This window comes from Pantoea sp. S62 (assembly GCF_016658625.1).
In the GTDB taxonomy this organism is placed as follows: domain Bacteria; phylum Pseudomonadota; class Gammaproteobacteria; order Enterobacterales; family Enterobacteriaceae; genus Pantoea; species Pantoea vagans.
Genome location: NZ_JACVVI010000020.1, coordinates 1 through 54,253, shown reverse-complemented (window position 1 = coordinate 54,253; position 54,253 = coordinate 1). Strand labels below are relative to the sequence as shown.

The following is a 54,253-nucleotide window of genomic DNA, read 5'->3' as shown; positions in this document are numbered from 1 at the left end:
GCCTTCCACTTCATTGTCGGTCATCATATCCATCAGGCCGCTATAAACGCGGATACAGCCGTTGGCCATCGCCCAGGCGTTAACATCTTTGGTCTGATAGACCTTGTAGTTAGCCGGGACGCCGTTGATGTTGTCGCCCAGCGCGGCCGCAATCTTGTTCAGACGCTGCTGATACTCACTGTTCGCAGGCGCAACCTGATTATCTTTGTCCATCTGCTCACAGGATTTATCGCTCAGCTGCTTAACCTGATCGTCGCTCAGGGTGTACGCCTGAAACGCCTGCGCGCCCGACTGCATCAGTCCATTATTGTCTAAACCCTGACAGCCGCTGAGCAGCGTTGCCAGCCCAAGCGCTAACACCGTTTTCTGGATTTTCATGCTCTATCCCATTCATAACAAGGTAAGAAAAACAAACACCTGAAACTCAGTCAGGTGAATAAACGATTTGGTTATAGCGTGCCAGTCTGCACTTTGCTAGCAGAGTTGGCCGGAAAAGCCATACGAAGCGGTTACATTTAGCGTTTTACAGCATGTACTTTTGCCCCGATTTTCATGTACATTGATGGGCAACTTTTTCCTTGTTTTGCCCACTAACTCATTAATAACAATAAGTTAAGGCGCGAAGCATTAATCCGACCTGGAGTAGAAAATGCCCTCTCGTAAAGAGCTTGCCAACGCCATTCGTGCGTTAAGTATGGATGCAGTACAGAAAGCGAAATCGGGACATCCGGGTGCCCCAATGGGCATGGCGGACATCGCTGAAGTACTCTGGCGCGGCTACCTGAACCACAACCCAACCAACCCGCTGTGGGCCGACCGCGACCGTTTCGTGCTCTCTAATGGTCACGGCTCTATGCTGATCTACAGCCTGCTGCACCTGACCGGCTACGATCTGCCACTGAGCGAGCTGGAAAACTTCCGCCAGCTGCACTCAAAAACTCCAGGTCACCCTGAATATGGCTACACCGTGGGCGTTGAAACCACCACCGGTCCGCTGGGGCAGGGCATCGCGAACGCAGTCGGCTTCGCCATTGCGGAACGCACGCTGGCCGCACAGTTCAACCGTCCGGGTCATGACATCGTAGACCACAACACCTATGTCTTCATGGGCGATGGCTGCATGATGGAAGGTATTTCGCACGAAGTCTGCTCACTGGCGGGTACGCTGAAGCTGGGCAAACTGGTTGCGTTCTATGATGACAACGGCATCTCTATCGATGGTCACATTGATGGCTGGTTCACCGATGACACCGCGAAGCGCTTTGAAGCGTACGGCTGGCACGTGGTGCGCGGCGTTGATGGTCACGATGCGGACGCGATTGCTAAAGCGATCGACGAAGCGAAAAGCGTCAGCGACAAGCCTTCATTGCTGATGTGCAAAACCGTTATCGGCTTTGGTTCACCGAACAAAGCGGGTACGCATGATTCACACGGCGCACCGCTGGGTGATGATGAAGTGGCACTGACCCGCAAACAGCTGGGCTGGAACCACGCGCCATTCGTTATTCCTTCTGACATCTATGCAGAGTGGGACGCGAAAGAAGCGGGCCAGGCAAAAGAGTCTGCATGGGATGAGAAATTCGCTGCGTATGCGCAGGCACATCCTGAACTGGCTGCCGAGTTCAAACGTCGCGTCAGCAACGAACTGCCCGCTAACTGGCAGGAAGAGTCGCAGAAGTTCGTTGAACAGCTGCAGGCGAACCCGGCCAAGATCGCCAGCCGTAAAGCCTCACAGAACGCTATCGAAGCTTTCGGTAAAATTCTGCCGGAATACCTGGGCGGCTCAGCCGACCTGGCACCGAGCAACCTGACTATCTGGTCTGGCTCTAAGCCAATCAACGAAGATGCAGCGGGTAACTACATCCATTACGGCGTGCGCGAGTTCGGTATGACCGCTATCGCTAATGGCCTGGCGCTGCATGGCGGCTTCCTGCCGTACACCGCCACCTTCCTGATGTTCGTTGAATATGCGCGTAATGCAGCGCGTATGGCGGCACTGATGAAGATCCGCCAGATCATGGTCTACACCCACGATTCTATCGGTCTGGGCGAAGATGGTCCGACGCACCAGCCGGTTGAGCAGATGGCGAGCCTGCGTACCACACCAAACATGAGCCTGTGGCGTCCATGTGACCAGGTTGAATCTGCCGTGGCGTGGAAATATGCCATCGAACGTCAGGATGGCCCGACAGCACTGATCTTCTCTCGTCAGAACCTGGCGCAGCAGGAACGTGACGCTGCACAGCTGGCTAACGTGGCACGTGGCGGTTATGTACTGAAAGATTGCGACGGCACCCCTGAGCTGATCCTGATCGCTACCGGTTCAGAAGTTGAGCTGGCTGTCGGTGCATGGGACAAACTCACCAGCGAAGGCCGTAAAGTGCGCGTGGTCTCTATGCCGTCAACGGATGCTTTCGACAAGCAGAGCGATGAGTACCGCGAATCTGTACTGCCGAAAGCGGTCAGCGCGCGCGTCGCTATCGAAGCGGGCATCGCGGATTACTGGTTCAAATACACCGGTCTGAACGGCGCGATCGTGGGTATGACCAGCTTTGGCGAATCTGCACCTGCGGATCAGCTGTTTGAACTGTTTGGCTTCACCGTCGACAACGTGGTCGAGAAAGCGAAGGCGCTGCTGGCGTAAAAACCGGCCAGGCGGGTCTGTTCCCGTCTGGCAGTGAAACAAGAGGGGCGAAATTTTCGTCCCTTTATTTATTATTCCTCCAGTAATAACTGACTATGGCCCGAATTTGTGACGCAGATCCAAATTTAAGCAGTCAGATTGATCACAGTCATTCCTGTTATTCCTTCCTTCTATTATTGTGGCTGAACCGTTTCAGTCGCTGTGCACACCGCCCTGATTTCGGACAATGCCGGGTAAGAATCTCCTGTACAAAATGCAGTGAAACGCTCAGGCTAACGGCACGTTTTTTTCAGTCTGACGTGGCAGGAGAGAAATGACGGTACGGGTAGCGATAAATGGTTTTGGCCGGATTGGACGCAACGTCCTGCGCGCGCTTTATGAAACGGGCCGGCGTGCAGAGATCACCGTGGTCGCCATTAACGAGCTGGCAGAAGCCACCGGTATGGCGCATCTGCTGAAATACGATACCAGCCATGGTCGTTTTGCTTTCGACGTCCGTCAGGAGCGCGATGTGATGTGGGTGGGGGGTGATACCCTGCGTATTCTGCACCGTGCAGACATTGCCGATTTGCCCTGGCGTGAACTCGACGTGGATGTGGTGCTGGACTGTACCGGCGTCTATGGCTCGCGGGCTGATGGCGAAGCGCACCTGCAGGCTGGCGCTAAAAAAGTGCTGTTCTCTCATCCCGGCGGCAACGATCTCGACGCCACGGTGGTGTATGGCGTTAACCAGCAGGCACTGACCGCCAGTGACCGCATCGTCTCCAACGCCTCCTGTACGACGAACTGCATTATTCCGGTGATTAAGCTGCTGGATGATGCGTTTGGAATCGAATCCGGCACTGTCACTACGATCCACTCGGCGATGCACGATCAGCAGGTGATCGACGCCTATCACAGCGATCTGCGCCGCACACGTGCAGCCAGTCAGTCGATCATCCCGGTAGATACGCGTCTGGCGGCTGGCATTACCCGTATTTTTCCGAAATTCAACGATCGCTTTGAGGCGATAGCCGTTCGCGTCCCGACGATTAACGTGACGGCCATTGATCTCAGCGTTTCTGTGCATAACGCGGTGACAGCGTGTGATGTTAACACCCTGTTGCGGAGCGCGGCAGAAGGGGCATTTCGTGGTATAGTTGACTATACGGAATTACCGTTAGTCTCAGTAGATTTTAACCATGATCCGCACAGTGCCATTGTGGATGGAACACAAACGCGGGTCAGCGGTCAACACCTTATCAAGACCCTGGTCTGGTGTGACAACGAATGGGGCTTTGCTAACCGAATGCTCGACACGACGTTAGCGATGGCCGCAAGCGGTTTCAGGTAAGACGCGGTTTGCGTCTGGCAAAACTTATGAGAATCAACGAGAGGGTTCACCATGTCTGTAATTAAGATGACCGATCTGGATCTGGCTGGCAAACGCGTTCTGATCCGTGCCGATCTGAACGTACCAGTTAAAGAAGGTAAAGTGACGTCTGATGCACGTATCCGTGCTTCTCTGCCAACCATTGAAGCGGCGTTGAAACAGGGCGCGAAAGTAATGGTTACCTCCCACCTGGGTCGTCCGACCGAAGGTGAGTACAACGAAGAGTTCTCGCTGCTGCCGGTAGTTAACTACCTGAAAGAGAAGCTGAGCGGCACCAATGTGACCCTGGCAAAAGATTACCTCGATGGCGTTGAAGTCGGCGCTGGCGAACTGGTGGTGCTGGAAAACGTTCGCTTCAACAAAGGCGAAAAGAAAGACGACGAAGCGCTGTCTAAAAAATATGCTGCGCTGTGCGACGTATTTGTGATGGACGCCTTTGGTACTGCGCACCGTGCGCAGGCGTCTACCCACGGTGTCGGCAAATTTGCTCCTGTCGCCTGTGCCGGTCCGCTGCTTTCTGCAGAGCTGGAAGCGCTGGGTAAAGTCATGAGCAACCCGGAACGTCCGCTGGTGGCTGTCGTTGGCGGTTCTAAAGTCTCTACCAAATTTGACGTGCTGCAGTCTCTGGTCAAAATCGCGGACACCGTGATTGTGGGCGGCGGCATCGCGAACACCTTCGTGGCTATCGACAACAATGTCGGTAAATCACTCTATGAACCAGACTTCGTTGAAGCGGCCAAAGGCCTGCGCGATCAGCACGGTATCCCGGTTCCGATTGACTCACGCGTCGGCACAGAATTCTCTGAAACTGCGCCAGCGACCGTGAAAAAGGTTTCGGAAGTGGCGGATAACGAAGAGATTATGGACTTTGGTGACGAAACCGCACAGGCGATGGCGGCTATCCTGAAGGATGCTAAAACCATCCTGTGGAACGGCCCGGTGGGCGTGTTTGAGTTCCCTAACTTCCGTAAAGGCACCGAGATCGTGGCGAACGCCATTGCAGACAGCGATGCCTTCTCTGTTGCTGGCGGTGGCGATACCTTAGCGGCTATCGACCTGTTCGGCATTGAAGACAAAATTTCCTACATCTCTACCGGCGGCGGCGCGTTCCTTGAATTCGTTGAAGGCAAAAAACTGCCTGCAGTTGCTATGCTGGAAGAGCGTGCGAAGCAGTAATCCTTTGGGGGCGATGCCTGGCGGCATCGCCTGAAGTCTTGCCCGTCTGGGCGTTTAAATCGATGTTCCCGAGCGGGAACAACGGTCACGAAACAGGACACAATCATGTCTAAAATTTTTGATTTCGTAAAACCCGGCGTTGTCACTGGTGATGACGTACAGAAGATCTTCAAAGTTGCGAAAGAGAACAAATTCGCACTGCCAGCCGTAAACTGCGTCGGCACCGACTCTATCAATGCCGCACTGGAAGCCGCTGCGAAAGTTAAAGCGCCAATCATCATCCAGTTCTCTAACGGCGGTGCTGCATTTATCGCGGGTAAAGGCTTCAAGACTGATAAACCACAGGGCGCGGCCATTTTCGGCGCTATCGCGGGTGCACATCATGTTCACCTGATGGCTGAGCAGTATGGCGTGCCGGTTATCCTGCACACCGACCACTGTGCCAAGAAACTGCTGCCATGGATCGACGGTCTGCTGGACGCGGGTGAAGAGTATTTCCAGAAAAACGGTAAACCACTGTTCTCTTCTCACATGATCGACCTGTCAGAAGAGTCTCTGGAAGAGAACATCGAGATCAGCAGCAAATACCTGGCGCGTATGGCGAAACTCGACATGACGCTGGAAATCGAACTGGGCTGTACCGGTGGTGAAGAAGATGGCGTGGATAACAGCCACATGGACGCTTCTGCACTCTACACTCAGCCGGAAGATGTGAACTACGCGTATGAAAAACTGCATGCGATTAGCCCGCGCTTCACCATTGCGGCTTCATTCGGTAACGTACACGGCGTTTACAAGCCAGGTAACGTGAAACTGACCCCGACCATTCTGCGCGATTCGCAGAAATATGTGTGTGAAAAACATGGCCTGCCGCACAACGCGCTGGACTTCGTTTTCCACGGCGGTTCAGGTTCTTCAGCTGCAGAAATCGAAGAGTCTATCAGCTACGGCGTGATCAAGATGAACATCGATACCGATACCCAGTGGGCAACCTGGGACGGCATCCTGCAGTACTACAAAAAGAACGAAGGCTATCTGCAGTCGCAGCTGGGTAACCCGGAAGGCGACGACAAGCCAAACAAAAAATACTACGACCCACGTGTCTGGCTGCGTTCTGCCCAGGCCTCTATGGTCGTGCGTCTGGAGCAGGCTTTCAAAGAGCTTAACGCTGTCGACGTGCTGTAACTGACATTCAGTTATCGTACAAAAAAGGCCCGAAAGGGCCTTTTTTTATGCAAAATTTTCGTAAAAACGCGCTTTAAAGCCCGACGGTTTGGCGCTTAAGGGGATAATTGATTACCCTTGATGGCAGGGTGTCGGATGTCATCTGGCAGTTTTTTCATTCCCGGTGGGAATCTAACAACAGGGCTTATTAATGGAAGATTTACACGTCGTCGACGGCTTAAATAACGCAGGTAACTGGCTGATTCGCAATCAGGCGCTGATCATCAGCTATGCCGTAAATATCGTTGCCGCTATCGCCATCATCATTATCGGGATGGTCATCGCCCGTATCATCTCTAATGCCGTAAATCGCCTGCTGCGCGCCCGTCATATCGACGCGACCGTGGCAGACTTCCTCTCCGCGCTGGTGCGCTATGGCGTTATCGCGTTTACCATTATCGCAGCCCTGGGACGCATTGGAGTACAGACCGCCTCGGTGATTGCTGTACTGGGTGCTGCTGGTCTGGCAGTTGGTCTGGCCTTACAGGGATCGCTCTCAAACCTGGCCGCAGGCGTCCTGCTGGTCACCTTCCGCCCGTTCCGTACAGGCGAGTTTGTTGATCTGGGTGGCGTGATGGGCACCGTACTGCATGTGCAGATTTTCTCCACTACGCTCCGGACCGGGGATGGCAAAATTGTGGTGGTGCCAAACGGTAAAATCATCAGCGGAAACATCGTTAACTTCTCGCGTGAGCCGGTTCGTCGCAATGAATTTATCATTGGCGTCGCTTATGAAGCGGATGTGGATGAAGTCATTGCCTTACTGCAGCAGGTCGTTGAAGCCGACAGCCGTGTATTGAAAGAGAAGGGTATTCAGATCGGTCTTAACGAACTGGCTGCTTCTTCCATGAACTTTGTGGTGCGTTGCTGGAGCAACAGCGGAGACCTGCAGGACGTTTACTGGGATCTGCTGAAGAACTTCAAACGTGCGCTGGATAGCAAAGGAATTGGTATTCCTTATCCGCAGATGGATGTGCATCTGCATCAGAAATCCGTGCCTGAAGCCGTCGAAACCCAGCTTCAGTCGCAATAATCAGTCAATGGGCGGCGCCCGTCGCCCATTAATTTTGCTAATCGCAGATTAATTCTTTCAATTTCCGCTAATCATTTCCTCTCTTTATACTTCTTCGCATCTGACCATGTGAGGACGTAATGCTGTGATATCTCTCTACTTTCAGGGGCTTGCCCTCGGCGCCGCGCTGATACTGCCGCTGGGGCCGCAAAACGCATTTGTGATGAATCAGGGTGTAAAACGTCAGTACCATCTGATGACGGCGGCACTCTGCTCGCTGAGCGATATTCTGCTGATATGCGGCGGCATCTTTGGCGGCAGCGCCTTGCTGAGCCAGTCTCCGCTGCTGCTGATGGTCATCACCTGGGCGGGCGTGGCTTTTCTGCTGTGGTATGGCTGGGGCGCGTTGCGCAGTGCTTTTCGCGGTGAGGCCGATCTGACGGATGGTGCGCCGTTAAAGCAGAGCAGGGGACGCATCATTGCGACGCTGCTGGCGGTAACCTGGCTCAATCCGCACGTCTACCTCGACACCTTTGTGGTGCTGGGCAGTCTTGGCGGTCAGTTGCCGACTACCACGGCGCGTCAGTGGTTCGCGCTGGGCACCATCAGTGCGTCGATCCTCTGGTTCTTTGGTCTGGCCCTGCTGGCCGCGTGGCTCTCACCGCGCCTGCGTACCGCGAAAGCCCAGCGCGTTATTAACCTGCTGGTGGGCGCGGTGATGTGGTTTATCGCCCTGCAGCTGGCGCGCCAGGGCATTGCCGGTTTTTGATCCCGGCTGCGATCCGCGCCGGTAATTGCCGCACCGCAGGCGAACTTTTGCCATAATGACCACTCAAAGCATGGCGCATACCGATGCGCTTTTGGGCTTCGCCGGTTGGAAGCCGTCATAGTGACCTTTTCAAGGAGGACTTTCATGAAACTGAAAGCATTGGCTCTGGCCGCAATCATGAGCGCCGGGGCATTGCCTGGCGTACACGCTGATGAGTTACCGAACGGACCGCACGTGGTGACCTCAGGCAAGGCAACGGTCGATGCCCGTCCCGATATCGCGACGCTCTCAATCGTGGTGAACGTGTCGTCGAAAGATGCTGCAGATGCGAAAAAGCAGGCGGATAGCCGGGTTGCGCAATATTTCGATTTTCTGCAGAAAAACGGCATTGAGAAGAAAGATATCGATGCAGCTAACCTGAGCACACAGCCTGAGTACGATTACACCAAAGAGGGTAAATCGGTACTGAAAGGTTATCGCGCGGTGCGTCAGGTGCAGGTCACCCTGCGTCAACTGGACAAGCTGAACGATCTACTGGACGGGGCGCTGAAGTCTGGTCTGAATGAGGTACGCAGCGTTGAGTTAGGCGTGGCAAACCCGGAAAGCTACAAAGAGCAGGCGCGTAAAGCCGCGATTAAGAACGCGACTCAGCAGGCCTCACAGCTGGCTGAAGGCTTCAACGCGAAGCTGGGATCCATCTACAGCATTCGTTATCAGGTTGCCAACTATCAGCCGATGCCAATGAACCGCATGTATAAAGCGGCAGCCGCGGCAGATACGTCGGCGCAGGAAACCTACGATCAGCAGAGCATCAACTTTGACGATCAGGTCGATGTGGTGTTTGAGCTCAAGCCCAACACGCCATAATGCAAAACGGGGCTGATGTCCCGTTTGAGATTGTTGACAAAACCTGGCCTGGTTCGCTGTGAGACGGTGCCTGCACAGGAAACAGGGTCAGATCGGAAAGTCGCTAAGGCCAATCCCTGGCCGCTCGGTCCGCACAATTACGCACCTCATCCCTGAGGTGCGCCCGTGACCGGGCCAACGCGTTGCGTTGTTCAAAAACGCTCCCGGCGTTTTTGTCCCAGGCCGCGGGACGCTTTCCTCTTCTGACCCTGTTCCCTTCGCGTTTAACTTTTCTGTTGTTGTAAGACTCCTGGTTATCCCGATTTGTCAGCAACAAAAACGGGGCTTTCGCCCCGTTTTTGTTTTCAGGCTGCCACGTCATCCTGCCGCAGCACCCGATGTCCATGCGCAATCAGCGCATCGGTCACCCGACGCATTAAGCGGCTCTCCGGCGCAAACCGATGCCAGTAGAGCATCCGGCGCTGACACAATCCCGGCGTCAAATCGATTAACTCACCGCTTGCCAGCTCACGCTCAATCTGAAGATGCGGGATCATACAGCAGGTTGAACCCTGCCGCGCCATCTGCACAAAGGCTTCAGAGGAGTTCACGATGTGGCAGGGCACGCTGCCGGGTGAAAGATCAAAGTTCTGCTGCAGGAAGGCCTGATGCATATCATCAAGATGGTCAAACGCCACCGCAGGCGCTTTCAGCAGGGCTGAGCGCGTGACGCCGTTAGGAAAGAAGCGATCGGCAAAGTCGCGTGACGCGACAAACAGATAGTCGAGCGCACCGAGCTGATCCACCAGACAACTCGGTAGCGGTTGCGGCTGAATACTCACTGCACCGACTACTTCACCCCGACGCAGACGCTCCTGAGTGCGGGTTTCATCTTCGACCTGCAGATTCAGACGGACAGGGGAATCTGCCAGCACATCTTTCAGCGCAGGCAGTAGCCAGGTCGCCAGACTGTCGGCGTTGACCGCCAGCGACAGCAGCAGCGGCGTGGTGCCACTGTTCTCATCGCCCAGCCACTCCTCTTCCAGCAGCTCCACCTGATGCAGTAACGCCAGCAATTTCTGACCCTGTTCAGTCGGACGCGGCGGCACGGTGCGCACCAGCAGCGGCTGACCAAACAGGTTCTCCAGCTGCTTGATACGCTGTGAAACCGCCGATTGGGTGATACACAACTTTTGTGCGGCACGCTCAAAGCCGCGTTCGCGGATCACTGAATCCAGCGCCTGAAGCGTTCGATAATCCGGGCGTTTCATTCTTCTTCTCTCTCCTTCAGGGTGGACGTCACTATGCCACAAAAGTGTCACCTGTGATGGCTCGCTTGTTTTTTGTGGGCTGGCTTCCAAAGCGTTAAATCCACGTCGGACAGCCGAGCATTTTCAGCAAGCCTTGTTTTATACTACGCGCACTTCGTTGTCGCACAGGTTTTAAACATACCATGACCCAGGATGAACTGAAAAAAGCCGTTGGCTGGGCTGCACTTGACTATGTGCAGCCGGGCACCGTTGTTGGTGTAGGCACCGGATCCACCGCTGCCCACTTTATTGATGCGCTGGCCACGGTCAGGCATCAGATCGAAGGTGCCGTCTCCAGCTCCGACGCCTCTACCCAAAAGCTGAAAAGCCTGGGCATTCAGGTGTTCGATCTGAACGAGATTGACCTGCTGTCGGTTTACGTTGATGGCGCGGATGAGATCAACCCACAGATGCAGATGATCAAAGGCGGCGGCGCAGCGCTGACGCGTGAAAAGATCGTGGCCGCGGTGGCCGAGACCTTTATCTGCATCGCTGACGCCTCAAAAGAGGTCGATGTGCTGGGGCGTTTTCCGCTGCCAGTCGAAGTGATTCCGATGGCGCGCAGTTACGTGGCGCGTCAGCTGGTGAAAATGGGCGGCCTACCTGAGTATCGTCAGAACGTGGTGACCGATAACGGCAACATTATTCTTGATGTGCATAATCTGCGCATTCTCGATCCGATTGAGCTCGAAAAAACCATCAATGCCTTGCCTGGCGTCGTTACTGTTGGCCTTTTTGCCGCGCGCGGTGCCGATATCGCATTGATTGGCGGCCCTGATGGCGTGAAAACCATCAAAAAATGATCTGTCTGGCGCTGTAAAGGCGCCGGTTATTTCTGCCTGCAAATCATCTTTTCTCACGTCAGTGAAATTTGGTGACTTATGTCACATAACCGTCATCGACAGTAGGTTCGTTCTCTCTTCATCGCTGACCTCATGATTTTGTCCGGCAATGTGCTGCTGTCAGCCATTGCCGTGCTGGCTGCCGGGCAATCGTTTGTATTGCCGGACGCGATTTTTTTGATATTTTGACAGAAGGCTGGCTTATGGTAGTCCTCATTGAATGCTGAATAGGATCGGGAAATGGCAAAGGTATCACTGGAAAAAGATAAGATTAAGTTCCTGCTGGTGGAAGGTGTCCATCAGAGCGCGCTGGAGAATCTGCGGGCTGCAGGCTACACCAACATCGAATTCCACAAGGGCGCACTGGACTCCGACGCGTTAAAAGCATCGATCCGCGATGCGCACTTCATTGGTATCCGTTCCCGCTCCCAGCTCACTGAAGAGATTTTTGCGGCGGCTGAAAAGCTGGTTGCCGTTGGCTGTTTCTGTATCGGCACTAACCAGGTTGATCTGCAGGCGGCTGCGAGCCGGGGTATTCCGGTATTTAATGCGCCGTTCTCGAATACCCGCTCGGTGGCAGAGCTGGTCATTGGTGAGATGCTGCTGATGCTGCGTGGCATCCCCGAAGCGAATGCGAAAGCACACCGTGGCATCTGGAATAAGATTGCCAAAGGTTCATTTGAAGCGCGTGGTAAAAAGCTGGGTATTATTGGTTACGGCCATATCGGGATGCAGCTGGGCGTGCTGGCAGAAAGCCTGGGTATGCATGTTTTCTTCTACGACATTGAAAACAAGCTGCCGCTGGGTAATGCCACCCAGGTACGCCATCTGGCCGATCTGCTCAACATGAGCGACGTTGTCAGCCTGCACGTGCCGGAAACCGCCTCTACACAGGATATGATCGGTGCAGAGCAACTGGCGCAGATGAAACCCGGTGCGCTGCTGATTAACGCCTCACGCGGCACCGTCGTGGATATTCCGGCGCTGTGTGATGCCCTGGCCAGCAAGCATGTGGGTGGCGCAGCCATCGATGTCTTTCCGACCGAGCCTGCCACCAACAGCGAGCCGTTTATCTCTCCTCTGAGTGAGTTCGACAACGTGATCCTGACACCGCACATTGGCGGATCGACGGAAGAAGCGCAGGAGAACATCGGAATTGAAGTAGCGGGTAAGCTGGCGAAATATTCCGATAACGGCTCGACTCTCTCGGCTGTAAACTTCCCGGAAGTGTCACTGCCGATTCACGGTATCAGCGCCAGCCGTCTGCTACACATCCATGAAAACCGTCCCGGCGTGCTGACGGCCATCAACCAGATCTTCGCAGAGCAGGGCATCAACATCGCCGCGCAGTATCTGCAGACCTCGCCGTTTATGGGTTATGTGGTTATCGACATTGATGCAGAGCCAGAAGTGGCAGAGAACGCACTGCAGCTGATGAAGGCGATTCCGGGCACTATCCGCGCTCGTTTGCTTTACTAAGTGATACCAACCTGAATAGGCGCTTAGTCGCGTCTCTTCAGGTAGTTAATACAGGCTGTCCCGATTTGCTGTAATACCGAGACTGCGAAGAGAACACGGTCAGATCGGAAAGACGCAAAAGCTGCCATCCATGGCATGCTCGGCCCGCGCGATTACGCACCTCATCCCTGAGGTGCGCCCGTTGCCGGGCCAACGCGTTGCGCTGTTCAAAAACGCTCCCGGCGTTTTTAGTACGCACCTCATCCCTGAGGTGCGCCCGTGAACGTGCCAACGCTTTGCGCTGTTCAAAAACGCTCCCGGCGTTTTTGTCCCTTGCGCGGGACGCTTTCCTCTTCTGACCATCTTCCCTGCGCATTGAGCTATTTCATTGCTGCCAGTTGCGCCCAAATATGGGTTTAAGCCGTCTGAAAATCCCCTAACAGTGCTTCTTCTACTCCCACTGCCAGAGCTTTGACGGCGTCATCACCGCTGGCAAAGGCACATCCCATTCTGCAACCGGCAGGCTATCCACCTGCTGACAGTCGTGTGCCAGACCGACGGGCAAAAAACCGTGCTGCCGCCAGTTCTGTAGCGTACGGTCATAGAAGCCGCCGCCCATTCCCAGCCGTTGCCCATGCTGATCAAAGGCCACCAGCGGCACCAGCATCAGATCCAGTTGATCAAGTGTGCTCAACTGCCGGATATCGAGCGGCGGTTCAGGAATACGCAGTTTATTCGGGATCAGTGTTGTATCGGGCGAGTAGCGCAGAAACAGTAAATTACCGGGGGAGAAAGGGTGTAAAACCGGCAGATAGACGGCTTTCTTCAGATGCCAGAGCCGGGCAATCAGCGGACGGGTATTCAGCTCACCATCAACCGACAGAAACAGGGCAATATTGCGCGCGGTAGTAACTGGAGCGTAGTTAAGGGCGAGTTCAGCAAGCTGTTCGGCCGCCTGAGCCTGCTGCTCATCTGTCATGGCACGACGCAGATGGCGCACCTGCTGACGAATTTCCTGACGCTGTAACATTGAAGGTGATGATATGGAAGGTTCAGACATGATTTCCCCGCCGTTTAAGCCGCTGTGCAGCGACTATAACATGTCGGTCCGGGGAAAAAAGCAGGACTACAGAAAGGGAGATCTCCGAGATGCCGCCGTAGGCTGTAACCCTTGAACCCTTGGTTCAAGGTGAACATGCCGTCGTAACCATCAGGCTTCTCGGACGAACCGAGCATGCACACAGGTTACAGAGCGTCACATTCTGTTTTTTCGAAATATCGGCTCAGGGGACTGGCCCACATGCAAACATCTCAGAGAAAATTTACCTCACCGTTGCTGTAACGATAGCAACCATGAAGTTTTATTCGAACTTCGCACCCTCACGCTCAGAGATGCGACCTTGCTCAACCAGTGCCTGTTCTATCGTCTGCTGCAACATACGAATACGCTGTTCCATATTAGCAGCATAATCGCGCGTTTTCACTTTCTCTTGCGCCAGCTCGTGGCAGACGTTTAACGCGGCGATGAACACCAGTTGTTCTGTATTTGTGACTCTAGTGCGAACTTTTAGATCTTGCAACCGTTGATTGAGATCTTCAGCCGCGCTATTGAGCGCATCTTGCTGCTCTGGCGGACAATTCACTCTCAACGAACGACCAAAAATTTGTAAATCTACCGGTTGTGCAGACATGCCACCTTCCTGACTGATTACTTCGCTCGCAACTCCCTTAGCAGTCAATGGCTTGGGAGGCGGGCAACTATATAGACCCACGAAATAAGATACAACCCCTTTTCTGGAAACCTTGAGGCAGCTAGTGGTAGCATAACACGAACTTATTCTGCCAACGACGATGAAAACTTATGTCCTTACAGAACGCAACTCCCGATTACAACGCGCTCGCGGCTGTGCTCTCCCAGCAGGGCGTTGGCATGACGCCCGCGGAAATGCATGGCCTGCTGAGCGGGATCCTCTGTGGCGGTAACCAGGACACCAGCTGGAAGACGCTGGTACACGATCTGGCTAACGAAGGCATGGCGTTTTCACACACTCTTGCCGTGCCGCTGGCGGCGCTGCACGAGCACACGGCCACCACGCTGGAAGATGACGGCTTCCTGTTTCAGCTGATGCTGCCTGCTGACGATGACATCACTGTCTTTGACCGCGCAGATGCACTGGCAGGCTGGGTTAACCATTTTCTGCTCGGCCTGGGCGTAACACAGCCTAAACTGGATAAGGTCACCGGCGAAACCGGCGAAGCAATCGACGATTTGCGCACTATCGCCCAGCTTGGTTACGAAGAAGATGAAGACCAGGAAGAGCTGGAGCAGTCGCTGGAAGAGGTGATCGAGTATGTGCGTGTCGCCGCACTGCTGTGCCACGATACGTTTACCCGTCCCCAGCCCACCGCGCCAGAAGTGCAAAAACCGACGCTACACTAATTTCAGGTCAACGCGTTTAACCGGTCAGTTTACAGGGAGTGCAGAGATGATTTCACTGGAACGATACCTGCAGCGTCGTCAGGCGCTGCTGGCAAAGATGGCGCCTGGCAGCGCAGCGCTAATTTTTGCTGCGCCCGAAGTGACGCGCAGTAATGACACGGAATACCCATTCCGCCAGAGCAGCGACTTCAGCTATTTCACCGGCTTTAACGAGCCGCAGGCACTGCTGGTGCTGATCAAAAGCGATGAAAATCATAATCACAGCGTGCTGTTTAACCGCGTGCGTGACCCGGCAGCGGAAGTCTGGTCTGGCCGTCGGCTGGGCCAGGAGGCGGCTCCCGAAAAACTGGGCGTTGATCGTGCCTTACCCTGGAGTGATATCGGTGAACAACTCCATCTGCTGCTGAATGGCCTTGACGTCATTTACCATGCGCAGGGCGAATATGCCCATGCGGATACGCTGGTGTTCAGCGCGCTGGACAAGCTGCGTCGCGGTTTCCGTCAGAATCTCAGTGCGCCCGCTACCCTCACTGACTGGCGACCGTGGGTGCATGAAATGCGCCTGTTCAAAGATGCTGAGGAGATTGCATTGTTACGTCGCGCCGGGGAAATCAGCGCACTGGCGCATACCCGTGCCATGCAAATCTGTCAGCCCGGCATGTTTGAGTACCAGCTTGAAGGTGAAATTCATCACGAATTTACCCGCCACGGCGCGCGTTATCCCTCCTACAACACCATTGTGGGGGCCGGTGAGAACGGCTGCATTCTGCACTACACCGAAAACGAAAGTGAAATGCGCGACGGCGATCTGCTGCTGATCGATGCAGGCTGTGAATTCTATGGCTATGCGGGCGATATCACCCGCACCTTCCCGGTTAACGGCAAATTCAGCCCGGCGCAGCGCGCGATTTACGACATCGTGCTGGCTTCGCTGAAGCGATCGCTTGAGATGTTCCGCCCTGGCGTCAGCATTCGTGAAGTGAATGATGAAGTGGTGCGCATCATGATTACCGGTCTGGTTGAACTGGGCATCCTTGAGGGCGACGTTGATACCCTGCTTGCCGAAGAGGCGCATCGTCGGTTCTTTATGCACGGCCTGAGCCACTGGCTGGGGCTGGATGTGCACGATGTCGGTCACTATGGCACGCCGAGCCGCGACCGGATTCTGGAGCCGGGCATGGTGTTAACCATTGAGCCGGGCCTTTATATCGCCCCGGATGCGGACGTGCCCGCACAGTATCGCGGCATCGGCATCCGAATCGAAGATGACATTGTGATTACGGAAGATGGCATTGAGAATCTCACCGACAGCGTGGTGAAAGAGGCCGATGAGATTGAAGCACTGATGGCGGCGGCAAAACAGGCATGACGATTCTGATTGCCGGAGGCGGCATGACCGGGGCGACGCTGGCGCTGGCGATCTCCCATCTCACCCAGGGCACACTGCCGGTGACGCTGATTGAAAGCAGTGAGCCTGGCAGTCGGGCGCATCCTGGTTTCGATGGCCGCGCGATTGCACTCTCTGCCGGCACCTGCCAGCAGCTGGCGGACATCAATCTGTGGCAGCGCATCGCCAGTTGTGCCACCCCGATTACCGATATCCATGTTTCCGACCGCGGGCACGCTGGCTTTGTGTCGCTGGCAGCGGCTGATTACGCGATTCCGGCGCTGGGACAGGTGGTCGAACTGTTTGACGTCGGTCAGCGGCTGTTTGCTGAACTTAAAAAAGCGCCAGGCGTGACGCTGCGCTGTCCGGCGCGCGTCACGCATGCCCAACGCAGCGAGCAGCAGGTAGAGGTGACGCTGGACAGTGGCGAGCAACTGAGCGGCAAACTGCTGGTGGCGGCGGATGGCACGCGCTCTGCGCTGGCCGCCTCGTGCGGTATTCAGTGGCAGCGGGACGACTATCAGCAGCTCGCAGTGATTGCCAATGTCACCACTGCGTTGCCTCATCAGGGCCGGGCATTCGAGCGTTTCACCGAACATGGCCCGCTGGCGTTGCTGCCGATGTCCGGCAACCGTCTGTCACTGGTCTGGTGTCATCCGCTTTCGCAGCGTGAACGCATTGAGCAGTGGAGCGAGGCCGAATTCCTGAGCCAGCTTCAGCGTGCCTTTGGCTGGCGCCTGGGCAAATTCACCCACACCGGTCAGCGTGAATATTACCCGCTGGCCCTCCACCGGGCGATCTCGCCCGCGACCCACCGCGTGGCGGTGGTGGGCAATGCAGCGCAGACGCTGCATCCGATTGCCGGACAGGGCTTCAATCTTGGCCTGCGGGATGTGATGTCGCTGGCCGAAACCCTGGCCGCCGCCCATCGCCAGCAGCAGGACCCCGGCAGCTATGCGGTGCTGAACCATTACCAGCAGCGTCGTCAGCCCGACCGCGCCGCGACTATCGGTATTACCGACGGGCTGGTTCGTGTCTTTGCGAATCGCTATGGCCCGATGGTGGCCGGTCGCAACCTGGGTCTGCTGGCGATGGATCATCTGCCGTGGCTACGAAATCAACTGGCTGAGCGTACGCTTGGCTGGGTTAAGCGTTAATAAAGAGGCTCAGATGCAAACTTTTGATGTGGTGATTGCCGGTGGCGGTATGGTGGGGCTGGCGGTGGCCTGCGGCTTGCAGGGCAGCGGACTGCGCATCGCCGTGCTGGAAAAATCGCCGGAGCCACCGCTGGCGCTGAGTGCGTCTCCGTCCATTCGCGTGTCGGCGATCAATGCTGCCAGCGAACGGCTGCTGCAGAAGCTGGATGTCTGGTCGAGCATTCTCTCGCTGCGCTGCCGCGCATATCACGGCATGGAAGTGTGGGATAAGGACAGTTTCGGCACCATCGCCTTTGATGATGAGCAGCAGGGCCTGTCGCATCTGGGCCATATCATCGAAAATCCGGTGATTCATAACGCGCTCTGGCAACGCGCCAGCGCCTGCAGTGACGTAACGCTGATGGCACCCTCGCAGTTACAGCAGGTGGCGTTTGGCGACAATGAAGCCTTTATTACCCTGCAGGATGGCAGCATGTTAAGCGCGCGATTAATGATTGCCGCTGACGGGGCTAGCTCCTGGCTGCGTAATAAAGCCGATATTCCGCTGACCTTCTGGGATTACGATCACCATGCGTTAGTGGCTAACGTCCGCACTGAGAAGCCTCACGATGCGGTAGCGCGCCAGGTGTTCCACGGCGACGGCATTCTGGCTTTCCTGCCGATGCAGGATCCCCATCTGAGCTCCATCGTCTGGTCGCTCTCGCCGCAGGAAGCGAGTCGTCTGGAAACCATGCCAGACGCGCTGTTCAATCAGCAGCTCTCAGTGGCGTTTGATATGCGCCTTGGCTTGTGCCAGCTCGAGAGCGAGCGTAAGTCGTTCCCGCTGGTGGCGCGCTATGCCCGCAACTTTGCGGCACACCGTCTGGCGCTGGTGGGCGATGCGGCCCACACCATTCATCCACTGGCGGGTCAGGGCGTTAACCTTGGCTTTATGGATGCCGCCGAATTGATTGGTGAAATTCGCCGTCTGCATCAGCAGGGTAAAGATATTGGTCAGCACCTCTATCTGCGTCGCTACGAGCGCAGCCGTAAGCACAGTGCCGCCATGATGCTGGCGGGAATGCAGGGCTTCCGTGAAATATTCGCCGGTAATAATCCGGCAAAAAAACTGCTGCGCGATGTCGGTCTGAAACTGGCCGATCGCCTGCCTGGGGTAAAACCCATGATGCTGAAGCAGGCGATGGGCCTGAATGATTTGCCCGCCTGGCTACGTTAAATCCGTGCCTTCTGATAAGCCAGCGTCTGCTGGCTTTTTTTATCCCTGAACCCCTCTGCACCACCAAAAGGCAATGCTGCACCATCGGGGATCTTCGTTTGATTTATTCTAATTTTGCGGCCGAATTCGCATTACTTTTTCTCATTCATCTCCTGGCAGAGTGCGGAATTTTTTTAACATCCTGAATGCCATTCCGCATAAATTTGCTGCGTATATTTAAAAGTCCTGCATTTATTGCGCGATTAATCACAAAATTGCAGTTTTTTATCCTGTGGTCAGCCGTTCCTGGTTAGGCTGTGCATCTGCTTTCGACCCCGGTTTGCTTATGGTTAATCGTCAGATTCGGTGGTAACGTCAGCCGTAAGAGAACGTTTGCGTCGGCACTGAATTCCGGCGCACTTTTGCACTCAACCGCTTCTGCACAGGATGGTTATGACTCAGCAAACACCTCTGTTTGAACAGCATCAGGCCTGCGGTGCCCGCATGGTAGATTTTCATGGCTGGATGATGCCGCTGCACTATGGCTCCCAGATGGATGAACACCATGTGGTGCGCAGCGACGCCGGTATGTTTGATGTCTCTCACATGACCATTGTTGACCTGACAGGTCCGCGTACCCGCGAATTCCTGCGTTACCTGCTGGCAAATGATGTGGCAAAGCTGACGCAGCCGGGCAAAGCGCTCTACACCGGCATGCTGAATGCTTCAGGTGGCGTCATTGATGATTTGATTGTTTACTTTATGAGCGAAACGTTCTTCAGGCTGGTGGTGAACTCCGCGACCCGTGAGAAGGACCTCGCCTGGATTACCCAACACGCAGAGGGCTATGGCATTACGCTCACCGAACGTGATGACCTGGCGCTGATTGCCGTGCAGGGGCCGCAGGCGCAGCAGAAAGCGCAGACCCTGTTCAGCGAAGAACAGCGTCTGGCTGTTGCTGGCATGAAGCCGTTTTTCGGTGTGCAGTCAGGTGAGCTGTTTATCGCTACGACCGGCTACACCGGCGAAGCGGGCTATGAAATTGCGATGCCCGCAGAAGAAGCGGCCAATTTCTGGCAGCGTCTGCTGGCCGCTGGTGTAAAACCGGCTGGCCTTGGCGCACGCGATACGCTGCGTCTGGAGGCGGGTATGAATCTTTATGGTCAGGAGATGGATGAAGGCGTGTCACCGCTGGCCGCCAACATGGGCTGGACCGTCTGCTGGGAACCCGCCGATCGCGATTTCATCGGCCGGGAAGCGCTGGAACTGCAGCGTGAACGTGGCACCGAAATACTGGTGGGGCTGATCCTCACAGAAAAAGGGGTGCTGCGTAACGGCCAGCCGGTGCGTTTCACCGATGACCAGGGGCAGTTGCAGGAAGGCATCATCACCAGTGGTTCTTTCTCACCGACGCTGGGTTACAGCATCGCCCTGGCGCGTGTTCCTGCCTCTGTTGGCAGCACTGCCATCGTTGAGATCCGTAACCGCCAGATGCCGGTTCAGGTTACCCGTCCCGTTTTTGTCCGCGCCGGTAAACCGGTCGCCCAGTAAATTTTATTCAGGAGAAATGGCCAATGAGCAATGTGCCGAATACGTTGAAGTACCGCGACAGCCACGAATGGGTGCGCAAAGAAGCCGATGGCAGCTACACGGTGGGGATTACGGAACATGCGCAGGAGTTACTGGGCGACATGGTGTTTGTTGATCTGCCTGAAGTGGGCGCGACGTTTGCTGCCGGTGAAGAGTGCGCGGTGGCTGAATCCGTTAAAGCGGCCTCAGACATCTATGCGCCGATCAGCGGTGAGATTGTGGCGGTCAACGAAGCGCTGACCGACTCGCCGGAGCAGGTCAACAGCGAGCCTTATGACGGCGGCTGGTTATTTAAAATCAAAGCCAGCGACGCGTCTGAAATCGACACGTTGCTGGATGCGGATGCTTACAAAGCCTCCATCGACGAGTAGTCGTCAGGCGGCCTCGTGCAGAGGCCGCAGATTTCTGTTTGCTCTCCGGTTCCCCCAGCCCGATTCAGGATTTACTGCTAATGACTCAGACTCTCAGCCAGCTTGAACACAACGGTGCATTCATCGAGCGCCATATTGGTCCTTCACCTGAGCAGCAGGCGCAGATGCTTGACGCGATTGGTGCCCGTTCGCTGGGCGCGTTAATCAGCACGATTGTGCCGGCAGACATTCAGCTGCCAGGCCCGCCCGCGGTGGGCGAAGCCGCCACGGAACAGCAGGCGCTTGCCGAACTGAAAGCCATTGCCAGCCAGAATCTGCGGTACAAATCCTGGATCGGTATGGGATACAGCGCGGTCATCACCCCGCCGGTCATCCTGCGTAACATGCTGGAGAATCCGGGCTGGTACACCGCCTATACGCCGTATCAGCCTGAAGTTTCACAAGGCCGTCTGGAAGCGCTGCTGAACTTCCAGCAGCTGACGCTGGATCTCACCGGCATGGATATCGCGTCTGCTTCACTGCTGGATGAAGCCACTGCTGCCGCCGAAGCGATGGCAATGGCAAAACGCGTCAGTAAGCTCAAAAACGCTAATAAATTCTTCATTGCCGACGATATTCATCCGCAGACGCTGGATGTGGTCCGTACCCGTGCGGAGACGTTCGGCTTCGAACTGATCATCGACAGCGCCGACAAGGCATCCGATCACGACGACCTGTTTGGCGTGCTACTGCAACAGGTGGGCACAACGGGTGAAGCACATGATTACAGCGCGCTGATTGCCGGGCTGAAAGCACGCAAAGTCGTGGTCAGCGTGGCGGCGGACTTTATGTCGCTGGTGTTACTGGAAGCGCCAGGTAAGCAGGGCGCAGACATCGTCTTTGGTTCCGCTCAGCGCTTCGGCGTGCCGATGGGTTACGGCGGCCCGCATGCCGCCTTCTTCGCCAGCCGCGATGAGCATAAACGCTCCATGCCAGGCCGCATCATCGGTGTGTCACGTGATGCCGCGGGCAATACGGCGCTGCGTATGGCGATGCAGACCCGTGAACAACATATCCGCCGTGAAAAGGCCAACTCCAACATCTGTACTTCTCAGGTGCTGCTGGCCAACATCGCCGGTCTCTACGCGGTGTTCCACGGCCCGGCCGGTCTGAAACGCATTGCCTCACGCATTCACCGCTTCACGAATATTCTGGCAGCCGGACTGCAACAGGGCGGCCTGAAGCTGCGCCATCAGCACTGGTTCGATACGCTGACGGTGGAAGTGGCGGATAAAGCCGCCGTGCTGAACCGCGCCCTGAGCTTTGGCGTTAACCTGCGCAGCGACATCCATAACGCCGTTGGCATCACGCTGGATGAAACCACCAGCCGCGACGATATTCTGGCGCTGTTCGCTATTCTGCTGGGTGATGAGCACGGCCAGGATCTGGAAAAGCTCGACAGCGAAGTCGCCAGTGAAAGCCACGCGATTCCGGCTGGCCTGCAACGCCACAGCGAAATCCTGACCCATCCGGTGTTCAACCGTCATCACAGCGAAACCGAGATGATGCGTTACATGCACAGCCTGGAGAAAAAGGATCTGGCGCTGAATCAGGCGATGATCCCGCTCGGTTCCTGCACCATGAAGCTGAATGCCGCCGCCGAAATGATCCCGATCACCTGGCCGGAATTTGCGGAGCTGCATCCGTTCTGCCCGGCGGAACAGGCGACCGGCTATCTGCAGATGATCGGCCAGCTTTCACAGTGGCTGGTGCAGCTCACCGGCTATGACGCACTCTGTATGCAGCCGAACTCCGGCGCGCAGGGTGAATATGCCGGGCTGTTGGCGATCCGCCGCTATCACGAAAGCCGCGGCGAGGGCGATCGTCATCTCTGCCTGATACCGAGCTCGGCGCACGGTACGAACCCGGCATCCGCCCAGATGGCGGGCATGGACGTGGTGGTGGTGGCCTGCGATAAACAGGGCAACATCGACCTCGGCGACCTGCGCGAAAAAGCGGCGCAGGCGGGCGATAAGCTCTCCTGCATCATGGTGACGTATCCGTCCACCCACGGCGTTTACGAAGAGACCATCCGTGAGGTGTGCCAGATTGTGCATCAGTACGGCGGCCAGGTTTATCTGGATGGCGCGAATATGAATGCGCAGGTCGGCATTACCACGCCGGGCTACATCGGCGCCGATGTCTCGCACCTCAATCTGCATAAAACCTTCTGCATTCCGCACGGCGGCGGCGGTCCGGGCATGGGACCGATTGGCGTGAAAGCGCACCTGGCGCCGTTTGTTCCGGGGCACAGCGTGGTGCAGATCGACGGTGTGCTGACGCAGCAGGGCGCGGTCTCCGCAGCGCCGTTTGGCAGCGCCTCTATTCTGCCGATCAGCTGGATGTACATTCGCATGATGGGTGCGGAAGGGCTGAAGCAGGCCAGTTCAGTCGCCATTCTGAATGCCAACTACATCGCCAGCCGCCTGCAGTCCGCCTATCCGGTGCTTTACACTGGCCGTGAAGGACGCGTGGCGCATGAATGTATTCTCGACATCCGCCCGCTGAAAGAGCAAACCGGTATCAGTGAGCTGGATATCGCTAAACGCCTGATCGATTACGGATTCCACGCCCCGACCATGTCCTTCCCGGTGGCAGGCACGCTGATGGTGGAGCCGACCGAGTCTGAGAGCAAAATCGAACTGGATCGCTTTATCGACGCGATGCTGGCGATCCGCATGGAGATTGACCGGGTTACGGCAGGGGAATGGCCGCTGGACGACAATCCACTGGTGAATGCGCCGCATACCCAGCTGGAAATCGTCAGTGAGTGGTCACATCCTTACAGCCGCGAACTGGCCGTCTTCCCGGCGGGCAGCCACAACAAATACTGGCCGACGGTGAAACGTCTGGATGATGTATTTGGCGACCGTAATCTGTTCTGCTCCTGCGTGCCGATGAGCGACTATCAGTAATCTTCGCACAGACAAGCATTAACCATCAGGGGCCGCTTCGTCGGCCCTTTTTTCTGGAGAATCAGCATGAAACTGGCACTGGTTACGGGTGGCAGCCGCGGTATCGGACGGGCCACCTCGCTGTTACTGGCCGCGCGGGGTTATCGGGTTGCGGTGAACTACCGTCAGCGCGAGGCAGAAGCGCAACAGCTGGTGGCACAGATCCAGCAGCAGGGCGGTGAAGCCTTTGCGGTTCAGGCGGATATCAGTGATGAAGCCCAGGTGATGGCAATGTTTGCGCAGCTCGACCAGCAGTCTGTGCCGCTGGCGTTGCTGGTGAACAACGCCGGGATTCTGTTTCAGCAGTGCCGTACAGAGCAGCTGGATGCGGCGCGCCTGCATAAGGTCTTTGCCACTAACGTCATCGGGACCTTTCTCTGTTGTCGTGAGGCGGTGAAGCGGATGGGCACCCATCACGGCGGTCAGGGCGGCGCGATCGTAAACGTCTCGTCGGCCGCGTCACGTACCGGTGCGCCTGGTGAATATGTCGATTACGCCGCCTCAAAAGGGGCGATGGATACGCTGACGAAAGGATTGTCGCTGGAAGTGGCGCAGCAGGGGATTCGGGTTAACGGCGTCCGTCCGGGATTCATCTATACAGAGATGCATGCCGATGGCGGCGAGCCAGGCAGGGTGGATCGGCTTGCCAGCATTATCCCGATGGGACGTGGCGGTGAGGCAGAAGAGGTGGCGGAAGCGATCGTCTGGCTGGCCAGCGACGCGGCCTCTTACGTCACCGGCAGCATCATTGACGCTGCCGGTGGGCGTTAACGGGTTTCAGTAATGAATCAGAGGTTTTCGCCGTTGCTGGCGATAACCTGCTGATACCAGCTAAAGCTCTTCTTCTTCGCACGAGAAAAGTCGCCGCTGCCATCATCGTTTTTATTCACATGAATAAAGCCGTAACGCTTGTCGTACTGGCCGGTGGTAAACGAAACGCAATCCAGGCAGCCCCACGGCGTATAGCCCATTAATTCGACGCCATCATATGTCACGGCTTTCTTCATCTCTTCGATGTGCGCACGCAGATAGTCGATACGGTAATCATCTTCAATCAGCCCGTCGGCATTGGGCTTATCGATAGCACCAAAGCCGTTTTCCACAATAAACAGCGGCTTCTGATAACGCTCGTACATCTCGTTCATGGCATAGCGCAGGCCCACCGGGTCGATCTGCCAGCCCCAGTCTGACGCTTTCACATGCGGGTTTTTCACCACGCCTTCAAAGCCGGTAATCGGGTCGTCAACGCCGCTGGCATCGGTCTTCACGGCGTTACTCATGTAGTAGCTGAAGCCGACATAGTCGGCGCAACCCTGGCGCAGCGTCTCGGCATCGTCCGCTTCCATCTGGATGTTATACCCTTTGCGCGCCCACTCTTTCAGGGTGTACGCCGGATAGTAGCCGCGCATCTGCACGTCACTGAACACATAGCGCTGATGCATCGACTCCTGGGCCAGCACCACATCGTCCGGATGGCAGGAAAACGGGTAGACCGGGACCATGGCGATCATGCAGCCAATCTGAAAGTCAGGATTGATATCGTGACCGAGTTTGACCACTCTGGCGCTGGCAACAAACTGGTGGTGCATCACCTGATACATTGCCTCTTCAGGCTTCTCGTGTTCGGTGAAGATCACGCCTGAACAGCAGTAACCAAACAGCGGATACTGCCAGTTACGCTGATTGTTGATCTCGTTAAAGGTCATCCAGTATTTCACTTTGTTCTTATAGCGATTCAGCACCACTTCGCTGAAGTGCACAAAGAAGTCGACCACTTTACGGTTATGCCAGCCGCCATACTCTTTGACCAGGTGATAAGGCATTTCGAAGTGCGAAAGGGTGATAACCGGTTCAATGCCATACTTCAGCAGTTCATCAAACAGATCGTCATAGAATTGCAGACCCGCTTCGTTGGGCTGCTGCTCATCCCCGTTGGGGAAGATGCGGGTCCAGGCAATGGAGGTGCGGAAGCATTTGAAGCCCATCTCGGCAAACAGCGCGACATCCTCTTTGTAGTGGGAGTAAAACTCCACGCCCTTGTGGTTCGGATAAAAATGGCCAGGCTGCACGCCGTCGGTGATCACCCGGTCAACGCCATGCGAACCGCCGGTCAGCACGTCAGCAATGCTGACGCCTTTGCCGCCCTGATCCCAGCCGCCTTCAACCTGATGCGCCGCCACCGCGCCGCCCCACAGAAAGCCTTTTGGTAACTGCAATTCTGCACTCATGCTCCACCCCATTGCGGATATTGAAATTGGGCTGAGTGTAGCAAGGCAATAATGAAAGTCACGATATAACAGCGCGCCAGTCATTGCGTTTGTTACACCTGAAAAACAGGCTGTTTTATTTTCCCAGCTGGCGGCCGATCGCTTCAATAATATAGGTCACTGGCACCTGCGTCGTAATATCCGTGTTGTCCGCCATACGGATAATCGGCACATGGTAGCAGAGGTTGAAATCACCAATCTTCGCCAGCGAGCAGCTTTCCGTATTGGTTATCGCAATGATTCTGCACTTGTTCAGACTGAACTGGCTGGCAATACGCAGGATCTCTTCGGTTTCACCAGAGACGGATAAAATAATGGCAATGGCATTTTCATAGAGATCGGGAGCGACCGGGTAATAGGGATCGTCAATCGCATGACTGAATTTACCGAGATTGGAAAAAAAGCGCGCGCCATATTTTGCCAGGCTGCCGGAGGTGCCGACACCAATAAAGAAGACCCGCTCAGCCTGATTAATTTTCTGCGCGGCCTGGGCGATGAGCTGTTCAAATTCCGGGTTATTAATACTTTTAAAAAAGCTCAGCATCTCGCTGACGCCCGCCGTGTTGAGCAATGGCGCGCTCTGTTTTTCGCTTAAGCGCAGGCGGATGCGGAATTCCGACCAGCCTTCGCAGTCCATCTTGCGGCAGAAACGCAGCACGGTGGTGGTGGAGACACCAGCCTGCGCAGCCAGCTCGCGGATCGTCATGTAGCTGACGCCTTCGCGATGCTTAATGATGAACTGATAGACCTGCATTTCCAGATCGTTAAGGCGGGCAAGATCGCGATGCGAAAACATGGATGGCTCATTGAACAGTTGACCGGCAGTCAGTTTACCAGATTCAGCACCGGGTTTAACGGAGAGTGAATTTCAGCTAAATAATTTTAGCGTACACGTGTACACTGAAAAAATTATTGGCTACGCTGGGTAACAGTTATGACTGCTATGGCGCTGTTCAGGAACCGGATATGACCACTACACTCTCTCAAAAACACCGGCCCGCTGCGGGTTATTCAGTTGCTGAAGAAATTGCCAACAGTATCAGTCACGGCCTTGGCTGCCTGTTCGGTATCGTCGGGCTGATACTGATGATCAACCAGGCCACTGCGCGGCAGGCGGACACCCTCACTTTTATCAGTTACAGCCTCTATGGCGGTAGCATGATCCTGCTGTTTCTGGCCTCGACGCTCTATCATGCGGTTCCGGATGGACCGGCCAGACCCTGGCTGAAAAAGCTGGATCACTGCGCCATCTATCTGCTGATTGCGGGCACCTATACGCCGTTTCTGCTGGTCGGGCTGAGGACGCCGCTGGCATATGGATTAATGGCGGTGATCTGGGGGCTGGCGCTGGCCGGGATTCTGTTCAAGCTCACGATTGCACATCGCTTTAAAGCGCTGTCGCTGGTGACCTATCTCTGTATGGGGTGGCTGTCGCTGATTGTGGTTTATCAGCTGGCGATGATCCTGCCAGCGGGCTGCATCTGGCTGCTGGCCGCAGGCGGAATTATCTATTCGCTGGGGGTGATCTTCTATGTGGCGCGCCGCATTCCCTATAACCACGCTATCTGGCATTTGTTCGTGCTGGGCGGCAGTCTCTGCCACTTCTGCGCTATCTACTTTTATGTGCGCTGATTAAATTGTGAATTGCAGCACTGGCCCTTCCTTTAGCGGAAGGGCCATATGACTGAATCAGCTCTCATCCAGTGAATAGGGCAGCGGCTGAATGGTCAGATGCCCGCCCTCGTCACCTTCAACCCGCAGCACGCTATCCGGCTCCAGATCGTTATTCAGCACCACCTGAATCCAGCTGATGCCGTCATCTAACTGCACCGCAGCCAGCACGCTGCCGGTACGACGCCAGCGTTCACCCATCTGCAACTCCAGCGGGGCGTTGGCTTCGGGCAGATGACTGGCCTGACCCGCCAGCCAGTAAAGCGCGCGTTTATTGGCACCGCGATATTTCGCTCTGGCGACCATCTCCTGACCGGCATAGCAGCCCTTTTTAAAGCTGATGGCATCCAGCGCCTGCAGGTTAGTGGCCTGCGGAATAAACTGCACGCTGGTGGCCGGATCGATCACCGGAATTCCCGATTCAATATCCAGTGCCAGCCACTGCTGACTGTCATTGAACTGTGCATCATCGTTGAGCTTCTGCTTCAGCGTCTCAGCCTGTGCCTGCGAGGTAATAATCAGAAAGCGCTCGGCCGGATGGGCGAACCACAGCAGCGTCGTTTCTCCCTGCTGCACGACCGGTTTCTCGCTGTCGGGCAGGCTATCAAACAGATTCGCCAGCGCGGCGCATGCCTGAAAACCGGCAACGCCCAGCAGCACGGACTCATCGTCAGCCGCCATCGTCACTTTCGAAAACACCGCGTATTTTTTTAACTCGGTCAACTGGGTGTCGCGCAGGTCACGGCGAATCAGATAGGCATAGCCTTCGCCGCGATGGAACAGGCGCATATTGCTCCACATTTTGCCTTTAGCATCGCAGTGTGCGGCGGGCGAATGGTGGTCTGCATCCAGCGCCGCGACATCCAGCGTTAACTGACCCTGCAGGTAAGCGGTGCTGTCGGCACCGGTAATGGAAACCAGCGCCCAGCTATCCAGTGACATCAGGGTTAACGGCAGACGAGACGACGCGGCAGGCTGGCGCGGCGGTAAAGTAAAAGTGGGCATGGAGGTATCCTGTATAAGAAGCTTCATCCGGAACATTGTCTTCAATGTTAAAAGAGCCGACTGGCAATGCAACCTGTTTACGGAAAACGGCGCACAAAAGGCGTGATAACCCTGAAAACAGATAATCTTAAATGTGGCAGGTTGCACAGCCTGCGACGCTGCGCCTGCGAGCCGCAGTAAACCAGGTTACACTAGCGGCCACGTTGTGAATTGTGGAAATTGACGCATGGATATTAATGATAAATCACGTATTCAGTGGGCCTGCCGTCGCGGCATGCTGGAACTGGATGTGGCGATTATGCCGTTCTTCAAATTTGAGTATGACACGCTGAACGACACGGATAAGCAGGTCTTTGTTGCCCTGCTGAAGAGTGACGATCCCGATCTGTTTAACTGGCTCATGAATCATGGCGAGCCAGCCGATCCGGAGCTTAAGCGGATGGTAAAACTGATCCAGCAGCGTAACCATGATCGCGGCCCGGTGGCAATGTAAGCTGCGACCCTCTCGCCTGGCGTGCGGATGTCTGTGCGCCTGGCTGGTGGCTGCCGTTCCTGGTGTAATCCTGATGACGCTGCCTGTGGGCGGCTGGCTGATTAAAACGCCGGTTATTCTGCTGATGCTGGCTGAAGGCTGGCGTTGTTACCGGCGATTGATTCGGCGACACGGCACATTGCAGCGGGAAAGCGTTCATTGCTGGATCTGGCAGGGAAAACGCTGGCGGCCCACCCAGCCGCTGCGGTGGTTACCGATTGGCGTACTGCTGGTAGCGAAGAGCGAGCAGGGGGCTGCGCTGCGCTGGTGGCTGATGCAGGACAATATGCAGCCGGACGAATGGCGGGCGTTACGCGCCAGCTGCTTCAGTAAGGCGCGGCATTAACGGCAACAGGGCTGGCAATCATCGTCTGCTGGCGCATGGGTTCAACAACAGCAAACCAGCGCGCCTGACCGGTCAGAGCAGTGCGGCGGTTTCGGTTAACACCTGTTCACACCACTGCTCAACACGCTCATCGGTGACCTCAAACTGATTCACATCATCCAGCGCCAGCCCCACAAACTGCGCGCCATCGGCACTCAGCGGTTTCGGGCTGGTAAATTCATAGCCTTCAAGCGGCCAGTAGCCGACAAAGCGCACGCCCATCGGCTGGAGCAACTCGTGCAGCATGCCGAGCGCATCTAAAAACCACTCGCCATAGCCAATCTGATCGCCCATGCCATAGAGCGCGACAATCTTGTTTTGCAGATTCAGCGCGGGCAGTTGCGTCCAGATGGCTTCCCAGTCCTCCTGCAACTCACCGAAATCCCAGGTCGGTATGCCCATGATCAGCAAGTCGTACTGTTCCATCAGGCGCGGGTCGTCATCTTTGACGTTATGCAGCGTTACTAACTCTTCGCCAACAAAATCGCGAATTTTTTCCGCTACGATTTCGGTGTAACAGGTACTGGAACCGTAAAAAAGACCGATTTTCATATTTACCTAGCAAAAACAGTTATTTATATGTTTAACAGTAACTTACAACCTCGTTTAAGGTTAGTAAGGATTAATAAGGACTAACCTCTGCCGCCAATCTGCCGCCACTTTTTGCCATTGCTATTGGATTAAGTTTTATAGCTGTTTCTAAATGTTCAGGGGCAAAGTGGGCGTACCTCATCGTCATACTGATGTCATGATGCCCTAAGATTTTTTGAAGTACCAAAATGTTGCCGCCGTTCATCATAAAATGCGCAGAAAAAGTGTGCCTCAGTACGTGTGTCATCTGGCCTTTGGGTAAGTGAATAGATGAATTTTTGATTGCCCTCAGAAAATTGTAATGGCAGTCATCGAACATGATTTCTTTCTTGATGCTGTTGAGTTCTTTATAAAACTCTTTCGAGATCGGCACCGTACGATTTTTCTTGCTTTTAGTATTGGTGAACGTGATTTTGTTTGGGCTTAGTTGTGACTTGCGAAGGTTTTGCGCCTCGCTCCATCGTGCGCCGGTAGACAGGCATATTCTTATTACGCGATTCAAATCGACTTCTGCGCGACTGATATTTAACAAACGCTCTATCTGCTCCTGATCAAGCCAGGCCATTTCACGCTCAGTCGTGCTTAACTTTCTTAGTTTCTCAAGTGGGTTGGGTAGCGACCATTCACCAAGCCTGCTCAGTTCGCTAAACATGCTGTTCAAATGAGAGTGGTCCATATTTAAAGTGGTGTTTGATGCACCATAGGGAAAGCGCTTATCTAAAAAAATTTCCCCACTCAGTCGCATCTTGCGATAGTGAGCAAAATCATTTGCAGTGAAGTCGGTGGCTCGGGGGTTTCCCAAAGCGTTAGCGATAAGTTTCAGTTTTCGGAAAACCATTAAACCCGACGATAAAGTCTGCCCGTGCAGGTCATACCAAAGCTGAGCTAGTTCTAAAAGAGTTCGCTTGTCGGTTTTTTCAATGATCCATGGCCTACTTGCTGATTCGTTCATTACATATTGTTCATAAGCAACGGCCTCTCCTTTTGTCGGGAACGACTTCCTGATTCGCATTTTATCGCGTCCTTGTGGATAGCATTCACAAAGCCATTTCCCTGTAGAAAGTTTCCGCACGCTCATAGTTAGCCTTTACGCATCACCAAAGAGATAAATCCAATAAACTCTACGTCAGCCACAGGACAGTCAAAACTCCCTGACTCATTGGAAATTCTCACTTTCTGCTGAGGTAGGCGCATCACTTCTCTTATCGACTTTTTGCCATCAATGTCCATTAGCCACAGCCCATCGCATATTTCCTTAGCGTCTTTATCCATAAGGTATCTGCCCTTACCAGCAAAGAGTACGCAGGGGGAGTCTAACTCTTCTGGATAAAGCTCTTTGTCGAAGAAAAGGTGCTCGCGCGGGGTCAGGTCGCCATTTATAAGTTCAACACTTGGGACTTTGATAGCAATGTGGTTCTCGTTTGAGAACTTATTTCCAGTCCCAAATGCAATCCATTCAACGTTCGCACCTGTATCAATAGACGCTTGCAGAACCCAATCTGCAGGAAACATGTCGCGCATATAGCGCGTTGCCATAGTGCTTTTGGATACGCCCAGAATCTCGCAAAGTGCTTGTCTTGTCTTAACTTTGTAAACATCAAGTAGCCTGTGAACGACTTCCTGCCCGCCAGTTGTAAAATTCATTTGGTCTCATTCTCGCAATATCTGAATTGACATGATCACAAAATTGAACTTTAATCGTCGTCAGCGGGTTCGGGGGTGTGATTACCGCTAATTAGATTAGGTTCGATTTTAATCGGCAAATTGCGGAGATAGTGCAACATGCAAAACAACATTTCAATCACGCTTCTGGTCCCTCACATGACCAAGGAGCGCTACAGCGAAGCTACTGGCCTTGATATGAGCACCATTGATCTGATGCTGGGCGATGGCCGCTTGTCTCCTTTTCGTCATCGTCTTGGCAAAGAAGGCAAGCGCGAAAAAGTTCTAATTAATCTTGTGGCGCTAAGCGCAGATGCAATCCGTTCTTATCAGGAGGCTGAACAACAAGCAGCCAAAGTCTCCAAGTCATTGAGCCGCAATTCCTTAAAAAGTACTCAATAGCATTATCGGAACAGGGAAGGGTGATTGCATGTTTGATTTTCGAGTTTCTACACATAGCCATTTTGATGATGCTTGCCGGGCGTTTGCACTGAAGCACAACATTATCCAGCTGGCTAATAAAGCCGGGCTGAATCCACAGACCATACGTAACAAACTCAACCCGGAGCAGGTTCACCAGTTAACCGTTCGTGAAATGCTGCTGCTGACCGATCTGACCGAAGACGCAACGCTGATTGACGGCGCGCTGGCGCAGCTGCAGTGCTTGCCATGTGTGCCGGTTAACGAAATGGCGCATGAGAATCTGCCTGCTTATGTCCTGAAGGCTACTGCCGAAGTGGGGCAGCTGGCTGCCGGTGTGGTCAGCCAGGAGCAATTAACAACTGCCTGCCGCCGTGGTCTGGTGCAGAACGTACAAGCCGGTATCCGCTGCCTGACTCTTGCAGCACTGGCGGTTCAGTCCCGGGTGCATTCTAACCCTGCACTGTCAGGTACTGCAGATGTGTTAAGCGGTATCGGTGCATCAATCGGGATGGTGTGAGAAATGGCTTTTTCAGTGGCACCGCTTCTTAAGCGGCAAAGCCCGTCCCAAGCTTACGGCCACGGCTGGATTATGGCAGAGAAGGGCAGGCGCTGGCACCCGGCAATTTCACAGGCCGAACTGCTGGCAGGATTAACGGGTAAGAGGAAAGAATTATGGGTTACAAAGCTGAAAGTATCACTGTTCAGATGAACGTGGGGCAGCGCGCAAGTGCACTGAATCATATCTCTGCGCTTCGTACCATGATGTACGGTGATTGCAGCAATGAACTCAAACGTTTCATCGCAGATATGCGTAATAAGCGTGATCATCAGGCTGAACAGAATAGCCGCGCACTGAGCGCAATTTTCTTCCTGGCTAATATCAGCAAAGAACGTCACAGCGTTGATTTCAGTGAACTGACGAGTGACGAAGTAAAGGCGCTGATTAGTGCAATGAATCACTTAAAAGCAGTCGTGAGTTTATTTCCAAAGAATCTGACGTTACCTAATTAATCCAACGAAATTAAATGGCGTAAACCCGCCGGGCATTTTTTTGCCCGAATTCAGGAGAAAGAGAAATGCGAAATATCCAGACCCGTAATTTTAAAGGTGATGACGACGCGCTTAATGCCCTGCTGAGCAAGGCAAAAACTGAGCAGCGTTCTGATGATGCGCTGTCCGTTTCTATCCGCCTGGCCGCACTGGCAATTCATGCCCGCCAGCAGGAAATGTCAGCGGCGGAAATCATCGAGCTACTGGACAAAGAAGCAGAGCGCTTTGAGAACCAAGCGCAGGAGCTGCACTGATGGCCGATTCAATGGATATGGTACAGCAGCGTGTACAGGAAGAGTTGGCGCGCAATCTGGCTAACGCCACTCACCGCCCGGCAGGGGCGAGTGAGTTTTTCTGCCTGTCGTGCGGCGAAGAAATCCCAGAAAAGCGCCGCCGCGCACTGCCGGGCGTTTCCCTATGCGTGACCTGCAAAGAAGTCAGTGAGCTTAAAAGTGCGCATTACAAAGGTGCGGCATTATGAAAACCATCCTGAAGTGGGCCGGAAGCAAGTCCGGCCTTATGCCTGAACTGATTAAGCACCTGCCCGCCGGTGATCGTCTGGTTGAGCCGTTTGCCGGTTCATGTGCGGTTATGATGAATACGAATTATCCGGCCTATCTTGTGGCCGACGTTAATCCCGATCTGATTAACCTTTATCGACAGGTTAAAGAGCATACGCGCCCGTTTATTGTCGTGGCGGCATCGCTCTTTAATCAGAATAAAACGGAAGAAAGTTATTATCAGGTCCGTAAAGAATTCAACTTCAACGCGGCGCTGCCACTGCTTGAACGTGCTGCGCAATTCCTTTATCTAAATCGCCACGGCTACCGTGGCCTTTGCCGTTATAACAAGCGCGGTGAGTTCAATAACCCCTACGGCAATTATAAAGAGCCATATTTCCCGCTGACCGAAATCGAAGCGTTTGCCGTAAAGGCTCAGCGCGCGACGTTTGAATGTCTGAGTTACAGAGAAACCCTGAGCATGGTCCATGCCGGTGATGTCGTGTACTGCGATCCGCCGTATCACGGCACGTTCACCGCTTATCACACCGAAGGGTTCAGCGACGATGATCAGCACTCGCTGGCCTGCATCCTGCTGGGTATCTCTGAGCGTAACCCGGTCATCGTTTCAAACAGCGACACAATGTTTACCCGCAGTATCTTCCGCGAATTTGACCTGACAAAAGTCACTGCTACCCGCTCTGTTGGCGTAGCTGCCGGAGAGGGTAAGCGCGCAGCGGAGATTATTGCTGTCCGCCATCTTCAACATATGGCTTCAATGTGACCGATATTGCCGTAAACGCTGCTGAGTCTAATAGTGACTATCACGCTGCCCTGAAAATGCAGCGTGAGAATTATGGCCTCAGAACGCCGCGTGACATGACCCTGGCTGAGCTGAAGCTGTGGAACGCTAACCCCGATGACCACGGGTGGCGGAGCCAGTACCTGCATGATATTCCCGACTACCTGGCCGGATATTTCGCTGACCGCTATCAAAAAATCTTTTCAGGAAAACATGGCCGTCGACGAGCCAATGCGTTTCTTCGCCAGACCATCGGCCAGAGCGTATTGCCGCGTCTGCAGCTTGTACGCAGTCGCTACCGGCTGAACGATGCGGCGCAGTTTGAGCTGCCCTTTATCAGACAGCTTGATCGCCTTCCGACGCTGGACCGCCAGGATATTCGCGATCTGGCTTATAAGGTGGCCTCCTTCCTGTCACAAAGTCTGGCTGAGTTCGTTGATAAGGTCTCCATGCCACATGAGGCGGACGAACTGGCTGTGACGCTTACCGGATACCGTTACATCGCTGAACTGGCTGCGCTGACAGGAACGCAGCCACCTTACTGGGCAGAGTTCTGTTCAGCTAAAGGTGAATTGCCTCTGCGCAAAGCCCAGTCTGGTCTGCTTCGTATGATGGCTCCTGAATGGTGGCGTGGCCGCCTGAAGCAGATGCGAGATTTACAGCGTGAACACATGGCTATTGCGGTTGGGCAGGTACAGAAAGCCGCATCACCTTACGTTTCCCGCAGTACGCTGGCCGAATGGATTGAGCAGAAAAAACGTAACCGCGAGTTTTTCAAACGCTTCGATCTCATCAATCAGGAGGGGGACCGTATTGCGCTGGATGAAATGGTCAACCGCAGCGTGTCCAATCCGGCAATACGCCGCCGCGAACTGATGACCCGAATGCGCGGGTTTGAAGATGTCGCCAATGAAACGGGGTGCGTAGGTGAATTTTATACAATCACAGCACCATCACGTTATCACGCAGTTTACAGCCAGGGCGGCTTTGTTTCTCAGTGGAACGGTTCAAGCCCACGCGACACCCAGCGTTATCTCTGCCGCGTATGGGCGCGTATCCGCGCGGCACTGGCCCGCGAAGATATTCATGTCTTCGGCTTTCGCGTTGTTGAACCTCACCACGACGGCACACCGCACTGGCACATGCTGCTGTTTATGCGTCCTGAAAACGTCCAGCGGGTTCAGCAAATCATGCGTGAGCAGGCTTACAAAGAGGATCCCGGGGAGCTGACCACGCCGCAGGCACTGAAAGCACGATTTCATGCTGAACCAATCGACCCTGAGAAGGGCAGTGCTACAGGCTATATCGCCAAATATATTTCAAAAAACATCGACGGTTACGCGATGGAAGGCGAAAAAGATGATGAAACCGGCGCAAATATGCGCGACATGGCTAAGGCTGTTTCGGCATGGGCTTCACGCTGGCGTATTCGTCAGTTTCAGCAGATAGGCGGTGCGCCTGTAACTGTCTGGCGTGAGCTGCGCCGCATGGGTGATGCACGTCTGCCAGATAAGCAGATGGATGCGGTGCTGGCGGCAGCTTCCGTTGCCAGTTGCTGGGCGTCTTATACGATGGCACAGGGCGGGCCGTTAGTTGCGCGTGAGGATTTAGTGATCCGCCTTTGCTATGAACTGACCGAAATGGGTAATGAGTACGGCGAAGATGTTCAGCGGGTGCAGGGTATCTATTCGCCGATGGTACCGGATTCAGAAGTCATGACGCGCCTGGTCAAATGGGAAAAGGTTGCTAAGTTGGCCGAAGTGTCAGCGGAGGCTGGTTTTTCTGGCGGCATTGCCGCCCCTTGGAGTTCTGTCAATAACTGTACGGGGCCGGAGCGCCGACGCTTAGAGCTGGAACTCAGAGCCAGGGGGTTTAATGGGAGCGAAGAGGAAATTAAGCTGCTTTTAAAGGGATGTAATCTTAATGCCGGAGCAAACATGCGATTGTTTTTTGATAATGGCAGACTGCAAGAGGCGCGAATGTAGTAATCAGCATGTCTACCACCTTTGGTGATCTCTAAATATCGCCAGCTAATCGCTGTCCGCGAATAACTGTCACTTCATATTTGAGCAGGACTGCTTTCTGCTGACATAACGCAATCGCTTTTTGCCATTTTATCTTGTCGGGTGCCAATGGGTCATAGGCGGAAAGCCGCACTTCCAGCAGTGTTCTGCCTGTTCCAACCTCACCGGCAATGAGGTATGCAGCACGTAACGGAGAGTGAAGTTCGATGCATGCTTTTCTCATAAGTTGTTGGTCCTCATAGCTATTAAATTTTCAAATTTACGCGAGTAGGGCCATTTTAACTTAAAAAACAGTTCACATTTGATAACTCATACTATACTGTACGCATATACAGTTGTTGTGTCGAGGGAGGGCAAATGAGCGATCATCTTCTGGAAGAAATTAAACTCCAGCGTATTGATTTTATTCTTAAAAAAGTTGCTTTTGATACGTGTGATTTCGAAGAAAAGGAAATGGCAATTCACTGGTTAGTAGAGTTATCAGGTGAATTGATGGCTGAGGTTAGAAAAGCCAAATCATTTAAATCTGAAGTCGAACGCCATTGAGAGGGACTTATGCATATTGAAATCATGATTAACAAAGAGCCGAAAATCAGTGAAGACATTCTCAGCGCCCTTGAAGCTGAGCTTTACAGAAATTTCCTGCCGGTTTACCCCGAAACAAGTATTCGCATCCGTAAGGGTAGTGCTAACGGAGTGGTCCTGAGCGGAGTCAGACAGGACGATGATAAAAAGAATGTTATGGATATTCTGCAGGCAGTATGGGAAGACGATAGCTGGCAGTATCAACACTGATAACGTTGCTGGCGTCAAAATTTATTTTGTCGCTGGCAAGGTTGAACAACGAGCAATTGCGAGGCGTTAGCCGTGGTGGTCATTTTGAAAATGATCGTCCGCTTTGTGCCAGAAGCGGACACTGACCTTCGCTTAGTTCGCCTTATACCTATGGCGTATTTTCTTATATCAGCGACCAGTGGGTGCAGCCTGTTCTATTGTGGCCGAAAAATGTATCCCAGCCTGCGGATGCTCTTAATCTGAAATCCGGAGCCCTGGCACAGCTTCTTTTTAAGGCGACATATCAGCACGTTAATCACAGCCGGATTCCGCAGGTCTGCGTCGGAATAAAGCTGATTCATTATTTCATCTCTTGTCACGACCTTTCCGTTTTTTTTCATCAGGCATTCAGCAACGATGTACTCAAAGCTGGTCAGCTCCACTTCGGTACCATCCTTTGTCAGCTGCTTTGACGATATGTCCAGCTCATAAGGCGGCAGCGCTATCCTGTTCTGTGAGTGCGCCTGAGTAAGTCGGACCAGGGCACTCACGCGCGCGACAAACTCCTCCGGCTCAATTTCTCCGGACACGATATCATCTGCGCCTGCTTCAAAGGCAGCAATCCGGAGCGCTTTCGAACTTTCAGTCGCCGTGACAACCACCGGCATTCTGTGTCCCTGTTTACGGCAGTGCCTGATAAGTGCGCAGTGCTTTTCGCAGAGAACGCGGGTACTAATGATAAACACATTCGGGCAAAACATTTTAAGCGAACGCAGTGCGTTATCGGCGTCTGAAAAGGTATCAGTCAGGGACCCGGGTTGCGATATCAGTGTGGAGGCATAGCGGGAAGATGCCTGATTTCTGTCAAATATCAGAATTCGCATTTCAGAGGTCCACAAGTTAAATAAAAGTTAAAAAAACTTAACTTAACTTAGCAGTTAAAGCACAAATTGCCAACTCATGAGCATGGGCATAACTCGCTTTTAAGCGCCCGGGTCTTTCTTCCCATCCGTTAAAATTCTCTATAGCAACGGGGAGTAAGATGAGTAACCAAAGCGATCGGCTGGCGTTATCCATCCTGCTCGCGGTCATCTGTCCGCTGGTATCCTCCTGCATGAATTATTTAAAAAATTTAAGTAATTTGGGTTTTAAAGAAATTACGGTGTAAATCCGACCGGCAACCAGGAAAAAAGACGCGTGCTAATGTACTCACAAACTGAAGTCAGTTTCTCCTTCATCAAAGGCCAGAGATAGCGAACAAGCAGGCAGGCCAGCACGGAAACCAGAGCGGCTCCCGCCATATCCAGTGGGAAATGCACGCCGAGAAACACCCGCGACCATGCCACAAAAAGTGACAGCAACAGAATCAGACCGCCACCTGTCCGCGCCCCGGCAAGGAATAGCGACAGGCCTGCACTGAAGAACAGCGTGGCATGGTCGCTGGGGAATGATGTGTCCGACGCATGGTAAATCCAGGTGTGCCCCAGTGGCACCATAAATGGTCGGGGATGAAACCAGATGGTCGTGCAGATAAATCCCAGGCCCAGCGCCATAAGGATGGTGACCAGGGAGAAGAGTGCGCGCTGATGTCCGGCCTTCCCCCCAAGAAACCACTTTCCCAGAAGCGTCAGCGGGATAATATAAAGCGTGTACTGCGCGCAGAAAGTGGCGAAAGTTATCCAGCCAGCTGGTGTACCCGGGCCTGCGTTCAGGGACAGAAACCAGCTTCGGTTCAGGAGCTCAAGGCTGTTCATAATAAAATATTAAATCCGGTCAGAAAAAGAGTGGCCCTATTCTGACCGACTGAGTTTAATAAAACCTTAATACAGACTTTCCCCTGCTGACTTAGGGTGGATCAGGGGTACCTTCAGTTGCGGCAGGAAAATTATCGACGTCCGCTTTTCGCTCAAAGCGGATCTTCAGCTTTGTTAGCTTATCTGCTTCGTTTCTCAAGCGGTCATTTGGTTAGTGTTTTCATTTCCCTCGTAATGCATGTCTATGCTGCATGAGATCGCATGATCGTTTAAGGATCGGCTTAACGCTGCACCGCCAGTTCTGGCGGGCTTTTGCTTATATCATGCACCTGCATGAAAACCGCTACATAAAGCGGGCAGGCGTGGCGGGGCTACGAGCGCGCGCTGATGGGGACAGATGGTCAGAGTGCGGCGCAATTTCCGGGCCGCTGGCGTCTCGGTGGGAACAGGACAGGTTAGAGGTTGAAAAAAAAGAGCGCCTCGCAGGATGGTGCTGAGGCGCTCTGGTGGGTATTTGATGAAATCAGCCATGAATGTACTAACTCAGCAAGTCGAGAATTGAAGCTACATTAAGATACCGTACTGAAACATTGCAGTGAAGTGTCAAAGCTTGCCATTCCTTCCTTCAAAACTTTAAGCAGTAAATTTTATCGTGTTGTGCGAATTTTGCACTTGATTAAATGGCTGGCTGCAACTTAAGTTAAGTGAGCTTTTAAAGATGACGTTGTTAATTACGGTCAAAAGGTGGTCAACCCAAAACAGAACTATGAAGGATAAGTTCTGTCTAATCTGTACAGATAAAGCGCTTAATGCCGTGGCGCATCTGTGCTAAACTTCGCCGCCCCATACGGGCAGTACCTGTAAATCGTTAAGAATTGAACCGTTTTACGTGGGAAGGTTAAGGAGGTTTGTATGCAAGAGTTAGTGATGAAAATGTTCGGTCTGAATGGTTATGTGGCAGGTGGTAAGGCCATGGCTGATCGCTTAGAAAAGTCCGGAGTTAAGGACATACGCGTTGTTGGTCGCGGTTCGGTTATCGTGCATGATAACGGAGAGAAGTTGTCTCATTACCGTGAAGCAGCTAAGCGTTTTGTAGAGCAAGACGCTAATGCTGTTGCTGCAGGAAGCAAGGACAGCGACGACGACTAATGTTCGCACTTCTCATAATTCCATTGCTCGCTAGTGGGCAGATAATAATTTCCTCACCATACAGAATCAAAACCTACTTCCGCTTACACAGATATGATGGCCAGCTTCTCTACATGAAGGTGGCCACATATGGCATATGGTGTCTGATCGCCTCTGTCTGCGCCGCTTATCTGATGAAATGGCTTGTACCTGGCTTCACTTTAGCAACATGGCTAACAGCATGGATTGACCTCAGCAATAATTCGAAAGATAACCGTCTGGCATCATGGCTGATACTTTTATCTCTGAGTATGGTTCTTGCTGCTGTGGTATGGACTCAGGCAGCAAAATTTGGGATCTATCTGGCAGCTAACATACTGAGCGGCTTCAAGAACGACAATGGACAGGTTGCCTTTTTCAAGCAGGTAATTAGATTGTCGGCGCTTAAAGAAATACTTTCTGAAGGTTCGCTGGGGCAACTGTTTTTTGATTCAGCTACCAAAGACAAGCCCGTACTGGTTAGCCTAAAAAGCAGGAAGGTTTATGTTGGCACGGTGAATATGATCAGCGAGCCGAATGAGAAGCAAGGTCCTAACCTTGAGGTCTCAATCAACCCCATAATGTCTGGATATAGAGAAAAAGATAATCTGCGGGTTCTTTTTTCCAACGATTACAGTGAGCTGGGTGATGTGGACACTAGCGTGATTTTTCCGATGAGTGAGGTCGCGCAGGCTTCTTGGTTTGATATGGATACGCATGAAAAGGTAGACAACAATCGAGAGCAGAAGCCTGTTTCTACCAGAAAAAGAAAGCGACAAAATCGGCGTTAAAAATCTAGCCCGGCGTAGCCGGGCTTTTTAGTGTCTGCTATTCAATATCCAGTACATACGGTGCAAACCGGATAACATCCTCACCCAGCCAGCTGTTCAGTTCCTCAAAGCGTCTCTGTAGTGGCATCAGTTCATTACGCACAAACACCTTGCTGGCCTTCTCAATATCACCAAATCCGCCGGTGTTGTTTGGAATGATCCCCATAAGTTGCGGCGGCACACGATGCACGGCCAGCATGTCATCGCGGCTCACGTTTTTGATGTTCAGAAACTCATCCTTTGCCGCCACCTCTGACAGCGGGATGATCTGGATGCCGTCCTTTTTCCCGTTCGGGCTGTACATAAAAAGGTTGCGGAAGTTGCCAGGGCCCTTTGCGCTTTTCATGGCACCACGGATATTGTCCACGTCCTGCTGGCTCTGCGCCGGGTCGGTCATGTACATGATGAAACCCGCATGGCTGCCGTTGAGGTAATACTTACGGCGGAACAGCGTAGCCGACTCATTCAGCAGCGCCGACGGAATAGCCGACAGGTAGCCCGGCAGGCCGTAAATCTCCTGATTGATGTCCGGCTCCATCAGGTGAAACACGCTGCCCTTCGCAAACTCATACGGCTCCGTGTTAATGCCATAGTGCGCATACCAGTACGTGTCTAAATCGAGGCCGCGCCGGGTGAACTTCGCCAGCGACGGCTCCAGCTTCAGCGCGTTACCGAGGCGGCTGGTCCGCTTCTCAAGATAGGCATTGCCGAAAATCAGGTAATCCAGCGCAAAGCGGCTGAACGCCTGCTGACTCAGCAGGCGGTGCGGGATAAAGGTACTCGCCAGAATATTGCACTTTACGCTGATGGGTGAGCTGTGATGCACGGCGGCGCGGAACGTGCGCGCCAGCCCGTCAACGCTCACGGGCGGTTCATACCAGCGATCATTGATAACGCACTCCACGTAGTCCAGCAGTTCGCGGCGGTCCAGCACCGGGATCGGGTCGCCAAAGGTAAACGCCTCCGACGCTGCCCCGCTGGTCATGTTATCCGGCTGCGGCACGGGCTGCGTGCGGGTGCGGTTCCTGCGTTTGCTCATCAGTAAATCTCCACAATGTTCTGCGTGTGTGCCGCCTGTCCCTGCAGCGGCTCGTTTGCCAGCGCGTGCATGGTCGCCCAGGCTAAATCGCCGTGGCTGACTTCTTCGCTGCGGCTGGTTTCATAGGTCGGACGGTTGCCGCTGGCCGTGGTGGCCTTGCGGATGGACATAAACGACTGCGCGATGTCGAGGTGGCTGGCGTCAAACTCCAGCCGCCCGCTGGCGATGGTGTCGTAAGCCTTCAGCACCAGGGCGTTCTTCACGTTCGGGTTATAAACAAACTCTTTCACCTGCGGGAAGAAGGCTTTGACGTTCTCATACACGCCCAGCCCGACGCCGGTGGAGTCGATGCCGATATAGGTGACGTTATACTGCTGCGTCAGCATCCTGATGGCGTCAGCCTGCGCCCGGAAGTCCATCCCGCGCCACTGGTGGCGCTCAAGGATGCGGAACTTACCGCCCGGCACGGCAGGCGGTGCCATGACCACACATCCGGCACTGTCGCCGTTCTGCGTGCCCTTCGCAGGGTCATAGCCGATCCAGACCTCTTTCCAGCCGAACGGCCGCAGCGCCAGCGCTTCAAAGTCAGTCCAGACTTCCCAGCTGTCCACCATGCACTTCTGCAGCATGGCCAGCTGGAACACCGACGCCAGATCGTCCATGAACACGCACATCAGCAGGTTCTGATAGTCCTCCGGGCTGTAGCGCGTGCGCAGCTGCTCCAGGTCAAACAGGTCACAGCCGCCGCGCACCGCATCTTCAACCGTGACAATCTGGCGAAACTGGCCGTCTTCACAGAGGCGACCGGCGGCCAGTGATTGATGGCTGAGGTCGATATCAACCCTGTCCGCTTTGGCCCGGCCCTTGTTGAACTGCGAGCCGGACCAGAAAGGATAAGCGCTGTGCGTCAGGCTGGACGGCGTGGAAAAGTAGGTTTCGCGCCATTTCTTGTGCAGCGCCATGCCGGACGCCACTTTCTGCAGTTCCTGAAACTTGGGTATCCAGAAATATTCATCCAGGTACAGATTGCCGTGGTAGCTCTGCGCGGTGCGGGCGTTGGTGCCTAAGAAGTACAGGCACGCGCCGTTGCTGAGCGTCATCGGGTCGCCCTTCAGGTCTACGTCCACCTCGCGGGCAAACTCAATAATGTACTGCTTGAAGACGTGCGCCTGCGCCTTACTGGCTGACAGGAAAATCTGATTGCGCCCGGTGGTCAGCGCATCGATCAGCGCCTCGCGGGCAAAAAAGAAGGTGGCCCCAATCTGGCGCGACTTCAGCAGGTTGCGTACCGAATATTTATTACCGGCTTCCCACCACTGGCGCTGATAGCCGAACATCGAGCCGTGGAAAACCTCCTGCAGCTTCTCAATCTGTTCGTCGCTGAACAGGTTCTTTTGCGGGGGCTTACGCGGACCTTTATTGCGGTTCTCCACGTTCGGGTTCAGGTCCGCTTCATTGCCGCCGTTGCTGAATTTACCGATCCGGGCGTGGCGCTCGGACTGGCGCGCCAGCAGGTCGATTTCTTTAAAGTCCTTCCCTTCCTTCTGCTCCTTCATGATGAGCTGGCAGTAGCGTGCGGCAGTGGTCAGCTGCATCTGATCCAGCGGGCCATAGTCGCCCCACTTGTCGCGCTTTTTCCAGCTGTGAACGGTTGCGGGTTTCTCTCCCAGCATTTCAGCAATGCGGGCGATGCGGTATCCCTGAAAGTACAGCAGTAAAGCCTGCCTGCGGGGATCGAGGTCGTCGGGGGCGGGTGTCATGTTCATGCAGCCAAAATACGGCCCCGCCGTTTCCTTTTCCGCCATCCCTCATTGTGTGGTTTCCCGCACAACGTCCGCGCGTTGTTTCGATACCCCTGCCGCCGCAACCATAGAGCCTCACAGAGTTTTACTGACCGGAGCCTGGACAATGGCAAAGAAAGCAAAGCGTTTTCGTATCGGGGTGGAAGGTGCCACCACGGACGGGCGCACCATCGAGCGCAGCTGGCTTGAACAGATGGCGGCAAATTACAGCCCTGAGCTGTACACCGCCGTGATCAACATGGAGCACATCAAGGGCTACACGCCAGACAGTCCATTCCGTCGCTTTGGCGTAGTGGAAGCGCTGGACGCTGAAGAAATCAGCGACGGTCCGCTGAAGGGCAAGCTGGGGCTGTACGCCCTGATCAACCCGACTGACGAGCTGGTCACGCTGACCGGCACCATGCAGAAAATATTTACCTCTATGGAAATCCGCCCGGAATTCGCGGACACCGGCGCGGCCTATCTGATTGGCCTGGCCGTGACCGACGATCCGGCCAGCCTCGGCACGGAAATGCTGCAGTTCAGCGCCAGCGCCGGGGCGAACCCGCTGGCAAACCGTAAGCAGCATCCTGACAACGTTTTCTCTGCCGCTGAAGAAACCCTGATCGAGTTTGAGGATGTGGCCGACGAAAAGCCCGCCCTGTTTACCCGCATCAAAGCGATGTTCAGCAGACAGCAGCAGACCGACGCGGCGCGCTTCAGCGACGTGCATCAGGCCGTTGAGCTGATTGCCACCGAGCAGCAGGACCTGAGCGCGCGCATTGAAACGGCGCTGAGCGAACAGGCCGACAGCCTGAAATCACATTTCAGCAGTGCGCTGGGTGAGGAAGTGCTGAAGCGCGAACAGCTGCAGGCGGACTTTACCGAACTGCAGCAGCAGCTGAGCCGGGAAGATGGCCGCCAGCAGGTCCGCCCGCGCACGCAGGGTAACGGCAGCGGCGGCGAAGTGCGCACCGACTGCTGATACAGCGGCGGCAAACCTTTTTAACGAACAGAGAAAGCGAAGCGATGAAAAATACTACCCGTTTTAAGCTGAATGCTTACATGTCGGTGCTGGCAGAAATCAACAAGATTGATCTGTCCGCGCTGAACAGCAAATTCACCATTGAGCCATCCGTGTCGCAGACGCTGGAAAGCAAAATTCAGGAGTCGTCCGCGTTCCTGCAGGCCATCAACATCATGCCTGTCAGTGAGCAGAGCGGCGAACGGCTGGGGCTGGGGATCGGCACCACCATTGCAGGCACCACCGATACCACCCAGAAAGAGCGCGAGCCGACCGATCCGACCTACATTGACGGCGATGGCTACAAATGCACGCAGACCAACTTTGACACGGCGCTGCCTTATTCGAAGCTGGACATGTGGGCGAAGTTCAGCGATTTCCAGGTGCGCATCCGTGACGCCATCGTGAAGCGTCAGGCGCTGGACCGCATCATGATCGGCTTCAACGGCCTGAAGCGTGAGAAGACCTCCAACCGCGTGCAGAACCCGCTGCTGCAGGACGTGAATATTGGCTGGCTGGAAAAAATCCGCCAGGAAAAACCGGCGCAGGTGCTGGGTCAGCACATCGGTGACGACGGCAAAGTGGTGTCGGACAAAATCACCGTGGGTAAAAACGGCCTGTTCCGTAACCTGGACGCGGTTGTTATGGGCGCGGTGTCGGAAAAAATCGGCGTGCAGTATCAGGACGACACTGAACTGGTGGTGATCTGCGGACGCCAGTTGCTGGCTGATAAGTATTTCCCGCTGGTCAACCAGAGCCAGCCCAACACCGAAGCGCTGGCCGCTGATCTGATCATCAGCCAGAAGCGCATCGGCGGCCTGCAGGCGGTCCGCGCCCCGTACTTCCCGGCGAATGCGCTGCTGATCACCCGCCTGGATAACCTGTCCATCTACTGGCAGGAAGAAACCCGCCGCCGCTCGATCATTGACAACCCGAAACGTGACCGCATCGAAAACCTTGAGTCGGTTAACGAGGCTTACGTGGTTGAGGACTATGACTGCACCTGCCTGGTGGAAAACATCGAGCTGCTGGAGCAGGAGCCGGAGAAAGAGCCGGGCGAAATGAGCGAAGCGGAAATCGCCCGCATCGCCGCCGTGGCGGCCAGTGTGGTGAAGTCCATGAGCGGCGCGGGCAGTTCAGCCGCCAGCGCGGACACCACGCAGACCGGTGATACCGGTGATGCCGGTGATGCCGGTGATGGCAGCAAAGGCGGAGCGTAACCCGTGACTAACCCTTTCCGCGCGCATACGCGCTTTATTCAGGCACAGGAGGCCGCCCGGTCGGGCGGCAGTGGCCGCAGCACAAAGGGCTATGACCTGATGCTGCTGCAGCTGAACGAAGACCGCCGCCGCCTCAAGGGCATTCAGTCCAACGTCCGAAAGGCCGAAATCAAGGTGGAAGTGCTGCCGAAGTACGCCGCCTGGGCTGAGGGCGTGCTGAGTGCTGACGGCGCGCAGCAGGACGACGTGCTGATGTACGTGATGCTGTGGCGCGTTGACGCCGGTGACTATGCCGGTGCGCTCGCGATTGGCCGCCACGCGCTGAAACACGGCTGGGCGATGCCGCTGGGAAGCCGCACCACGGCGACGGTGCTGGCCGAAGAAATTGCCGACGCGGCAAAGGCGGCCATCCTGGCAAAGACGCCTTTTGATCCGGCGCTGCTGCTGGAGGCGCTGGAGGTGGTGGACGCACACGACATGCCCGATCAGTCGCGCGCCCGTCTGCACAAGTCCATCGGCTGGGTGCTGACGGAAAGCAGCCCTGCATCCGCGCTGAACCATCTGAAGCGCGCCCTGCAGCTGGACGAAAAGTGCGGCGTTAAAAAAGACATTGAGCAGCTGGAGCGGAAGATCCGTAACGCCAGCTGATAACCGGACGTGCCCACGCGCGGGGCGGCACGGGGTGGCGACAGGCAGCGCCGCATCAAAACCCCGTCCACCGCCCACCTATTCAGGAGTAACAGAGCAATGGAATTTATCGCGCCACAGAAGGCGACGGCAGCGCCGGACATCATCCCCAATAACTCATTCTGGCCGGATGTCGATCTGGCGAAGTTCCGCAGCGTCATGCGCGTTGACGGCACCGTGACGCCGGAGCGTCTGCGTCAGGTGGTGCTGACCGCAATGGCGGAAGTTAACGCGGAGCTTTACCCGTGGCGTGAGCGGCAGGAGCTGGCCGGTCATAACGGCCTGGCCGACGTTCCGGCTGAGAAGCTGGCCGGTGAGAGCGTGCGCCTGCATCACTACATGAATGCGGTGTGGTGCTGGACGCGCGCGGTGCTGAACGAGCGCTATCAGGACTTTGACGCCACAGCCTCAGCCGTGAAGCGCGGCGAAGAACTGAATGATGCCAGCGGCGACCTGTGGCGCGATGCGCGCTGGGCCATCAGCCGCGTGCAGGACATGCCGCACTGCACCGTGGAGCTTATCTGATGAAAGTGCGTGCGCAGCAGTATGACACGGTGGACGCACTCTGCTGGCGTCACTACGGGCGCACACAGGGGATGACGGAACAGGTACTGCAGGCAAATCCGGGGCTGGCGGAGCACGGCCCCCTCTTACCGCACGGGCTGGAGGTGGAGTTGCCGGACGTGACAACGACGGCCACCGTGCAGGCCGTCCAGCTTTGGGACTGAATCATGTGGGAAAAAATCAGCACCTTTATCACCTGGTGCATGGCGGTAGTGATGGCGTGGCTGGGAGGCATGGACCTGAAGGACATGTCCACCGTCGCCGGGGTATTCATCGGCCTGCTGATGGCGCTTATCAGCTGGTACTACAAACACAAAACCTATCAGTTGCTGCTGAGCGGACGCATCACGCGGGGTGATTATGAATCTGCAGATCGTTAAGCGCTGCGCCGTGGGCGTGGTGCTGGCACTGGCCGCCACGCTGCCCGGTTTTCAGCAGCTGCACACCTCCGTGGAGGGGCTGCGGCTGATTGCCGATTATGAGGGCTGCCGCCTGCAGCCGTACCAGTGCAGCGCGGGGAAGTGGACCGACGGGATCGGGAATACCTCCGGCGTGGTACCGGGCAGGTCCATCACGGAACGGCAGGCGGCGGGGAATTTCATTACCAACGTGTTGCGCACTGAGGCGGCACTGGCGCGCTGCGTGGCGGTTTCCATGCCGCAGCAGGTTTATGACGCGCTGGTGTCGCTGGCGTTCAACGTTGGCACCGGCAACGTGTGCGGCTCCACGATGGTGTCGCTGCTGAAAAAGGGTAAATGGAGCGAGGCGTGTTATCAGCTGCCGCGCTGGGTGTACGTGAAAGGCGTATTTAATCAGGGGCTGGATAACCGGCGCGGGCGTGAGCTGGCATGGTGCCTTAAAGGAGTCTGAAATGCAGATGATTAAAAAATGGTGGTTTACGGCGTCACTCACCGTCCTGCTGACGCTGGTCAGTATCAGTCACGGCAGCTTTGCGGGCTATCCGCTGGCGGCACTGCTTTGGGCGGAGTTTATCGCATGGGCTTTCATCGGTTTTTCCGGGCTGTGCTGCGCTGCAGCTTTTACCGGCGGGGAGCGTAAACGGATATTTGCCTGGCTGCTGAGGTTTGCGCAGCTGGCTGACCGCGTGCCGCTCAGGTGGTATCACCGCGTAGTTATCGCAGTGGTGATGTGGACAGCGGGATGGCAGCTGACGGTGCTCATGAGCCTGAACGCCTTGTTTTATCGCTGGATGATCAGGCCAGAGCTTAAGCAGGCTGCGGCATGACGCGCGCACTGGCAGTTATCGTGCTGATCCTGCTGCTTGTCACCGGCGTGCAGTCTTACCGGCTGAGCAGCGCCCACGGCAGGATTGATGCGCAGCAGACCACCATTGAGGGCCAGGGCAAAAAGCTTAGCCAGAAAAACAGCCAGCTGATTGCCCTGAATATCCTGACGCAGACCAGCAGCCAGGCGCAGACGCAGCTTTACGCCGCCGCTGAACGCAACGGCCAGCTGCTGCGTGACCGGCAGCGAAAGATTGAGGAACTGAAACGTGAAAATGAAGACCTTCGCCGCTGGGCTGATGCCGCTCTGCCTGATCCTGTTGTCCGGCTGCGCCAGCGACCGGCCCTCTCAGGAGGTGAATCTTACCGTGAGTGGCTGTCCGAAAATCACCCGCTGCCAGCTGGACCCGGCCTCGCCGCGAAGTAACGGCGATCTGAATGCCCTGCTGGATGAAACCGAGGCCGCCTGGGCGGCGTGCGCGGATAAGGTCGATACCATCATCAGCTGTCAGGAAAAAGACGATGAACAAGCCGCAGTCCTTACGCAGCGCTCTGAATAAGTCCGTCCCTTACGTGGCCGACAACCCGGACCGCCTGCACCTGTTCGTGGACAGCGGCCAGCTGGTCGCCACGTCCGCCGCGTCCCTGTCGTGGGAGTATCGCTACACCCTAAACGTGGTGATCACCGACTTTACCGGCGACCAGAACCTGTTGATGGCCCCGGTGCTTTTGTGGCTGCGGGAAAATCAGCCCGACGCGCTGCATAACAGTGAGGCGCGCGAAAGGCTGTTTTCGTTTGAGGTCGATATTCTGGGGAATGACCGCTGCGACATCAGTATGGACCTGAAGCTGACCGAGCGCGTGGTAGCAACCACTGTAGACGGTAAAGTCAGCATTGAGGCAATGCCCGAGCCGGACGCGCCGGAGGAAGTCTGGACGGTGAAACGTGGCTGAACTACATGAAGTGGATGCATGGCTGGCGGCGCTGCTGTCACAGCTGGAGCCTGCCGCCCGGAAGAAGATGCTGCGTGAGGTGGCGCGCGACGTGCGCCGCATTCAGCAGGCGAACATCACCGCGCAGCGTTCCCCGGACGGCACCGCATGGGAGCCGCGCCGCGTCAGCGCCCGCAGCAAAAAGGGGCGCATCCGTCGCGGCATGTTTGCGAAGCTGAAAACAGCGAAGTATCTGAAGGCGCAGGCGAATGCAGACACCGCTGAAGTTGCCTTTGTGCCGGGGGTTCAGAAGCTGGCCCGCGTCCATCACTACGGCCTGAGGGACCGGATAAGTCGTCGCGGCCCGATCGTGAAATATGCTGAACGTCCACTGCTGGGCGTGAACGGCGACGTGGAAAGCACGATTCATGGAACCCTGCTTCGTTGGTTAAATGAGGCTTAAGTTTATAAGCGCCATTTAATGGCTGCATTTAAATGATGATGTTGTTTAGCCCATCGGGCCGTTTCACCTAATACACCTTTTTCATTAAGAAAAATATCTGCGGTATATGGACTAATTAAAGGTCCCACTTTGCTAATTGGAGCATTTCCTTTTACATATTCGTATCTGAATTCATAATTCCAGTTTGCGAGCGCTGCTATTTTAAGTGCCACCGAGGTGTTCTTTAATTTATGATAGGTTTTTTTTGCGTCATCAAGCTTGCAGCGTTCGCCTAAGGTTACTCCCTTTATTGCATCTAATGGTATTGCCATTGTGTAAATGTCATATTTATTGGATGCTGTTTTTACTCTCTTGCAGTCTATTAATGATCGGGCTATGCGCCATTCTTCTTCATAACCCCACACTTCCGACTTCAAGCATATCTCTGATATTGGTAAGTCATCTCCACTTAGAAAGTAATCCATATGAAACTTAGGTCTGTGTTCAATGTACTCAATTTTAAACGCGCCCCTAAAAAAATCATGAGATTCGTCGAATTCTATCACTGCACCAGAATACTCACAGGCATAGTGCGCCCACATTAAATGGGAGCTTTCATTTTTAGTTACGCATAACATTCCTATCGAATTGTCTATTTTCGACCTTAACTCGCGAGCATAAACATCATTACAATTATCATCGATAAAGCTTGATTCAAGGAGATAGTTTTTTATATCTCTGGCTGGAGAAAGCACATCAAAATGTAATTCGAGATTACCCTCCATCCCAACATGAGGATTATATACTTCAACAGCAAGTTCAAAAGGATCATTAAAAGCGCCTGGTTGAGTAAAGCGAACGCTTCCTGCGAGAATTTTCTCAAGCGTTTCGATGCTGACATATTTAAAAAAAGACATAGCCGTCCTGCTTTGTAGTTTGCTTTGTGTAATTCCTCACACAATACCATTTCGGTGAATGCTTTCAATTTTAAAGGCATCTTTCCTTCATGAACGAAAAACTCACCGAAATTATGCGCCTTATCACCAACCTGATCCGCACCGGCATTGTGTCCGAAGTGGACCCGGTGAACTGGCTGTGCCGGGTGAAAACGGGTGACCTCGAAACCAACTGGATTAACTGGCTCACCCTGCGCGCCGGTAATACGCGCACATGGTGGCAGCCCACCGTCGGGGAACAGGTTGTGCTGCTGAGCCTGGGCGGCAATCTTGAAACCGCTTTTGCGCTGCCCGCCATTTATTCCGAAGCCTTCCCGCCGCCCGACTATTCAGAAGACGGCACCACCACTGTGTTTAAGGACGGTGGCTGGTTTCAGTACGAGCCGGAAAACGGCCAGCTGCTGATAAAGAACATCAGGAGCGTGCGCATTGAAGCGGCGGACGGCATTCAGCTGATCACCGATGCGCTGGGGATAGAGGCCAGCCAGACACGGATTAACGGTGACATCACGATGAACGGTGATGTGACCCACGGCGGCGGTTCAATGAGTTCTAACGGCGTGATTGCTGATAAGCACTTACACAACAAAGTGAAGACCGGCACCGATATGTCAGGAGGCCCGCAATGATGTATCTCGGCATGAACCGCGACAACGGCAAAGCCATTACCGATATCGATCACATCCGGCAGAGCATGCGCGACATCCTGATCACCCCGGAAGGCAGCCGCATCGCCCGGCGTGATTACGGCTCGCTGCTGTCGGTGCTGATTGACCAGCCACAGAACGACGTGATCCGCCTGCAGGTAATGGCGGCGGTGTATGTCGCCATCAGCCGCTGGGAGCCTCGCGTGAGGCTGAGCACCGTAAACCTTACCAGCGACTTTGACGGCTCTATGGTGGTTGAGCTGACCGGCCAGCGGGATGACGGTTCGCCGGTTGCTATGTCTGTACCAACGGGGGTGAACAGTGGCAGTAATTGACCTTTCCCAGCTGCCCGCACCGCAGATTATTGAGGTGCCGGACTTTGAAACGCTGCTCGCAGAGCGCAAAGAGGCGCTGATTGCGCTTTATCCGGCGGATGAACAGGCCGCCATGCGCCGCGTGCTGGCGCTGGAGTCTGAACCGATTGTGAAAAGTCTGCAGGAAAACACCTACCGCGAAATCCTGTTGCGCCAGCGCATCAATGAGGCTGCGCAGGCGGTAATGGTGGCCTACGCAATCGGCAGCGATCTGGACCAGCAGGCCGCCCGCAATAACGTGAAGCGACTGACCATCACGCCTGCGAATCCCGACGCGGTGCCGCCGGTGGATGCAGTGATGGAATCAGACGACGCACTGCGCGTCCGCGTGCCGGAGGCGTTTGAGGGGCTGAGCGTGGCCGGACCGACGGGCGCGTATGAGTTTCACGCTAAAAGCGCCGATGGCCGGGTGCAGGACGTGTCCGCTATCAGCCCGTCACCGGCGACAGTACTGATCACTGTCCTGAGTCGCGAAGGTGACGGCACGGCGGCAGCGGATTTGCTGACTACAGTGGACACAGCACTGAGCGCCGACAGCGTGCGCCCGGTAGCCGACCGTGTGACGGTTCAGGGGGCAACTATCCGCAGCTACAGCGTGAAGGCCAGGCTGCACCTGTTCGACGGCGTGGCCGCTGGTCCCTGCCTTGAGGCGGCAAACGCTAATCTGGCGGCTTACCTTACCGAACAGAAAAAGCTGGGGCGCAGCGTGCGGCGTGAGTCCTACGGGGCGGTGATGCGTGTGGCCGGTGTGGACTGGGTGGAAATCACCGAACCGTCGGAGGACATCATCATGGACCGCACGCAGGCGGGTTACTGCACCGGCACGGACATTTCCGTGGCGGGCGATCAGGGGGTGACATGAGCAACAGCAGCCTGATGCCGCCCGGTTCGTCTGCGCTGGAGCGCCGTTTAGCGCAGGCGTGCAGCGGGATTACCGCGCTGAACGTGCCGCTGCGCGACCTGTGGAACCCGGCCACCTGCCCGGTGAGCTTTCTGCCCTATCTGGCCTGGGCGTTTTCAGTAGACCGCTGGGACGAAAGCTGGGCGGAGAGCGTCAAGCGGCAGGTGGTGAGCGATGCGTTTTACATCCATCAGCACAAAGGCACCATCAGCGCCATCCGTCGCGTGGTTGAGCCGTTCGGCTTTCTGATCCGGGTTATTGAGTGGTGGAAAACCAGTGAGACGCCGGGCACGTTCCGGCTGGATATTGGCGTGCAGGACCAGGGAATTACTGAAGAAACCTATCAGGAGCTTGAGCGGCTGATCAGCGATGCAAAACCCTGCAGCCGTCAACTGCTGGGAATGTCCATCAACCTGCAGGTCAGCGGTGAAACACGCATGGCAGCAGCCAGCTATGACGGTGATGACCTGACCGTTTATCCGTACACCCCGGAAATTATCTCCGTCAGCGGCGCGGTTTATGGCGGCGCGGCGGTACACGTTATTGATCTGATGGAAGTGGGACCATGACACAAAAATACTATGCGATCGTAACCAACCTGGGCGCGGCGAAGATTGCCAACGCCGCCGCGCTCGGCACAAAACTGAACATCACACAGATGGCCGTGGGGGATGGCGGCGGCACGCTGCCGACGCCGAACGCCAGCCAGACGAAGCTGGTTAACGAGGTGCGCCGCGCCGCTATCAATTCGCTGAGCATTGATGCGGCCAATGCCAGCCAGGTGATTGCTGAGCAGGTGATCCCTGAAACGGAGGGCGGATTCTGGATCCGGGAAATGGGACTGTTTGACGAGGACGGTACGCTGATTGCGGTCTGTAACACGCCGGAAACCTACAAGCCCGCGCTGCAGGAAGGCAGCGGCCGCACGCAGACCGTGCGCATGATTCTGATCATCAACAGCACCGACGCCATTACCCTGAAGATTGACCCGTCCGTGGTGCTGGCAACGCGGAAATATGTGGATGACAGTATCCTGACGGTACGCCAGTACGCGGATAAGTTACTGGCGGATCATCTTGCGGCTGAAAACCCGCATGATCAGTACCTGCAGACAGCGAATGCGCTGGCAGAAATCAAAGACGCCGGTCTGATTGCTGAGCTTCTCAAAAACCTCGGTTTAGGCGAAGGCTCTGCCGTGCCGGTAGGAGTACCGTTACC

65 protein-coding genes and 1 other RNA gene (1 of these 66 cut by a window edge) are annotated in these 54,253 nt (G+C 55.0%); 49 read left to right on the top strand and 17 right to left on the bottom strand.

What is annotated here, in order from left to right; genetic code table 11:
• A protein-coding gene (locus IBT54_RS21895; protein ID WP_013358963.1) for a M48 family metallopeptidase crosses the window boundary here: on the bottom strand, window positions 1-378 show its start. The gene continues 378 nt to the left of window position 1, outside the view; 378 of the gene's 756 nt are visible here — the first part of the coding sequence; it begins with the start codon at window positions 376-378; its stop codon lies off the left edge, out of view.
• A 271-nt stretch (window positions 379-649) separates the two neighbouring features.
• Here IBT54_RS21895 and tkt point away from each other — a divergent pair, with 271 nt between their 5' ends.
• The 7 genes from tkt to IBT54_RS21860 all read left to right on the top strand — a co-directional run bounded on the left by tkt (window position 650) and on the right by IBT54_RS21860 (window position 9,064).
• Window positions 650-2,644, top strand: a complete 1,995-nt coding sequence (gene tkt / locus IBT54_RS21890; RefSeq protein WP_201253062.1) for a transketolase — start codon at window positions 650-652, stop codon at window positions 2,642-2,644.
• Window positions 2,645-2,957: 313 nt separating this feature from the next.
• Entirely contained in the window at window positions 2,958-3,977 is a 1,020-nt protein-coding gene (gene epd, locus IBT54_RS21885) for an erythrose-4-phosphate dehydrogenase (protein WP_033733686.1), read from the top strand.
• A gap of 51 nt (window positions 3,978-4,028) precedes the next feature.
• On the top strand, window positions 4,029-5,192 hold the full coding sequence (pgk, locus tag IBT54_RS21880) for a phosphoglycerate kinase (protein WP_201253061.1): 1,164 nt from the start codon (window positions 4,029-4,031) through the stop codon (window positions 5,190-5,192).
• Between the two features lie 105 nt (window positions 5,193-5,297).
• Entirely contained in the window at window positions 5,298-6,377 is a 1,080-nt protein-coding gene (gene fbaA / locus IBT54_RS21875) for a class II fructose-bisphosphate aldolase (protein WP_013358958.1), read from the top strand.
• A 190-nt stretch (window positions 6,378-6,567) separates the two neighbouring features.
• Entirely contained in the window at window positions 6,568-7,449 is an 882-nt protein-coding gene (gene mscS, locus IBT54_RS21870) for a small-conductance mechanosensitive channel MscS (protein ID WP_201253060.1), read from the top strand.
• A gap of 124 nt (window positions 7,450-7,573) precedes the next feature.
• A complete protein-coding gene (gene argO, locus IBT54_RS21865; RefSeq protein WP_201253059.1) occupies window positions 7,574-8,197 on the top strand; it encodes an arginine exporter ArgO in 624 nt (207 codons plus the stop codon).
• Window positions 8,198-8,341: 144 nt separating this feature from the next.
• Window positions 8,342-9,064 carry an oxidative stress defense protein gene (locus tag IBT54_RS21860; protein ID WP_033784009.1) on the top strand — a complete coding sequence of 241 codons (723 nt, stop codon included), beginning with the start codon at window positions 8,342-8,344 and terminating at the stop codon, window positions 9,062-9,064.
• Window positions 9,065-9,408: 344 nt separating this feature from the next.
• Here the strand turns inward: IBT54_RS21860 and IBT54_RS21855 are convergent, their stop codons facing one another.
• Entirely contained in the window at window positions 9,409-10,314 is a 906-nt protein-coding gene (locus tag IBT54_RS21855; protein ID WP_010248822.1) for a LysR family transcriptional regulator ArgP, read from the bottom strand.
• A 182-nt stretch (window positions 10,315-10,496) separates the two neighbouring features.
• Here IBT54_RS21855 and rpiA point away from each other — a divergent pair, with 182 nt between their 5' ends.
• Together rpiA and serA are read left to right on the top strand one after the other, a co-directional pair.
• Window positions 10,497-11,156 carry a ribose-5-phosphate isomerase RpiA gene (gene rpiA / locus IBT54_RS21850; protein ID WP_013358954.1) on the top strand — a complete coding sequence of 220 codons (660 nt, stop codon included), beginning with the start codon at window positions 10,497-10,499 and terminating at the stop codon, window positions 11,154-11,156.
• Between the two features lie 279 nt (window positions 11,157-11,435).
• A complete protein-coding gene (gene serA / locus IBT54_RS21845) occupies window positions 11,436-12,674 on the top strand; it encodes a phosphoglycerate dehydrogenase (RefSeq protein ID WP_033733680.1) in 1,239 nt (412 codons plus the stop codon).
• Between the two features lie 430 nt (window positions 12,675-13,104).
• On the opposite strand, the gene IBT54_RS21840 is transcribed toward serA, so the two are convergent.
• The 3 genes from IBT54_RS21840 to zapA form a co-directional block, all read right to left on the bottom strand.
• Window positions 13,105-13,698 carry a 5-formyltetrahydrofolate cyclo-ligase gene (locus IBT54_RS21840; RefSeq protein ID WP_201253071.1) on the bottom strand — a complete coding sequence of 198 codons (594 nt, stop codon included), beginning with the start codon at window positions 13,696-13,698 and terminating at the stop codon, window positions 13,105-13,107.
• Window positions 13,699-13,790: 92 nt separating this feature from the next.
• A non-coding RNA gene (gene ssrS / locus IBT54_RS21835) (6S RNA) lies at window positions 13,791-13,974 on the bottom strand.
• Between the two features lie 40 nt (window positions 13,975-14,014).
• Window positions 14,015-14,344: a cell division protein ZapA gene (gene zapA / locus IBT54_RS21830; RefSeq protein ID WP_008925677.1), complete on the bottom strand. Its 330-nt coding sequence runs from the start codon at window positions 14,342-14,344 to the stop codon at window positions 14,015-14,017.
• Window positions 14,345-14,514: 170 nt separating this feature from the next.
• On the opposite strand from zapA, the gene IBT54_RS21825 reads away from it, so the two are divergent.
• The 8 genes from IBT54_RS21825 to IBT54_RS21790 all read left to right on the top strand — a co-directional run bounded on the left by IBT54_RS21825 (window position 14,515) and on the right by IBT54_RS21790 (window position 24,557).
• Window positions 14,515-15,093: a YecA family protein gene (locus IBT54_RS21825; RefSeq protein WP_033733679.1), complete on the top strand. Its 579-nt coding sequence runs from the start codon at window positions 14,515-14,517 to the stop codon at window positions 15,091-15,093.
• 46 nt (window positions 15,094-15,139) lie between these two features.
• The gene (gene pepP, locus IBT54_RS21820; RefSeq protein WP_201253058.1) at window positions 15,140-16,462 is read left to right on the top strand and encodes a Xaa-Pro aminopeptidase; all 1,323 of its coding nucleotides are present in this window, start codon (window positions 15,140-15,142) and stop codon (window positions 16,460-16,462) included.
• A complete protein-coding gene (gene ubiH / locus IBT54_RS21815; RefSeq protein WP_201253057.1) occupies window positions 16,459-17,637 on the top strand; it encodes a 2-octaprenyl-6-methoxyphenyl hydroxylase in 1,179 nt (392 codons plus the stop codon). Before pepP ends, ubiH begins: the two co-directional genes overlap by 4 nt.
• 13 nt (window positions 17,638-17,650) lie before the next feature.
• Window positions 17,651-18,853, top strand: a complete 1,203-nt coding sequence (gene ubiI / locus IBT54_RS21810) for an FAD-dependent 2-octaprenylphenol hydroxylase (protein ID WP_201253056.1) — start codon at window positions 17,651-17,653, stop codon at window positions 18,851-18,853.
• Window positions 18,854-19,285: 432 nt separating this feature from the next.
• Window positions 19,286-20,383 (top strand): glycine cleavage system aminomethyltransferase GcvT, encoded by a 1,098-nt coding sequence (gcvT, locus tag IBT54_RS21805; protein ID WP_201253055.1) that lies wholly within the window; start codon window positions 19,286-19,288, stop codon window positions 20,381-20,383.
• A 23-nt stretch (window positions 20,384-20,406) separates the two neighbouring features.
• Window positions 20,407-20,793, top strand: a complete 387-nt coding sequence (gcvH, locus tag IBT54_RS21800) for a glycine cleavage system protein GcvH (protein WP_033733675.1) — start codon at window positions 20,407-20,409, stop codon at window positions 20,791-20,793.
• Between the two features lie 80 nt (window positions 20,794-20,873).
• Window positions 20,874-23,747: an aminomethyl-transferring glycine dehydrogenase gene (gene gcvP, locus IBT54_RS21795; protein ID WP_201253054.1), complete on the top strand. Its 2,874-nt coding sequence runs from the start codon at window positions 20,874-20,876 to the stop codon at window positions 23,745-23,747.
• A 66-nt stretch (window positions 23,748-23,813) separates the two neighbouring features.
• Window positions 23,814-24,557 (top strand): SDR family oxidoreductase, encoded by a 744-nt coding sequence (locus tag IBT54_RS21790; protein ID WP_033784003.1) that lies wholly within the window; start codon window positions 23,814-23,816, stop codon window positions 24,555-24,557.
• A gap of 17 nt (window positions 24,558-24,574) precedes the next feature.
• On the opposite strand, the gene IBT54_RS21785 is transcribed toward IBT54_RS21790, so the two are convergent.
• The gene (locus IBT54_RS21785) at window positions 24,575-26,014 is read right to left on the bottom strand and encodes a 6-phospho-beta-glucosidase (protein WP_201253053.1); all 1,440 of its coding nucleotides are present in this window, start codon (window positions 26,012-26,014) and stop codon (window positions 24,575-24,577) included.
• 115 nt (window positions 26,015-26,129) lie between these two features.
• Window positions 26,130-26,849, bottom strand: a complete 720-nt coding sequence (locus tag IBT54_RS21780) for a MurR/RpiR family transcriptional regulator (RefSeq protein ID WP_013358940.1) — start codon at window positions 26,847-26,849, stop codon at window positions 26,130-26,132.
• Between the two features lie 170 nt (window positions 26,850-27,019).
• On the opposite strand from IBT54_RS21780, the gene IBT54_RS21775 reads away from it, so the two are divergent.
• Window positions 27,020-27,685, top strand: a complete 666-nt coding sequence (locus tag IBT54_RS21775) for a hemolysin III family protein (protein WP_013358939.1) — start codon at window positions 27,020-27,022, stop codon at window positions 27,683-27,685.
• A 57-nt stretch (window positions 27,686-27,742) separates the two neighbouring features.
• Here the strand turns inward: IBT54_RS21775 and ygfZ are convergent, their stop codons facing one another.
• Complete coding sequence (ygfZ, locus tag IBT54_RS21770; protein ID WP_201253052.1) at window positions 27,743-28,729, bottom strand: tRNA-modifying protein YgfZ; 987 nt, start codon at window positions 28,727-28,729, stop codon at window positions 27,743-27,745.
• Between the two features lie 226 nt (window positions 28,730-28,955).
• Here ygfZ and sdhE point away from each other — a divergent pair, with 226 nt between their 5' ends.
• Together sdhE and IBT54_RS21760 are read left to right on the top strand one after the other, a co-directional pair.
• Window positions 28,956-29,222 (top strand): FAD assembly factor SdhE, encoded by a 267-nt coding sequence (gene sdhE / locus IBT54_RS21765; RefSeq protein ID WP_013358937.1) that lies wholly within the window; start codon window positions 28,956-28,958, stop codon window positions 29,220-29,222.
• On the top strand, window positions 29,197-29,607 hold the full coding sequence (locus IBT54_RS21760) for a protein YgfX (protein ID WP_095706727.1): 411 nt from the start codon (window positions 29,197-29,199) through the stop codon (window positions 29,605-29,607). The genes sdhE and IBT54_RS21760 overlap by 26 nt, the downstream gene beginning before the upstream one ends.
• 72 nt (window positions 29,608-29,679) lie before the next feature.
• Here the strand turns inward: IBT54_RS21760 and fldB are convergent, their stop codons facing one another.
• From fldB to IBT54_RS21745, 3 genes are all read right to left on the bottom strand, one after another.
• Window positions 29,680-30,198: a flavodoxin FldB gene (gene fldB / locus IBT54_RS21755; protein WP_201253051.1), complete on the bottom strand. Its 519-nt coding sequence runs from the start codon at window positions 30,196-30,198 to the stop codon at window positions 29,680-29,682.
• Between the two features lie 70 nt (window positions 30,199-30,268).
• A complete protein-coding gene (locus IBT54_RS21750; protein WP_201253050.1) occupies window positions 30,269-31,315 on the bottom strand; it encodes a tyrosine-type recombinase/integrase in 1,047 nt (348 codons plus the stop codon).
• Window positions 31,316-31,317: 2 nt separating this feature from the next.
• Window positions 31,318-31,881, bottom strand: a complete 564-nt coding sequence (locus IBT54_RS21745; RefSeq protein WP_201253049.1) for a phage repressor protein CI — start codon at window positions 31,879-31,881, stop codon at window positions 31,318-31,320.
• Window positions 31,882-32,019: 138 nt separating this feature from the next.
• On the opposite strand from IBT54_RS21745, the gene IBT54_RS21740 reads away from it, so the two are divergent.
• The 8 genes from IBT54_RS21740 to IBT54_RS21705 all read left to right on the top strand — a co-directional run bounded on the left by IBT54_RS21740 (window position 32,020) and on the right by IBT54_RS21705 (window position 36,659).
• The gene (locus tag IBT54_RS21740; RefSeq protein WP_201253048.1) at window positions 32,020-32,301 is read left to right on the top strand and encodes a hypothetical protein; all 282 of its coding nucleotides are present in this window, start codon (window positions 32,020-32,022) and stop codon (window positions 32,299-32,301) included.
• 28 nt (window positions 32,302-32,329) lie between these two features.
• A complete protein-coding gene (locus IBT54_RS21735) occupies window positions 32,330-32,839 on the top strand; it encodes a phage regulatory CII family protein (protein WP_061902054.1) in 510 nt (169 codons plus the stop codon).
• Between the two features lie 3 nt (window positions 32,840-32,842).
• Entirely contained in the window at window positions 32,843-33,031 is a 189-nt protein-coding gene (locus IBT54_RS21730; RefSeq protein WP_201253047.1) for a phage filamentation protein Fil family protein, read from the top strand.
• On the top strand, window positions 32,995-33,333 hold the full coding sequence (locus IBT54_RS21725; protein WP_061902055.1) for a DUF5347 family protein: 339 nt from the start codon (window positions 32,995-32,997) through the stop codon (window positions 33,331-33,333). The genes IBT54_RS21730 and IBT54_RS21725 overlap by 37 nt, the downstream gene beginning before the upstream one ends.
• A gap of 65 nt (window positions 33,334-33,398) precedes the next feature.
• Window positions 33,399-33,626, top strand: coding sequence for a DUF2732 family protein (locus IBT54_RS21720; protein WP_201253046.1), 228 nt, complete (start codon window positions 33,399-33,401; stop codon window positions 33,624-33,626).
• Window positions 33,626-33,853, top strand: a complete 228-nt coding sequence (locus tag IBT54_RS21715; protein WP_201253045.1) for a TraR/DksA family transcriptional regulator — start codon at window positions 33,626-33,628, stop codon at window positions 33,851-33,853. The genes IBT54_RS21720 and IBT54_RS21715 overlap by 1 nt, the downstream gene beginning before the upstream one ends.
• Entirely contained in the window at window positions 33,850-34,656 is an 807-nt protein-coding gene (locus IBT54_RS21710; protein WP_201253044.1) for a DNA adenine methylase, read from the top strand. Before IBT54_RS21715 ends, IBT54_RS21710 begins: the two co-directional genes overlap by 4 nt.
• Before the next feature lie 56 nt (window positions 34,657-34,712).
• Window positions 34,713-36,659, top strand: a complete 1,947-nt coding sequence (locus IBT54_RS21705; protein WP_201253070.1) for a replication endonuclease — start codon at window positions 34,713-34,715, stop codon at window positions 36,657-36,659.
• A 31-nt stretch (window positions 36,660-36,690) separates the two neighbouring features.
• Here IBT54_RS21705 and IBT54_RS21700 read toward each other — a convergent pair whose 3' ends face one another.
• The gene (locus IBT54_RS21700; RefSeq protein WP_201253043.1) at window positions 36,691-36,921 is read right to left on the bottom strand and encodes a hypothetical protein; all 231 of its coding nucleotides are present in this window, start codon (window positions 36,919-36,921) and stop codon (window positions 36,691-36,693) included.
• A gap of 134 nt (window positions 36,922-37,055) precedes the next feature.
• On the opposite strand from IBT54_RS21700, the gene IBT54_RS21695 reads away from it, so the two are divergent.
• Window positions 37,056-37,244 (top strand): hypothetical protein, encoded by a 189-nt coding sequence (locus IBT54_RS21695; RefSeq protein ID WP_010248751.1) that lies wholly within the window; start codon window positions 37,056-37,058, stop codon window positions 37,242-37,244.
• Between the two features lie 9 nt (window positions 37,245-37,253).
• Window positions 37,254-37,493: a DinI-like family protein gene (locus IBT54_RS21690; protein WP_163850368.1), complete on the top strand. Its 240-nt coding sequence runs from the start codon at window positions 37,254-37,256 to the stop codon at window positions 37,491-37,493.
• Window positions 37,494-37,687: 194 nt separating this feature from the next.
• On the opposite strand, the gene IBT54_RS21685 is transcribed toward IBT54_RS21690, so the two are convergent.
• Window positions 37,688-38,356: a winged helix-turn-helix domain-containing protein gene (locus tag IBT54_RS21685; protein WP_370585207.1), complete on the bottom strand. Its 669-nt coding sequence runs from the start codon at window positions 38,354-38,356 to the stop codon at window positions 37,688-37,690.
• A 273-nt stretch (window positions 38,357-38,629) separates the two neighbouring features.
• Complete coding sequence (locus tag IBT54_RS21680) at window positions 38,630-39,226, bottom strand: undecaprenyl-diphosphatase (RefSeq protein WP_201253042.1); 597 nt, start codon at window positions 39,224-39,226, stop codon at window positions 38,630-38,632.
• Window positions 39,227-40,138: 912 nt separating this feature from the next.
• On the opposite strand from IBT54_RS21680, the gene IBT54_RS21675 reads away from it, so the two are divergent.
• Together IBT54_RS21675 and IBT54_RS21670 are read left to right on the top strand one after the other, a co-directional pair.
• Window positions 40,139-40,375: a hypothetical protein gene (locus IBT54_RS21675; protein ID WP_111534594.1), complete on the top strand. Its 237-nt coding sequence runs from the start codon at window positions 40,139-40,141 to the stop codon at window positions 40,373-40,375.
• A gap of 113 nt (window positions 40,376-40,488) precedes the next feature.
• A complete protein-coding gene (locus IBT54_RS21670) occupies window positions 40,489-41,184 on the top strand; it encodes a hypothetical protein (protein WP_236263615.1) in 696 nt (231 codons plus the stop codon).
• A gap of 37 nt (window positions 41,185-41,221) precedes the next feature.
• Here IBT54_RS21670 and IBT54_RS21665 read toward each other — a convergent pair whose 3' ends face one another.
• Complete coding sequence (locus IBT54_RS21665; RefSeq protein WP_187512411.1) at window positions 41,222-42,262, bottom strand: phage portal protein; 1,041 nt, start codon at window positions 42,260-42,262, stop codon at window positions 41,222-41,224.
• Entirely contained in the window at window positions 42,262-44,028 is a 1,767-nt protein-coding gene (locus IBT54_RS21660; protein WP_201253069.1) for a terminase ATPase subunit family protein, read from the bottom strand. Before IBT54_RS21660 ends, IBT54_RS21665 begins: the two co-directional genes overlap by 1 nt.
• 142 nt (window positions 44,029-44,170) lie before the next feature.
• Here IBT54_RS21660 and IBT54_RS21655 point away from each other — a divergent pair, with 142 nt between their 5' ends.
• From IBT54_RS21655 to IBT54_RS21605, 12 genes are all read left to right on the top strand, one after another.
• Window positions 44,171-45,028 carry a GPO family capsid scaffolding protein gene (locus tag IBT54_RS21655; RefSeq protein WP_061902065.1) on the top strand — a complete coding sequence of 286 codons (858 nt, stop codon included), beginning with the start codon at window positions 44,171-44,173 and terminating at the stop codon, window positions 45,026-45,028.
• 44 nt (window positions 45,029-45,072) lie between these two features.
• On the top strand, window positions 45,073-46,287 hold the full coding sequence (locus IBT54_RS21650; protein WP_201253040.1) for a phage major capsid protein, P2 family: 1,215 nt from the start codon (window positions 45,073-45,075) through the stop codon (window positions 46,285-46,287).
• Window positions 46,288-46,290: 3 nt separating this feature from the next.
• Window positions 46,291-46,935: a phage terminase small subunit gene (gene gpM, locus IBT54_RS21645; protein WP_045139697.1), complete on the top strand. Its 645-nt coding sequence runs from the start codon at window positions 46,291-46,293 to the stop codon at window positions 46,933-46,935.
• Window positions 46,936-47,034: 99 nt separating this feature from the next.
• Entirely contained in the window at window positions 47,035-47,499 is a 465-nt protein-coding gene (locus IBT54_RS21640) for a head completion/stabilization protein (RefSeq protein WP_201253039.1), read from the top strand.
• A complete protein-coding gene (locus IBT54_RS21635) occupies window positions 47,499-47,702 on the top strand; it encodes a tail protein X (protein WP_010248731.1) in 204 nt (67 codons plus the stop codon). Before IBT54_RS21640 ends, IBT54_RS21635 begins: the two co-directional genes overlap by 1 nt.
• A 3-nt stretch (window positions 47,703-47,705) precedes the next feature.
• Window positions 47,706-47,918, top strand: coding sequence for an HP1 family phage holin (locus IBT54_RS21630; RefSeq protein ID WP_010248730.1), 213 nt, complete (start codon window positions 47,706-47,708; stop codon window positions 47,916-47,918).
• Window positions 47,899-48,408, top strand: coding sequence for a lysozyme (locus tag IBT54_RS21625; protein ID WP_201253038.1), 510 nt, complete (start codon window positions 47,899-47,901; stop codon window positions 48,406-48,408). The genes IBT54_RS21630 and IBT54_RS21625 overlap by 20 nt, the downstream gene beginning before the upstream one ends.
• A gap of 1 nt (window position 48,409) precedes the next feature.
• Complete coding sequence (locus IBT54_RS21620) at window positions 48,410-48,784, top strand: DNZ54_00345 family protein (RefSeq protein WP_201253037.1); 375 nt, start codon at window positions 48,410-48,412, stop codon at window positions 48,782-48,784.
• Complete coding sequence (lysB, locus tag IBT54_RS21615) at window positions 48,781-49,209, top strand: Rz-like lysis system protein LysB (protein ID WP_201253036.1); 429 nt, start codon at window positions 48,781-48,783, stop codon at window positions 49,207-49,209. Before IBT54_RS21620 ends, lysB begins: the two co-directional genes overlap by 4 nt.
• A complete protein-coding gene (lysC, locus tag IBT54_RS25285) occupies window positions 49,103-49,342 on the top strand; it encodes an Rz1-like lysis system protein LysC (RefSeq protein WP_236263613.1) in 240 nt (79 codons plus the stop codon). The genes lysB and lysC overlap by 107 nt, the downstream gene beginning before the upstream one ends.
• Complete coding sequence (locus IBT54_RS21610) at window positions 49,305-49,736, top strand: phage tail protein (RefSeq protein WP_201253035.1); 432 nt, start codon at window positions 49,305-49,307, stop codon at window positions 49,734-49,736. The genes lysC and IBT54_RS21610 overlap by 38 nt, the downstream gene beginning before the upstream one ends.
• Entirely contained in the window at window positions 49,729-50,178 is a 450-nt protein-coding gene (locus tag IBT54_RS21605) for a phage virion morphogenesis protein (protein WP_201253034.1), read from the top strand. Before IBT54_RS21610 ends, IBT54_RS21605 begins: the two co-directional genes overlap by 8 nt.
• Before the next feature lie 2 nt (window positions 50,179-50,180).
• Here IBT54_RS21605 and IBT54_RS21600 read toward each other — a convergent pair whose 3' ends face one another.
• Complete coding sequence (locus tag IBT54_RS21600) at window positions 50,181-51,074, bottom strand: DUF2971 domain-containing protein (RefSeq protein WP_201253033.1); 894 nt, start codon at window positions 51,072-51,074, stop codon at window positions 50,181-50,183.
• 89 nt (window positions 51,075-51,163) lie between these two features.
• Here IBT54_RS21600 and IBT54_RS21595 point away from each other — a divergent pair, with 89 nt between their 5' ends.
• From IBT54_RS21595 to IBT54_RS21575, 5 genes are all read left to right on the top strand, one after another.
• Window positions 51,164-51,742, top strand: a complete 579-nt coding sequence (locus IBT54_RS21595) for a phage baseplate assembly protein V (protein ID WP_201253032.1) — start codon at window positions 51,164-51,166, stop codon at window positions 51,740-51,742.
• Window positions 51,739-52,095: a GPW/gp25 family protein gene (locus IBT54_RS21590; protein ID WP_060680966.1), complete on the top strand. Its 357-nt coding sequence runs from the start codon at window positions 51,739-51,741 to the stop codon at window positions 52,093-52,095. The genes IBT54_RS21595 and IBT54_RS21590 overlap by 4 nt, the downstream gene beginning before the upstream one ends.
• The gene (locus tag IBT54_RS21585) at window positions 52,082-52,996 is read left to right on the top strand and encodes a baseplate J/gp47 family protein (protein WP_201253031.1); all 915 of its coding nucleotides are present in this window, start codon (window positions 52,082-52,084) and stop codon (window positions 52,994-52,996) included. The genes IBT54_RS21590 and IBT54_RS21585 overlap by 14 nt, the downstream gene beginning before the upstream one ends.
• On the top strand, window positions 52,993-53,604 hold the full coding sequence (locus IBT54_RS21580; protein ID WP_201253030.1) for a phage tail protein I: 612 nt from the start codon (window positions 52,993-52,995) through the stop codon (window positions 53,602-53,604). The genes IBT54_RS21585 and IBT54_RS21580 overlap by 4 nt, the downstream gene beginning before the upstream one ends.
• The coding region (locus IBT54_RS21575) for a phage tail protein (RefSeq protein WP_201253029.1) at window positions 53,601-54,253 on the top strand (653 nt) is incomplete at its 3' end. The genes IBT54_RS21580 and IBT54_RS21575, both read left to right, overlap by 4 nt.

What these genes read in the sequence shown, in the direction of transcription:
- tkt (WP_201253062.1), top strand. Translation starts at nt 650, where the DNA reads ATGCCCTCTCGTAAAGAGCTTGCCAACGCCATTCGTGCGTTAAGTATG.
- epd (WP_033733686.1), top strand. Translation starts at nt 2,958, where the DNA reads ATGACGGTACGGGTAGCGATAAATGGTTTTGGCCGGATTGGACGCAAC.
- pgk (WP_201253061.1), top strand. Translation starts at nt 4,029, where the DNA reads ATGTCTGTAATTAAGATGACCGATCTGGATCTGGCTGGCAAACGCGTT.
- fbaA (WP_013358958.1), top strand. Translation starts at nt 5,298, where the DNA reads ATGTCTAAAATTTTTGATTTCGTAAAACCCGGCGTTGTCACTGGTGAT.
- mscS (WP_201253060.1), top strand. Translation starts at nt 6,568, where the DNA reads ATGGAAGATTTACACGTCGTCGACGGCTTAAATAACGCAGGTAACTGG.
- IBT54_RS21860 (WP_033784009.1), top strand. Translation starts at nt 8,342, where the DNA reads ATGAAACTGAAAGCATTGGCTCTGGCCGCAATCATGAGCGCCGGGGCA.
- IBT54_RS21855 (WP_010248822.1), bottom strand. Translation starts at nt 10,314, where the DNA reads ATGAAACGCCCGGATTATCGAACGCTTCAGGCGCTGGATTCAGTGATC.
- rpiA (WP_013358954.1), top strand. Translation starts at nt 10,497, where the DNA reads ATGACCCAGGATGAACTGAAAAAAGCCGTTGGCTGGGCTGCACTTGAC.
- serA (WP_033733680.1), top strand. Translation starts at nt 11,436, where the DNA reads ATGGCAAAGGTATCACTGGAAAAAGATAAGATTAAGTTCCTGCTGGTG.
- zapA (WP_008925677.1), bottom strand. Translation starts at nt 14,344, where the DNA reads ATGTCTGCACAACCGGTAGATTTACAAATTTTTGGTCGTTCGTTGAGA.
- IBT54_RS21825 (WP_033733679.1), top strand. Translation starts at nt 14,515, where the DNA reads ATGTCCTTACAGAACGCAACTCCCGATTACAACGCGCTCGCGGCTGTG.
- pepP (WP_201253058.1), top strand. Translation starts at nt 15,140, where the DNA reads ATGATTTCACTGGAACGATACCTGCAGCGTCGTCAGGCGCTGCTGGCA.
- ubiH (WP_201253057.1), top strand. Translation starts at nt 16,459, where the DNA reads ATGACGATTCTGATTGCCGGAGGCGGCATGACCGGGGCGACGCTGGCG.
- ubiI (WP_201253056.1), top strand. Translation starts at nt 17,651, where the DNA reads ATGCAAACTTTTGATGTGGTGATTGCCGGTGGCGGTATGGTGGGGCTG.
- gcvT (WP_201253055.1), top strand. Translation starts at nt 19,286, where the DNA reads ATGACTCAGCAAACACCTCTGTTTGAACAGCATCAGGCCTGCGGTGCC.
- gcvH (WP_033733675.1), top strand. Translation starts at nt 20,407, where the DNA reads ATGAGCAATGTGCCGAATACGTTGAAGTACCGCGACAGCCACGAATGG.
- gcvP (WP_201253054.1), top strand. Translation starts at nt 20,874, where the DNA reads ATGACTCAGACTCTCAGCCAGCTTGAACACAACGGTGCATTCATCGAG.
- IBT54_RS21790 (WP_033784003.1), top strand. Translation starts at nt 23,814, where the DNA reads ATGAAACTGGCACTGGTTACGGGTGGCAGCCGCGGTATCGGACGGGCC.
- IBT54_RS21785 (WP_201253053.1), bottom strand. Translation starts at nt 26,014, where the DNA reads ATGAGTGCAGAATTGCAGTTACCAAAAGGCTTTCTGTGGGGCGGCGCG.
- IBT54_RS21780 (WP_013358940.1), bottom strand. Translation starts at nt 26,849, where the DNA reads ATGTTTTCGCATCGCGATCTTGCCCGCCTTAACGATCTGGAAATGCAG.
- IBT54_RS21775 (WP_013358939.1), top strand. Translation starts at nt 27,020, where the DNA reads ATGACCACTACACTCTCTCAAAAACACCGGCCCGCTGCGGGTTATTCA.
- ygfZ (WP_201253052.1), bottom strand. Translation starts at nt 28,729, where the DNA reads ATGCCCACTTTTACTTTACCGCCGCGCCAGCCTGCCGCGTCGTCTCGT.
- sdhE (WP_013358937.1), top strand. Translation starts at nt 28,956, where the DNA reads ATGGATATTAATGATAAATCACGTATTCAGTGGGCCTGCCGTCGCGGC.
- IBT54_RS21760 (WP_095706727.1), top strand. Translation starts at nt 29,197, where the DNA reads ATGATCGCGGCCCGGTGGCAATGTAAGCTGCGACCCTCTCGCCTGGCG.
- fldB (WP_201253051.1), bottom strand. Translation starts at nt 30,198, where the DNA reads ATGAAAATCGGTCTTTTTTACGGTTCCAGTACCTGTTACACCGAAATC.
- IBT54_RS21750 (WP_201253050.1), bottom strand. Translation starts at nt 31,315, where the DNA reads ATGAGCGTGCGGAAACTTTCTACAGGGAAATGGCTTTGTGAATGCTAT.
- IBT54_RS21745 (WP_201253049.1), bottom strand. Translation starts at nt 31,881, where the DNA reads ATGAATTTTACAACTGGCGGGCAGGAAGTCGTTCACAGGCTACTTGAT.
- IBT54_RS21740 (WP_201253048.1), top strand. Translation starts at nt 32,020, where the DNA reads ATGCAAAACAACATTTCAATCACGCTTCTGGTCCCTCACATGACCAAG.
- IBT54_RS21735 (WP_061902054.1), top strand. Translation starts at nt 32,330, where the DNA reads ATGTTTGATTTTCGAGTTTCTACACATAGCCATTTTGATGATGCTTGC.
- IBT54_RS21730 (WP_201253047.1), top strand. Translation starts at nt 32,843, where the DNA reads ATGGCTTTTTCAGTGGCACCGCTTCTTAAGCGGCAAAGCCCGTCCCAA.
- IBT54_RS21725 (WP_061902055.1), top strand. Translation starts at nt 32,995, where the DNA reads ATGGGTTACAAAGCTGAAAGTATCACTGTTCAGATGAACGTGGGGCAG.
- IBT54_RS21720 (WP_201253046.1), top strand. Translation starts at nt 33,399, where the DNA reads ATGCGAAATATCCAGACCCGTAATTTTAAAGGTGATGACGACGCGCTT.
- IBT54_RS21715 (WP_201253045.1), top strand. Translation starts at nt 33,626, where the DNA reads ATGGCCGATTCAATGGATATGGTACAGCAGCGTGTACAGGAAGAGTTG.
- IBT54_RS21710 (WP_201253044.1), top strand. Translation starts at nt 33,850, where the DNA reads ATGAAAACCATCCTGAAGTGGGCCGGAAGCAAGTCCGGCCTTATGCCT.
- IBT54_RS21705 (WP_201253070.1), top strand. Translation starts at nt 34,713, where the DNA reads ATGCAGCGTGAGAATTATGGCCTCAGAACGCCGCGTGACATGACCCTG.
- IBT54_RS21700 (WP_201253043.1), bottom strand. Translation starts at nt 36,921, where the DNA reads ATGAGAAAAGCATGCATCGAACTTCACTCTCCGTTACGTGCTGCATAC.
- IBT54_RS21695 (WP_010248751.1), top strand. Translation starts at nt 37,056, where the DNA reads ATGAGCGATCATCTTCTGGAAGAAATTAAACTCCAGCGTATTGATTTT.
- IBT54_RS21690 (WP_163850368.1), top strand. Translation starts at nt 37,254, where the DNA reads ATGCATATTGAAATCATGATTAACAAAGAGCCGAAAATCAGTGAAGAC.
- IBT54_RS21685 (WP_370585207.1), bottom strand. Translation starts at nt 38,356, where the DNA reads ATGCGAATTCTGATATTTGACAGAAATCAGGCATCTTCCCGCTATGCC.
- IBT54_RS21680 (WP_201253042.1), bottom strand. Translation starts at nt 39,226, where the DNA reads ATGAACAGCCTTGAGCTCCTGAACCGAAGCTGGTTTCTGTCCCTGAAC.
- IBT54_RS21675 (WP_111534594.1), top strand. Translation starts at nt 40,139, where the DNA reads ATGCAAGAGTTAGTGATGAAAATGTTCGGTCTGAATGGTTATGTGGCA.
- IBT54_RS21670 (WP_236263615.1), top strand. Translation starts at nt 40,489, where the DNA reads ATGAAGGTGGCCACATATGGCATATGGTGTCTGATCGCCTCTGTCTGC.
- IBT54_RS21665 (WP_187512411.1), bottom strand. Translation starts at nt 42,262, where the DNA reads ATGAGCAAACGCAGGAACCGCACCCGCACGCAGCCCGTGCCGCAGCCG.
- IBT54_RS21660 (WP_201253069.1), bottom strand. Translation starts at nt 44,028, where the DNA reads ATGAACATGACACCCGCCCCCGACGACCTCGATCCCCGCAGGCAGGCT.
- IBT54_RS21655 (WP_061902065.1), top strand. Translation starts at nt 44,171, where the DNA reads ATGGCAAAGAAAGCAAAGCGTTTTCGTATCGGGGTGGAAGGTGCCACC.
- IBT54_RS21650 (WP_201253040.1), top strand. Translation starts at nt 45,073, where the DNA reads ATGAAAAATACTACCCGTTTTAAGCTGAATGCTTACATGTCGGTGCTG.
- IBT54_RS21640 (WP_201253039.1), top strand. Translation starts at nt 47,035, where the DNA reads ATGGAATTTATCGCGCCACAGAAGGCGACGGCAGCGCCGGACATCATC.
- IBT54_RS21635 (WP_010248731.1), top strand. Translation starts at nt 47,499, where the DNA reads ATGAAAGTGCGTGCGCAGCAGTATGACACGGTGGACGCACTCTGCTGG.
- IBT54_RS21630 (WP_010248730.1), top strand. Translation starts at nt 47,706, where the DNA reads ATGTGGGAAAAAATCAGCACCTTTATCACCTGGTGCATGGCGGTAGTG.
- IBT54_RS21625 (WP_201253038.1), top strand. Translation starts at nt 47,899, where the DNA reads ATGAATCTGCAGATCGTTAAGCGCTGCGCCGTGGGCGTGGTGCTGGCA.
- IBT54_RS21620 (WP_201253037.1), top strand. Translation starts at nt 48,410, where the DNA reads ATGCAGATGATTAAAAAATGGTGGTTTACGGCGTCACTCACCGTCCTG.
- lysB (WP_201253036.1), top strand. Translation starts at nt 48,781, where the DNA reads ATGACGCGCGCACTGGCAGTTATCGTGCTGATCCTGCTGCTTGTCACC.
- IBT54_RS21610 (WP_201253035.1), top strand. Translation starts at nt 49,305, where the DNA reads ATGAACAAGCCGCAGTCCTTACGCAGCGCTCTGAATAAGTCCGTCCCT.
- IBT54_RS21600 (WP_201253033.1), bottom strand. Translation starts at nt 51,074, where the DNA reads ATGTCTTTTTTTAAATATGTCAGCATCGAAACGCTTGAGAAAATTCTC.
- IBT54_RS21595 (WP_201253032.1), top strand. Translation starts at nt 51,164, where the DNA reads ATGAACGAAAAACTCACCGAAATTATGCGCCTTATCACCAACCTGATC.
- IBT54_RS21590 (WP_060680966.1), top strand. Translation starts at nt 51,739, where the DNA reads ATGATGTATCTCGGCATGAACCGCGACAACGGCAAAGCCATTACCGAT.
- IBT54_RS21580 (WP_201253030.1), top strand. Translation starts at nt 52,993, where the DNA reads ATGAGCAACAGCAGCCTGATGCCGCCCGGTTCGTCTGCGCTGGAGCGC.